The 57440-nt window shown below is 67.1% G+C and carries 47 protein-coding genes and 1 pseudogene (2 of these 48 only partly in view); 21 read left to right on the forward strand and 27 right to left on the reverse strand.

Translation table 11 applies throughout. The features are described from left to right. The 4 genes from lhgO to moaA all read left to right on the forward strand — a co-directional run. Positions 1–1141 carry the 3' portion of an L-2-hydroxyglutarate oxidase gene (gene lhgO / locus AC1DOQ_RS17315; RefSeq protein WP_477366812.1) on the forward strand. 68 nt of this gene lie to the left of the window's left edge, so the window shows 1141 of its 1209 coding nt (coding positions 69–1209); its start codon lies beyond the left edge, outside the window; its stop codon occupies positions 1139–1141. Positions 1142–1220: 79 nt separating this feature from the next. Beyond that, positions 1221–2528, forward strand: a complete 1308-nt coding sequence (locus AC1DOQ_RS17320) for an MFS transporter (RefSeq protein WP_477366815.1) — start codon at positions 1221–1223, stop codon at positions 2526–2528. Between the two features lie 94 nt (positions 2529–2622). Next, positions 2623–3645, forward strand: coding sequence for an asparaginase (locus tag AC1DOQ_RS17325; RefSeq protein WP_477366818.1), 1023 nt, complete (start codon positions 2623–2625; stop codon positions 3643–3645). Positions 3646–3722: 77 nt separating this feature from the next. Continuing rightward, a complete protein-coding gene (moaA, locus tag AC1DOQ_RS17330) occupies positions 3723–4772 on the forward strand; it encodes a GTP 3',8-cyclase MoaA (RefSeq protein ID WP_477366821.1) in 1050 nt (349 codons plus the stop codon). Between the two features lie 8 nt (positions 4773–4780). Here moaA and AC1DOQ_RS17335 read toward each other — a convergent pair whose 3' ends face one another. Then, entirely contained in the window at positions 4781–5056 is a 276-nt protein-coding gene (locus AC1DOQ_RS17335; protein WP_477366824.1) for an ArsR family transcriptional regulator, read from the reverse strand. A gap of 139 nt (positions 5057–5195) precedes the next feature. Between AC1DOQ_RS17335 and AC1DOQ_RS17340 the strand changes: the two genes are divergently transcribed. Continuing rightward, the gene (locus tag AC1DOQ_RS17340; RefSeq protein ID WP_477366827.1) at positions 5196–6005 is read left to right on the forward strand and encodes a formate/nitrite transporter family protein; all 810 of its coding nucleotides are present in this window, start codon (positions 5196–5198) and stop codon (positions 6003–6005) included. Here the strand turns inward: AC1DOQ_RS17340 and AC1DOQ_RS17345 are convergent. Then, on the reverse strand, positions 6002–7429 hold the full coding sequence (locus AC1DOQ_RS17345; protein WP_477366830.1) for an aminotransferase-like domain-containing protein: 1428 nt from the start codon (positions 7427–7429) through the stop codon (positions 6002–6004). The two genes, AC1DOQ_RS17340 and AC1DOQ_RS17345, sit on opposite strands and share 4 nt — an antisense overlap. A 184-nt stretch (positions 7430–7613) precedes the next feature. Between AC1DOQ_RS17345 and AC1DOQ_RS17350 the strand changes: the two genes are divergently transcribed. Then, positions 7614–9917 carry an FdhF/YdeP family oxidoreductase gene (locus AC1DOQ_RS17350; RefSeq protein ID WP_477366833.1) on the forward strand — a complete coding sequence of 768 codons (2304 nt, stop codon included), beginning with the start codon at positions 7614–7616 and terminating at the stop codon, positions 9915–9917. 59 nt (positions 9918–9976) lie between these two features. Here the strand turns inward: AC1DOQ_RS17350 and fdhD are convergent, their stop codons facing one another. After that, positions 9977–10795, reverse strand: a complete 819-nt coding sequence (gene fdhD / locus AC1DOQ_RS17355) for a formate dehydrogenase accessory sulfurtransferase FdhD (RefSeq protein ID WP_477366836.1) — start codon at positions 10793–10795, stop codon at positions 9977–9979. A gap of 72 nt (positions 10796–10867) precedes the next feature. Next, positions 10868–11725: a hypothetical protein gene (locus AC1DOQ_RS17360; RefSeq protein ID WP_477366839.1), complete on the reverse strand. Its 858-nt coding sequence runs from the start codon at positions 11723–11725 to the stop codon at positions 10868–10870. Between the two features lie 109 nt (positions 11726–11834). Between AC1DOQ_RS17360 and AC1DOQ_RS17365 the strand changes: the two genes are divergently transcribed. The 4 genes from AC1DOQ_RS17365 to AC1DOQ_RS17380 are packed head-to-tail and all read left to right on the forward strand — an operon-like array spanning position 11835 to position 16541. Then, positions 11835–12284, forward strand: coding sequence for a MarR family winged helix-turn-helix transcriptional regulator (locus AC1DOQ_RS17365; protein WP_477366842.1), 450 nt, complete (start codon positions 11835–11837; stop codon positions 12282–12284). A gap of 56 nt (positions 12285–12340) precedes the next feature. Further along, positions 12341–13840, forward strand: a complete 1500-nt coding sequence (locus AC1DOQ_RS17370) for an MDR family MFS transporter (protein ID WP_477367031.1) — start codon at positions 12341–12343, stop codon at positions 13838–13840. 18 nt (positions 13841–13858) lie between these two features. Next, a complete protein-coding gene (locus AC1DOQ_RS17375) occupies positions 13859–15367 on the forward strand; it encodes an efflux transporter outer membrane subunit (RefSeq protein WP_477366845.1) in 1509 nt (502 codons plus the stop codon). Positions 15368–15383: 16 nt separating this feature from the next. Then, positions 15384–16541 carry an EmrA/EmrK family multidrug efflux transporter periplasmic adaptor subunit gene (locus AC1DOQ_RS17380; RefSeq protein WP_477366848.1) on the forward strand — a complete coding sequence of 386 codons (1158 nt, stop codon included), beginning with the start codon at positions 15384–15386 and terminating at the stop codon, positions 16539–16541. Between the two features lie 105 nt (positions 16542–16646). Here AC1DOQ_RS17380 and AC1DOQ_RS17385 read toward each other — a convergent pair whose 3' ends face one another. From AC1DOQ_RS17385 to AC1DOQ_RS17400, 4 genes are all read right to left on the reverse strand, one after another. Continuing rightward, positions 16647–17585: a 2-hydroxyacid dehydrogenase gene (locus AC1DOQ_RS17385; RefSeq protein WP_477366851.1), complete on the reverse strand. Its 939-nt coding sequence runs from the start codon at positions 17583–17585 to the stop codon at positions 16647–16649. Then, entirely contained in the window at positions 17582–18277 is a 696-nt protein-coding gene (locus AC1DOQ_RS17390) for a fumarylacetoacetate hydrolase family protein (RefSeq protein ID WP_477366854.1), read from the reverse strand. The genes AC1DOQ_RS17385 and AC1DOQ_RS17390 overlap by 4 nt, the downstream gene beginning before the upstream one ends. Before the next feature lie 127 nt (positions 18278–18404). Then, complete coding sequence (locus tag AC1DOQ_RS17395) at positions 18405–20096, reverse strand: methyl-accepting chemotaxis protein (RefSeq protein ID WP_477366857.1); 1692 nt, start codon at positions 20094–20096, stop codon at positions 18405–18407. Positions 20097–20248: 152 nt separating this feature from the next. Next, positions 20249–21328, reverse strand: a complete 1080-nt coding sequence (locus AC1DOQ_RS17400) for an aldose epimerase family protein (protein ID WP_477366860.1) — start codon at positions 21326–21328, stop codon at positions 20249–20251. Between the two features lie 96 nt (positions 21329–21424). Between AC1DOQ_RS17400 and AC1DOQ_RS17405 the strand changes: the two genes are divergently transcribed. Then, positions 21425–22231: a hypothetical protein gene (locus AC1DOQ_RS17405; RefSeq protein WP_477366863.1), complete on the forward strand. Its 807-nt coding sequence runs from the start codon at positions 21425–21427 to the stop codon at positions 22229–22231. A gap of 117 nt (positions 22232–22348) precedes the next feature. Further along, complete coding sequence (locus AC1DOQ_RS17410; RefSeq protein WP_477366866.1) at positions 22349–24427, forward strand: putative bifunctional diguanylate cyclase/phosphodiesterase; 2079 nt, start codon at positions 22349–22351, stop codon at positions 24425–24427. Here AC1DOQ_RS17410 and AC1DOQ_RS17415 read toward each other — a convergent pair. The 11 genes from AC1DOQ_RS17415 to AC1DOQ_RS17465 form a co-directional block, all read right to left on the reverse strand. Then, a complete protein-coding gene (locus AC1DOQ_RS17415; protein ID WP_477366869.1) occupies positions 24424–24864 on the reverse strand; it encodes a MarR family winged helix-turn-helix transcriptional regulator in 441 nt (146 codons plus the stop codon). The genes AC1DOQ_RS17410 and AC1DOQ_RS17415 overlap by 4 nt on opposite strands. 22 nt (positions 24865–24886) lie before the next feature. Next, positions 24887–26395 (reverse strand): sensor domain-containing diguanylate cyclase, encoded by a 1509-nt coding sequence (locus AC1DOQ_RS17420; protein ID WP_477366872.1) that lies wholly within the window; start codon positions 26393–26395, stop codon positions 24887–24889. 101 nt (positions 26396–26496) lie between these two features. Then, the gene (gene kdpE / locus AC1DOQ_RS17425) at positions 26497–27192 is read right to left on the reverse strand and encodes a two-component system response regulator KdpE (protein ID WP_477366875.1); all 696 of its coding nucleotides are present in this window, start codon (positions 27190–27192) and stop codon (positions 26497–26499) included. Further along, the gene (locus tag AC1DOQ_RS17430; protein WP_477366879.1) at positions 27185–29923 is read right to left on the reverse strand and encodes a DUF4118 domain-containing protein; all 2739 of its coding nucleotides are present in this window, start codon (positions 29921–29923) and stop codon (positions 27185–27187) included. The genes kdpE and AC1DOQ_RS17430 overlap by 8 nt, the downstream gene beginning before the upstream one ends. Before the next feature lie 10 nt (positions 29924–29933). Beyond that, positions 29934–30518: a potassium-transporting ATPase subunit KdpC gene (gene kdpC / locus AC1DOQ_RS17435; RefSeq protein ID WP_442122543.1), complete on the reverse strand. Its 585-nt coding sequence runs from the start codon at positions 30516–30518 to the stop codon at positions 29934–29936. Positions 30519–30532: 14 nt separating this feature from the next. Then, positions 30533–32590, reverse strand: a complete 2058-nt coding sequence (gene kdpB / locus AC1DOQ_RS17440) for a potassium-transporting ATPase subunit KdpB (RefSeq protein WP_442122620.1) — start codon at positions 32588–32590, stop codon at positions 30533–30535. 82 nt (positions 32591–32672) lie between these two features. Beyond that, positions 32673–34454, reverse strand: coding sequence for a potassium-transporting ATPase subunit KdpA (kdpA, locus tag AC1DOQ_RS17445; RefSeq protein ID WP_477366882.1), 1782 nt, complete (start codon positions 34452–34454; stop codon positions 32673–32675). Next, the gene (locus tag AC1DOQ_RS17450) at positions 34454–34543 is read right to left on the reverse strand and encodes a potassium-transporting ATPase subunit F (RefSeq protein WP_442122541.1); all 90 of its coding nucleotides are present in this window, start codon (positions 34541–34543) and stop codon (positions 34454–34456) included. Before AC1DOQ_RS17450 ends, kdpA begins: the two co-directional genes overlap by 1 nt. Before the next feature lie 113 nt (positions 34544–34656). Next, a complete protein-coding gene (locus AC1DOQ_RS17455; protein WP_477366886.1) occupies positions 34657–35403 on the reverse strand; it encodes a TorF family putative porin in 747 nt (248 codons plus the stop codon). Between the two features lie 16 nt (positions 35404–35419). After that, the gene (locus tag AC1DOQ_RS17460) at positions 35420–36133 is read right to left on the reverse strand and encodes a P-loop NTPase family protein (RefSeq protein WP_477366889.1); all 714 of its coding nucleotides are present in this window, start codon (positions 36131–36133) and stop codon (positions 35420–35422) included. Between the two features lie 221 nt (positions 36134–36354). Next, a complete protein-coding gene (locus AC1DOQ_RS17465) occupies positions 36355–38262 on the reverse strand; it encodes a sensor domain-containing diguanylate cyclase (RefSeq protein WP_477366892.1) in 1908 nt (635 codons plus the stop codon). Positions 38263–38641: 379 nt separating this feature from the next. Here AC1DOQ_RS17465 and AC1DOQ_RS17470 point away from each other — a divergent pair, with 379 nt between their 5' ends. The 4 genes from AC1DOQ_RS17470 to AC1DOQ_RS17485 are packed head-to-tail and all read left to right on the forward strand — an operon-like array spanning position 38642 to position 43684. Then, the gene (locus AC1DOQ_RS17470) at positions 38642–39169 is read left to right on the forward strand and encodes a (2Fe-2S)-binding protein (protein ID WP_477366894.1); all 528 of its coding nucleotides are present in this window, start codon (positions 38642–38644) and stop codon (positions 39167–39169) included. Continuing rightward, positions 39166–40182, forward strand: coding sequence for an FAD binding domain-containing protein (locus tag AC1DOQ_RS17475; RefSeq protein ID WP_477366897.1), 1017 nt, complete (start codon positions 39166–39168; stop codon positions 40180–40182). The genes AC1DOQ_RS17470 and AC1DOQ_RS17475 overlap by 4 nt, the downstream gene beginning before the upstream one ends. Next, positions 40179–42494, forward strand: coding sequence for a xanthine dehydrogenase family protein molybdopterin-binding subunit (locus AC1DOQ_RS17480; RefSeq protein WP_477366900.1), 2316 nt, complete (start codon positions 40179–40181; stop codon positions 42492–42494). Before AC1DOQ_RS17475 ends, AC1DOQ_RS17480 begins: the two co-directional genes overlap by 4 nt. Before the next feature lie 59 nt (positions 42495–42553). Beyond that, complete coding sequence (locus AC1DOQ_RS17485; protein ID WP_477366903.1) at positions 42554–43684, forward strand: serine hydrolase domain-containing protein; 1131 nt, start codon at positions 42554–42556, stop codon at positions 43682–43684. Here AC1DOQ_RS17485 and AC1DOQ_RS17490 read toward each other — a convergent pair. After that, entirely contained in the window at positions 43668–44450 is a 783-nt protein-coding gene (locus AC1DOQ_RS17490) for an MBL fold metallo-hydrolase (RefSeq protein ID WP_477366906.1), read from the reverse strand. The genes AC1DOQ_RS17485 and AC1DOQ_RS17490 overlap by 17 nt on opposite strands. A gap of 121 nt (positions 44451–44571) precedes the next feature. On the opposite strand from AC1DOQ_RS17490, the gene AC1DOQ_RS17495 reads away from it, so the two are divergent. Continuing rightward, positions 44572–45549: a GlxA family transcriptional regulator gene (locus AC1DOQ_RS17495; RefSeq protein WP_477367034.1), complete on the forward strand. Its 978-nt coding sequence runs from the start codon at positions 44572–44574 to the stop codon at positions 45547–45549. Here the strand turns inward: AC1DOQ_RS17495 and AC1DOQ_RS17500 are convergent. After that, the gene (locus AC1DOQ_RS17500) at positions 45500–47701 is read right to left on the reverse strand and encodes a TonB-dependent receptor plug domain-containing protein (RefSeq protein ID WP_477366909.1); all 2202 of its coding nucleotides are present in this window, start codon (positions 47699–47701) and stop codon (positions 45500–45502) included. The genes AC1DOQ_RS17495 and AC1DOQ_RS17500 overlap by 50 nt on opposite strands. Before the next feature lie 262 nt (positions 47702–47963). Between AC1DOQ_RS17500 and AC1DOQ_RS17505 the strand changes: the two genes are divergently transcribed. Both AC1DOQ_RS17505 and AC1DOQ_RS17510 read left to right on the forward strand, forming a co-directional pair. Further along, positions 47964–48614, forward strand: a complete 651-nt coding sequence (locus AC1DOQ_RS17505; RefSeq protein WP_477366912.1) for a PEP-CTERM sorting domain-containing protein — start codon at positions 47964–47966, stop codon at positions 48612–48614. 70 nt (positions 48615–48684) lie between these two features. Next, on the forward strand, positions 48685–49119 hold the full coding sequence (locus AC1DOQ_RS17510) for a response regulator (RefSeq protein ID WP_477366915.1): 435 nt from the start codon (positions 48685–48687) through the stop codon (positions 49117–49119). 9 nt (positions 49120–49128) lie between these two features. On the opposite strand, the gene AC1DOQ_RS17515 is transcribed toward AC1DOQ_RS17510, so the two are convergent. From AC1DOQ_RS17515 to AC1DOQ_RS17525, 3 genes are all read right to left on the reverse strand, one after another. After that, the gene (locus AC1DOQ_RS17515) at positions 49129–51690 is read right to left on the reverse strand and encodes a family 20 glycosylhydrolase (protein ID WP_477367037.1); all 2562 of its coding nucleotides are present in this window, start codon (positions 51688–51690) and stop codon (positions 49129–49131) included. Positions 51691–51706: 16 nt separating this feature from the next. Continuing rightward, positions 51707–52996: a sugar MFS transporter gene (locus AC1DOQ_RS17520; RefSeq protein WP_477366918.1), complete on the reverse strand. Its 1290-nt coding sequence runs from the start codon at positions 52994–52996 to the stop codon at positions 51707–51709. 228 nt (positions 52997–53224) lie between these two features. Next, complete coding sequence (locus tag AC1DOQ_RS17525; protein ID WP_056136492.1) at positions 53225–53434, reverse strand: cold-shock protein; 210 nt, start codon at positions 53432–53434, stop codon at positions 53225–53227. A gap of 369 nt (positions 53435–53803) precedes the next feature. Between AC1DOQ_RS17525 and AC1DOQ_RS17530 the strand changes: the two genes are divergently transcribed. Continuing rightward, the gene (locus AC1DOQ_RS17530) at positions 53804–54118 is read left to right on the forward strand and encodes a hypothetical protein (RefSeq protein ID WP_477366921.1); all 315 of its coding nucleotides are present in this window, start codon (positions 53804–53806) and stop codon (positions 54116–54118) included. Positions 54119–54461: 343 nt separating this feature from the next. Here AC1DOQ_RS17530 and AC1DOQ_RS17535 read toward each other — a convergent pair whose 3' ends face one another. Beyond that, positions 54462–55403: a hypothetical protein gene (locus AC1DOQ_RS17535; RefSeq protein WP_477366924.1), complete on the reverse strand. Its 942-nt coding sequence runs from the start codon at positions 55401–55403 to the stop codon at positions 54462–54464. 316 nt (positions 55404–55719) lie between these two features. After that, a complete protein-coding gene (locus AC1DOQ_RS17540; protein WP_477366927.1) occupies positions 55720–56139 on the reverse strand; it encodes a GNAT family N-acetyltransferase in 420 nt (139 codons plus the stop codon). 239 nt (positions 56140–56378) lie between these two features. On the opposite strand from AC1DOQ_RS17540, the gene AC1DOQ_RS17545 reads away from it, so the two are divergent. Continuing rightward, the gene (locus tag AC1DOQ_RS17545; protein WP_477366930.1) at positions 56379–56771 is read left to right on the forward strand and encodes a hypothetical protein; all 393 of its coding nucleotides are present in this window, start codon (positions 56379–56381) and stop codon (positions 56769–56771) included. A gap of 133 nt (positions 56772–56904) precedes the next feature. Here the strand turns inward: AC1DOQ_RS17545 and AC1DOQ_RS17550 are convergent. Continuing rightward, a pseudogene (locus tag AC1DOQ_RS17550) lies at positions 56905–57440 on the reverse strand (transposase family protein) (its annotated part continues 330 nt past the right edge of the window); the annotation flags it as partial.

Genomic DNA, 57440 nt, shown 5'->3' on the forward strand with positions numbered 1-57440 from the left:
GCTGGACGATCCCGACGCGTCGGTCACGGTATTCGAAAAAGAGACGGCGGTTGCGCAGCACCAGTCGAGCCATAACTCCGGCGTGGTACACGCCGGTTTGTACTATGAACCCGGCGGCCTCAAGGCGCGCCTGTGCCGCCGCGGCGTCGAATTGGTCAGGAACTACTGCCTCGAACATGCCATCCCCTACGACGAGTGCGGCAAGGTGGTCGTCGCCCTCAACGAGGAAGAACTGCCGCGCCTCGATGCCATCTACGAGAAATCGCTGAACAACAAGGTGCCGGGCGTGCGCATGCTCGGCCCGGAAGAGCTGCGCGAGATCGAGCCCAACTGCATCGGCATCCGCGCCCTGCATTCGCCGCATACCGCGATCGTCAGTTACGGGCAGATCGCCCGCCGGATCGCCCAGGAGATCGAGGAAAAAGGCGGCAGCATCCGGCTGAACGCACCGGTAGCCCGCCTGGTCGAACGCGGCAGCCGGATCCATGTCGAACTCGAGAGCGGTGAAATGCACCCCGGGCATTTCGACTTCGCGATCGCCTGTTCCGGCCTGCAGTCGGACCGCCTGGCCCAGCGCTCCGGAGACGAAGCGACGCCGAAAATCGTGCCTTTCTTCGGCCAGTACTACGTTATCGACGAGGCCTTCAAGTCGCACGTCAAAGGCCTGATCTATCCGGTTCCCGACCCGCGCTTTCCCTTCCTCGGCGTGCATTTCACGAAGCGCATCGACGGCCAGATGACCATCGGCCCGAACGCCTTCATCTCGCTCGGCCGGGAAAATTACGACGGCAAGCGTTTCAGCGCGCGCGATATCGCCGACTTCCTCGCCTATCCCGGCTTCTGGAAATTTGCATCGCGTAACGTGCCGGCCACGCTGCGCGAGCTGAAGACCGTCCTCAGCGAATCGGTGTTCGTGCGCGAAGCCGCCAGATATGTGCCGAGCCTGTCCGAGGTCGGCGTGACCCCGGCCGTGCGCGGCATCCGGGCGCAGGCCATGCAGGGCGATGGCTCCCTGGTGGACGATTTCGTCATCCGCCGCCAGGGAAATATCACGCACATCCGCAACGCACCGTCGCCGGGCGCCACCTCGTCGATGGCGATTGCCGAGTACATCGTGCGCGAAGTGATTCCCGGCCGCTGAACCGCGGCCCGCAAGCGACCCTGTTCAACAGATACCAGATAACACATAACAACCAGGATCCAAGGAGACATACATGGAGATGCGCAAACCCGATTGGGAAACGCCGGAACAGGCGGCCAGCCGCCTGAAGCGGGTGGCAACCGCGACCATCGTCGGCTCGATGCTCGAGTGGTACGACTTTTATTTGTACGCGACGATGGCATCGATCGTCTTCAGCAAGGTGTTCTTCGATGCGTCGAATCCATCGACCGCGTCGATGATGGCATTTTCCACCTTCGCCATCGGCTTCGTGGCCCGCCCGCTCGGCGGCGTGTTGTTCGGCTACTTCGGCGACCGCTTCGGCCGCAAGAAGCTGCTTTACGTGACCTTCTTCCTGATGGGCGTCTGCACGACCGCCATCGGCCTGATTCCTTCCTACGCAACGATCGGCTTCTGGGCCCCGTTGCTGCTGGTCGTCATCCGTATCCTGCAGGGTCTGGGCGCCGGCGCCGAATTTGCCGGCGCCTCCGTGACCTCGTACGAGCATGCCAGCGACGACAGGCGCGGCCGCCAGGGCTCCTGGCCCGCGCTCGGCCTGAACCTCGGCCTCCTGCTGTCGTCCTTCACGGTCTACCTGCTGACCCTCGGCGGCGACAAATTCCTCCAGAGCGGCGGCTGGCGCATCCCGTTCCTGCTCAGCGCCGTGCTGGTGATGGTCGGCATCTGGGTCCGCAAGCGCCTGCCGGAGACGCCGGAATTCGACCGGGCTGCAGCCGGCGGCGCCGCGAAAAAGCCGTTCAAGGAACTGTTCGGCACCAACCGCGCCGGCCTGCTGGTCGTCTTCCTGGTGGCGATCGGCTACAACGCCCTGAGCTACATCTTCAAGACCTTCTCGCTGGCCTATCTCACCCAGTTCAAGGGTGTCTCCGCGAACGTGACCTCGCTGTCGGTGACGCTGGCGAGCCTGGTTGCCATCGTCGCCGTGCCGACCTTCGGCTGGCTGTGCGACAAGTACAGCAGCAAGAAGGTGCTGATCGTCGGCGGCCTGCTGTCGGCACTGTTCGCCTACCCCTTCATGGCGCTGCTGGCCAGCGGCCAGAATTCGCTGATCTATGCGGCCCTGATCGTCGGCACCGGCATCCTGGCGCCGATGATGTTCGCGCCGCAAGGCTCCTTCCTCAGCCGCCAGTTCTCGGTGCAGAGCCGCTCCACCGGCATGGGCGCGGCCCGCGAAATCGGCACCGCGATCGCCGGCGGACTCGCGCCGTTGTGGGCGCTGTCGATGGTCGCCAGCTCGCCCGGCCATGCTACCGGAGGCGTGGTCCTGATCCTTGCCGCTTCGGGCCTGATCCTCTCGCTGGGCTCGGCATTCGACCAGGGACACCGCTTCAGCAAGCACAAGAACTGAGCGGGATCGGCGCAGATGCATGGGTTTTCGGGTCCTGCGCGCCCCGGTGCGAATATCCGCTAGAGTTTCGGAATCGATCACCAGGACCCTACCCATGCATCCAGTCCCGCTCGCCGCCACCAGCCGTGGCTATCCGGAGACCGGCTATCCGGTCGAGAACATCCATTTCGGTTCGATCGCCGTGGTCGACGCCGCCGGCCGCCTGCTGTACTCCAGCGGCGATCCGGACGCCATGGTCTTCACGCGCTCGGCGCTGAAACCCTTCCAGGCCCTGCCCTTCATGCTGGCCGACGGCCCGGCCCGCCTTGGCCTGACGCTCGACGAGCTGGCCCTGCTGTGCGCCAGCCACTCGGGCGAGGAAAAGCACCTGGCGGGCGTCCAGTCCATCCTCGGCAAGATCGGCCTCGACGAGACCCACCTCGAATGCGGCTGCGCCACCCCGCTGTACTACGACGCGGTCGGCCTGCCGCCGCCGGCCGGGCGGCGCTGGCGCACCGTGCACCACAACTGTTCCGGCAAGCACAGCGGCTTCCTGGCCTGGTGCCGCCTGCACGATGTGCCCACCGCCGGCTATGTCGACCCGGATCACCCGCTGCAGCGGGCGATCCGCGCCACCCTGGCCGAGGCCGTGCAGATGAACGAGGACAAGCTGCCGACCGGGATCGACGGCTGCTCGGCGCCCAACTACGCGATGCCGCTGGCGCGCCTGGCCCACCTGTATGCGCGCCTGGCGCAGGGCGGCCGCGATGCGCGCCTGGGCAGCGTGCTGGGCGACCTGTTCGATGCGATGACCAAGCGGCCGGACCTGGTGTCCGGCGAGGCGCGCACCGACCTCGCCTGGATGACGGCCGGCCGCGGCGACTGGGTGGCGAAGATCGGCGCCGACGCGGTGCAGGCGATCGGCGTGCGCTCGGCCGGCATCGGCATCGCGATCAAGGTCGCGGACGGCGCCGTGCGCGCCCTGCACCCGTCCACCTTCAGCGCGCTCGAGCAGCTCGGCCTGCTGGACGCGCAGCGCCGCGAACTGCTCGAACCCTGGCGCGCGCCGGCGATCCTGAATGCGCGCGGCACGCCGGCCGGCGAGGTGCGCGCCGTGTTCACGCTGCAGCCGGGCTGACGCCGGCGAACTGTACTGCCTGCGCCCTGGCCCGACTGTACGCATGCGGTGGGCGCAAGCGCTGCTATCCTCGCCGCATGAATCCATTCCCGCCCGCAACAAGCCTCACCGACACCTTGATGCGCCCCCTCAAGGACTTGCGGCTATCCGTCATCGACCAGTGCAACTTCCGCTGCACCTACTGCATGCCCAAGGAAGTCTTCACGCGCGACTACCCCTTCCTGCGCGCGGCGGAGCGCCTGTCCTTCGACGAGATGACGACGCTTGCTCGCACCTTCGTCGGCCTGGGGGTGGAAAAGATCCGGATCACCGGCGGCGAACCGCTGCTGCGCAAGGATCTGCCGCGCCTCATCGAAGCGCTGGCGCGGCTGGAGACGCCGGCCGGCAAGCCGGTCGAGATCGCGATGACGACCAACGGTGCCCTGCTCGCGGCGCAGGCGCGCGCGCTCAGGGATGCGGGCCTGCGCCGCGTGACCGTCAGCCTCGACGCACTCGACGATGCCGTGTTCCGCGCCATGAACGACGTCGACTTCCCGGTCGCCCGGGTGCTCGACGGGATCGAGGCCGCGCTGGAAGCGGGACTGGCGCCGGTGAAGGTGAACGCGGTGATCAGCAGGACCCGCAACGCGCACCAGGTCCTGCCGCTGGCGCGTCATTTCCGCCATAGCGGCGTCAACCTGCGCTTCATCGAATACATGGACGTCGGCGGCGCCGACGGCTGGCGGCTCGAGCAGGTGGTGACGGCGGCGGAGATGCGTGCACAGATCGAAAGCGAGTTCGCGCTGGTCCCGCAGCCGGGACATGCCGGCGCGACCGCCGACGGCTTCCGCTACGCCGACGGCGGCGGCGAGGTCGGCTTCATCGCCAGCGTATCGAAGCCGTTTTGCGGCGACTGCACCCGCGCCCGCGTCAGCGCCGACGGCAAGCTGTTCCTGTGCCTGTTCGCGGCGCGTTCGGTCGACCTGCGCCCGTGGCTGGGTGCCGGCCGGAGCGCTCAGCTGGCGCAGGCGATCCGCGCCGGCTGGAGCACGCGCGCCGACCGCTATTCGGAACAGCGCGGCGCGCTGCGGACGCACGGCGCTGCGGGACGCTATCCGGTAGTCCGCATGTCGCTGGTCGGAGGATAAGGGCGCTCTCAGGCGCCGAACCAGCCTGCGCACAGCTCGCGCCCGGCCGCCGTCAGCGTCACGCTGCCGCCGCCCTCCTCGTGCGCCGCCACCTGCACCCAGCCGGCCTCGGCCAGCAGGCTCAATTGCCGCGTCAGGACGCTCATCGGGCGCCGCGTGCGCTTGCTGGCCCGCGCCAGCGAACAGGGCCTGGACGGCGCCTCCTGCGCCATCCGCCACAGCTGTTCGAGCAGGTCGGCCAAGGCCGCCTCGCCCTCGTTCATTTGTTCGTTGCTGGTGTCCATCGCCGCAGCATACAGCGGCCGATGCGCGCGCACAGCCCCTTCGCGACTGTATCCTTTTCTTGCGGGCGTTTCTGTACCGCAGAGTTCGCCGTAGCAGCGCCTACACTAGCGGCCTTTTGCCGTATCCGAAAGCTTGACCATGTTTGACACGACGATCGACCAGCTCGCCGACGCCGGCGCCCACAGGGTGGCACAGGCGCGCACGCGGCCCTTGTCCTTCCTGACCGGCAGCGCAATGGCGGGCGCCTACGTCGGCTTTGGCGCGATCCTGATGTTCACCGTCGGCGCACATGCCGACCCCGCCTGGGCGCGGCTGGTGATGGGCGCGGTGTTCGCGCTCGGCCTGACCCTGATCACCTTTGCCGGCGGCCACCTGTTCACCGGGCTGACGATGCTGATGGCGCTGGCCTGGCTGCGCCGCAAGGCCAGCGGCGGCGAGGTGCTGGGCGTGCTGGCGCACTGCTGGATCGGCAACCTGGCCGGCGCCGTGGTGCTGGCCGCGATCCTGAAGCTGGCCGGCGGCGGCGTCCTGCTGAGCGACGGCGCGGCGCTGTTCACCAAAACAGCGGCCGCCAAGGCGGACGCCCCGGCGGTCGCGCTGTTGTTCAAGGCGATCCTGTGCAACTGGCTGGTGTGCCTGACGGTATGGATGTGCGCGCGCACCACCAGCGACAGCGCCAGGCTCGGACTGGTGTTCTGGCCGGTCATGATGTTCGCCGCCTGCGGTTTCGAGCATTCAGTGGCCAACATGTTTACCTTTGCCCTGGCCCTGATGGCCGGCGCCGGCGTCCCCCTGGGCGGCATGCTCGCCAACCTGGCCTGGGTCACGCTCGGCAACGCCATCGGCGGCATGCTGATGGTGGGCGCGGGCTACTGGGTGCAGTCGCAGGCAGCGCTGGCGCCGCGCGCCGGGACCGGAACCGCGCCGGCCCCGCTGCACAAACCTTAGGAAGCTTTCCCGGCCAGTTCGGCCACCAGCCGCCCGAGCCGCTTCACCGCGGCTTCGACGCGGGCGCTCCACGGGTAGCTGTAGTTCAGCCGGATGAAATGATTGAAGCTGCCGCGCGCCGAGAACATGTTCCCCGGACCGACCGTGATGCCCTCCTCCAGCGCGCGCGCATACAGCGCCATCGCGTCGACCTCGCCGGGCAGCTCCACCCACAGCACATAGCCGCCTTTCGGCTCGCTCACCCGCGTGCCCGCCGGGAAGAAGCGCAGCACCGCCGCGGACATGATGCGCGCCTGCTGGGCGAGGGCCTTGCGCATCTTGCGCAGGTGCGCGTCGTAGCCGTCGTTCTGCAGGTATTCGGCGATCGCCAGCTGCGGCAGCGAGGACGTCGCCAGCGTATTCAGGAACTTCAGCTTTTCCACCTCGGCCGTGTAGCGGCCAGGCAGGCACCAGCCGATCCGGTAGGCCGCCGTCAGGCTCTTCGAGAACGAGGCGCAGTGCAGCACCAGCCCCCGGGTATCGAAGGACTTGAGCGAGGTCGGATGGCTGTCGCCGTAATACAGCTCGTGGTAGACGTCGTTCTCGATGACCGGGATCTCGTGCGCCGCCAGCAGCTCGACCAGCGCGCGCTTGCGCTCGTCGCTCATCTGGAAGCCGAGCGGGTTCTGGAAGTTCGGCATCACCATGCAGGCCGCGATCTTCTGGCTGGCAATGACCCCGGCCAGCGCATCCAGGTCGATGCCCTCGCGCGGATCCGTCACCACTTCCACCGCGCGCATGCCGAGGCGCTCGATCGCATGCAGCATGGCGTAATAGCTCGGCGACTCGACCGCGATGGTATCGCCCGGCCGCGCCACCGCCTGCAGGCAGAGGTTGATCGCCTCGGTCGCGCCGACCGTGACGATGATCTCGCCCGGGTCCACCGCCAGCCCGTTCTCGAGGTGGCGGCGCGCGATCTGCCGGATCAGCTGGGGGTGGCCCGGCGGCAGGTCGTTCATCACGCTCCACTCCTGGTGCCGGCGCGCGATCGCGTTGGCGTACTGGCTCAGCCGCTTCCATGGATAGCTCGACGGGTCCGCGTACGGCGAGCCGAGCGGCACGGCGCCGCCGGTGTGGATCGAACGCAGGGTCTTGAGCACCAGCCGGCTGACGTCGACCTCGGAGGACAGCATCAGCGGCGCAGGCGCGCGCGAAGGCGCCGCCGCCGGCTTGAGGCGCTGGCGCACGAAATAGCCGGACTGCGGCCGGCTCTCGATGATGCCGCGGCTTTCCAGCAGCACGTAGGCGCGCAGCACCGTGGTGATGCTCAGGTTGTGATGCTGGCTGGTCTGGCGTACCGAGGGGATTTTTTCGCCTTCGAGCAGGACGCCGCTGGCGATCTGGCTCTCGATTTCGGCGGCGAGGGTTTCATACAGTGTGGGCACGCCGGGAGTATAGCCCAAGGCCCGTGACGCTGCCTGGGGCCGGCCGTTCCGTACTGTGCTCCTTTCTACACAGGGATTGTGTGCACGCAGCCGTCGGGCAACCGGGATTACTCTGGCGCTTCGACCCGGACCGGCACCACGTCGCGCCGGCCGTGTCGCCAGATACAGGAACACAGGACTAATCGTGGAAAAACAAGAGAAAGAAGGTTTCGTCGCCCCCTACACCCATGCCGCGGCCGGCTGGGGTGCGGTCAAGCAGGTGGCGATCAACCTGTTCAGGGAAAAGGTCAGCGGCAGTAACTACAAGACGCTGTTCAGGCAGAACCAGCCGGACGGCTTCGACTGCCCGGGCTGCGCCTGGCCGGACCGCGCGCATGCCTCGACCTTCGAGTTCTGCGAAAACGGCGTGAAGGCGGTCGCCGCCGAAGCGACCGGCAAGCGCGCCGGGCCGGCGCTCTTCGCGCGCCACACCGTGGCCGAACTGATGCGGCAGTCGGACTATGAACTGGAACAGCACGGCCGCCTGACCGATCCCCTGGTCTACGACGGCGCCAGCGACAAGTATGTGCCGATTGCCTGGGCCGACGCCTTCGCCCTGATCGGGCGCCACTTGCAGGCCCTGCCCGATCCGAACCAGGCGGCCTTCTACACCTCCGGCCGCGCCAGCAACGAAGCCGCCTTCCTGTTCCAGCTCTTCGTGCGCATGTACGGCACCAACAACTTCCCGGACTGCTCGAACATGTGTCACGAACCCACCAGCCGCGGCCTGCCGGGCACGGTGGGGATCGGCAAGGGCACCGTCACCCTGGAAGACTTCGAGCACGCCGACACCTTGCTGATCTTCGGCCAGAACCCGGCCACCAATCACCCGCGCATGCTGGGCGAGCTGCGCGCCTGCGCCAAGCGCGGCGCCACCATCGTCTCGATCAACCCGCTCAGGGAACGCGGCCTGGAACGCTTCACGGACCCGCAGGCACCGCTCGAGATGCTGACCAATTCCAGCACCAGGATCGGCACCCTGTTCGTGCAGCCCAGGCTGGCCGGCGACCTGGCCCTGATCAAGGGCGTCGCCAAGCGCGTGGTCGAACTGGACGATGCCGCCCGCGAGGCCGGCCAGGCGCGCGTCATCGACGTCGACTTCATCGCCCGCCATACCACCGGCTTCGAGGCCTTCGCCGCCGACTTGCGGGCCGAGAGCTGGGACGACATCCTGGCGGAATCCGGCGTCTCGCGCGAAGGACTGGAGGAGCTGGCCCAGGTCTACGTCAAGGGCAAGCGCGTGATCGCGACCTGGGGCATGGGCCTCACCCAGCACAAGAATTCGCTGGCGGCGGTGCAGCTGCTGTCCAACCTCATGATGATGCGCGGGAATATCGGCCGTCCCGGCGCCGGCCTGTGCCCGGTGCGCGGCCACTCCAACGTGCAGGGCGACCGCACCATCGGCATCGAGGAGAAGCCCTCCCAGGCCTTCCTCGACCGCCTCGGCAAGGCCTTCGACTTCGAGCCGCCGCGCCACCACGGCTACGACGTGGTCGAGTCCATCAAGGCGATGCTGGACGGCCGGGTCAAGGTCTTCATCGGTTTGGGCGGCAACTTCGCCATCGCCACCCCGGACACCCCGCTCACCTTCCAGGCCCTGCGCTCCTGCGCGCTGACGGTGCACGTGACCACCAAGCTGAATCGCAGCCACCTGGTGCACGGCCGCGACGCCCTGATCCTGCCGACCCTGGGACGCACCGAGATCGACCTGCAGCAGGGCGTCGCGCAAGGCGTGACGGTCGAGGATTCGATGAGCATGGTGCACATCTCCTACGGCATGAACAAGCCGGCCTCGCCGAACCTGCTGTCGGAACCGGCGATCGTCGCCGGCATGGCCGCGGCCACCCTGGGCAGCGAGAAGGTCGACTGGAACTGGCATGTGGCCGACTACGCGCGCATCCGCGATGCGATCGAACGCTCGATCGCCGGCTTCCACGAATACAACGCGCGGGTGGCGGTGCCCGGCGGCTTCCACCTGAAGGTTGCCTCGCGCGAGCGAGAATGGGTCACCGCCAGCGGCAAGGCGCAGTTCGTGGTGCAGGAAATCGACAAGGACACGCCGATCCACCGCGCGCGGGCGCGCCACGGCGAGCGCCTGCTGGTGCTGATGACGACCCGCTCGCACGACCAGTACAACACCACGATCTACGGCATGGACGACCGCTACCGCGGCGTGTTCGGCATGCGCCGGGTATTGTTTGCCAACCGGCTCGACCTGGAGATGCTCGGCCTGCAGAACGGCCAGTGGGTCGACATCACCAGCGTGTGGGAAGACGGCGTCGAACGCCGTGCCGAGCGCTTCATGCTGGTCGAATACGACATCCCGCGCGGCTGCCTGGGCGCCTACTACCCGGAGACCAATGCCCTGGTGCCGCTCGACAGCGTGGCGACCGGCGCCGGCACGCCGACCTCGAAATCGATCCCGGTGCTGCTCAGCCCCAGCGCCTGAACGTCGCCCCGCGCAGGCGGGGAGCCGTGCCGGGCAATGCCCGGAGCGACGGCATCAACTCAGGTGTATTCGACGTAGCCGTCCTGGCGGCAGAAGCTGGCCAGCTTCAGGCCGGCCTGGGCCGCGATGTCGATCGCCAGCGAACTGGGCGCCGAAATCGTCGCCAGCATCGGGATGCCCATGCGCGCCGTCTTGCGCGCGAGCTCGTAGCTGGCGCGGCTGGACATGAAGACGAAGCCGCCGCGCAGGTCGGCGCCCGCCAGGGCCAGGTGGCCGACCAGCTTGTCGAGCGCATTGTGGCGGCCGACGTCCTCGAACACGGCGGCGATCGCGCCGTCCAGCCCGCACCAGGCGGCCGCGTGCACGCCGCCGGTCTCCTGCATCAGGGTCTGGTGGCGCGGCAGTTCAGCGGCGGCGCGCGCGATCGCCGCGCCGGGGTCCACCGGCAGCGCCGCCGGCGCCATCCTTTCCGGCGCCAGGTCGAGCAGTTCCAGGCTTTCGATGCCGCACACGCCGCAGCCGGTGCGGCCGGCCAGTGCGCGGCGCCGTCCCTTCAGGCGCTGGAAGGCTTCCTGGGCCACGCTCAGCTCGACCTCGGCCGCGCGCGCATGCAGGCGCAGCTCGATGTCGTAGATCTGCGCACGGCTGTCGACCAGCCCCTCGGTCAGCGCGAAGCCGGCCGCGAAGGCCTCGAGGTCGCGCGGGGTGACCATCATGACCACCTGCGAAATGCCGTTCACCACCAGGGCCAGCGGCATCTCCTCGGCCACATTGTCATGCGCCGCGCCATGGCTGGCGCCGCGGTGGCGCACGATGGGCCGCAGCTGGAAGCCGGCCGGCTCCGCCTGCGCGGCGTGTTCTGCAATCGATTCTCTCATGTCACGATGGTAGCCTGACGGCGTCCGGCGCGGCGCGCACAGAAGCCGGCGCGGCGCGGGAATACAGTTGGGTCAGGGAATGCCCAGACGCAGGCGCTGGGTCACCGCGTCGAGCACCTGGGCGTCGCCCCAGTAGGCCATGTGCGACAGCGGGTTCCAGCTCTTCAGGATCCACGTCACCACGCCCTGCCCCGCGTTGATCGCGCGGTCGTCGACCAGTTCGGCGTAGCCCGGCGAGAGCGGCTGCAGCGGCCAGCCCAGCGCGTCGTCCGGGTCGTAGAGGTTGATCCACTCGAAGCCGGGGGTCGGCCGCGCGATCGGCTTGATGTCCATCTGCTTGTGGGCCGCACAGAAGATCGGGATGTTGCAGCCGGTGGTGACGAAAGCGCTGCAGGTGGCGCCCGCCATGAACCGGCGGTCGCTGTCGCTCAGGCGCGCCCCCAGCGCGCGCATGGCCCAGGCGTCGACGTCCTTCCACACCCCGGCCAGGACCTGGCCGCCCGCCAGCGCCTTCTGCGCATCGTAGATATAGCTGGACAGCACCTGGCAGCCCAGCGACTGCGCCAGGAACACCACCCGCGTCGACGGGTCGTGCCTGGCCACGCCCAGCAGCTGGCGCGCGATCGCCGCCTGCGCCAGTTCATACACCGAGCCGTCGATCTCCTTGCGGTTTTCCAGTCCGGCGGCGTCGCCGAAGCCGAACAGCAGGAAGCGGCGCAGGTCGGCATAGTGCAGGCGGGTGGTGTCGCTGACCCTGGCCCACACGGTTTCCTGGTTGGGCTTGAGGATGTCCTGGTAGTAGATCGAGCGGAAATCGACCTGGCCGGACAAGGGTCCCAGCCGTGCGGCCACGGCCTGGAACAGCTTTTCGGCGTAATCGCGCGGCGTCTCTCCCATGCCGTGGACGGTCAGCAATGCGGCTTGCGGCATCTTCCCTCCTCCTCACTCATCGTTATGTCAATTCTGACACGCCATGCTCTTTACAACTCAACTTGCATAAACTAAACTCGATAGATTACTATCGATTCGAATTCTAACGATGAGTGATCTACCTGAATCTCCGATCGGAGAGCGCTTCTCCGCCGCCGTGCACAACACGGCGCGCGGCTGGCGCCTCCTGATCGACAAGCAACTGAAGCACCTGGGCATCGGCCAGGCCGGCTGGATGACCATCGCCATGATCGCCAAGTCCGGCGAGCCGATGTCGCAGCGCGCGCTGGCCGACCTGGTCGGCGTCGAAGGCCCCTCGATGGTGTCGATGCTCGACCGCCTCGAGCGCGAAGGCCTGGTCACGCGCGCGCCCTCGCCCACCGACCGCCGCGTCAAGTTGGTCCACCTGACCGATGCCGGCACCACCTTGTACAAGCAGGTGAAGGAACAGGCCAGCGCCGTGCGCCTGGCCCTGCTGGGCGACATCGACCCGGCCCGGCTGAAGGCCGCCACCGAGCTGCTGGAACTGCTGCGCGCGCGCATCGAGGAGCAGCTGTGAGCGCAGCCACCGTGAACGCGGCGCCGGCCTCCCGGAATCCGCCGATCAACCGCACCATGATCACGATCTCGATCATGCTGGCGACCATCATCCAGGCGCTCGACGGCACCATCGCCAACGTCGCCCTGCCCCACATGCAGGGCGCGCTGTCGGCCTCCCAGGACCAGATCACCTGGGTGCTGACCTCCTTCATCGTGGCCGCCGCCATCGCCACCCCGCTGAACGGCTGGCTGGTCGACCGCTTCGGCCTGAAGAAGGTGTTCCTGGTCTCGGTGGCCGGCTTCACCGTCGCCTCGGCCCTGTGCGGGCTGTCGATGAACCTGACCGAGATCGTCGTCTCGCGCATGCTGCAGGGCGTGTTCGGCGCGGCCCTGGTGCCGCTGTCGCAATCGGTCCTGCTCGACATCAATCCGAAAGAGAAGCACGGTTCGGCGATGGCGGTATGGGGCATGGGCGTGATGATCGGCCCCATCCTCGGCCCCACGCTGGGCGGCTGGCTGACCGACAGCTACAGCTGGCGCTGGGTCTTCTTCATCAACCTGCCGATCGGCGCGGTGGCCTTCTACGGCATCTGGCGCTACATCCACGCCACCACCGCCGCGCGCCGGGTGCGCTTCGACATGTTCGGCTTCGTTACCCTGTCGATCGCGATCGGCGCGCTGCAGATGCTGCTCGACCGCGGCGAACAGAACGACTGGTTCCAGTCGCTGGAGACCTGGGTCGAGCTGGTGCTGATGCTGCTGGCCGGCGCCTACTTCATCGGCCACACGCTCACGCGTCCGGCCGGCCAGTCCTTCGTCGACTTCCGCCTGCTCAAGAACAGCAACTACGTCACCGGCCTGCTGCTGATCTTCATCGTCGGCATGGTGCTGTTCGCGACCCGCGCGCTGATGCCGACCATGCTGCAGGGCCTGATGGGCTATCCGGCGGCGCTGGCCGGCCTGGTGACGGCGCCCTCCGGCCTGGGCACGATGGCGGCGATGCTGGTGGTGGGACGGCTGACCGGCAAGGTCGACTTCCGCCTGCTGCTGGGCGCCGGCTTCGCCATCACCGCCTTCTCGCTGTGGCAGATGACCCGGTACACGCTGGTGCTGTCGCAGTCCGACATCGTGTGGCCCGGCGTGATCCAGGGCGTGGGCCTGGGCCTGGTGTTCGTGCCGCTGTCGGCCGCCACCTTCGCCACCCTGTCGCCGCAGATGCGTGCGGAAGGTACCGCGCTGTACAGCCTGGTCCGCAACATCGGCTCCTCGATCGGCATCGCCATGGTGCAGGCCCTGCTGGTGCGTAACACCCAGATCGCCCACGCCTCGCTGACGACCCAGATCACGAATGCGAATCCGGCGCTGAACGACCCGGGAAGCAGCTACAACATGGGCAGCCAGCTCGGCGCCGCCATGATCAACAACGAGATCACGCGCCAGGCCTCGATGATCGCCTACGTCGACGACTACTGGCTGATGATGCTGCTCACCGCGGCCGTGATTCCGCTGCTGATCCTGATCCGTCCGCCGAAGGCGGCAAGCGCCGCGGCCCCGGTCGACGTGCACCTCGATTAATTTGGAAAGCTAGAACAAGTGCGACACACCTCATTCATCCTGAAAAACAGCCTCACCGCCGGCGCCGTGCTGGCGCTGCTGGCCGGCTGCATCAGCGTGCCGGCCGACAGCAAGCGCGCCGCGCCGATCGACCTGGCGGCAAAGGCCCAGCACGCGCCCGGCATCACCCTGCCGCAGGACGCCTGGCCGGCCGAACAATGGTGGCTGACCTACGGCGACCCGCAGCTGAATACCCTGATCCGGCAGGCGCTGCACGACAACCCGAGCCTGGCCGTGGTGCAGGCGCGCGTCGCCAGCGCCCAGGCCATCGTGACGGCCGAACGCGCCGACGAAGGCGCCCAGGTCGGCCTGTCGACCGGCCTGAACCGCCAGCGCTATTCCTCGAACGGCTTCTTCCCGCCGCCGATCGGCGGCAACTACTTCAACGACGCCAACGTGCAGTTGCGCGCTTCCTACGACGTCGACTGGTGGGGCAGGCACCGCTCGCTGGTCGCTGCCGCGCTGGGCGAAGAAAATGCGCGCAAGGCCGAAGCCGCCCAGGCCGCGCAGGCAATCGCCGCCAGCGTCGCCCAGAGCTACTTCCGCCTGCAGATGCTGTGGGCGCGCCAGGACAACGTGAACGCGCTGGCATCGGTACAGCGCGAGCTGGTGGCCGGCCGCAAGGCCCGCATCGCCCACGGCCTGGCCAGTGCCGACATGCTGCAAAGCGCGGAACTCGACCTCGGCGCGATGGAAGAACAGTCGGCCCGCTTCGCCACCCAGGCGGTGCGCGAGCGCGAAGTGCTGCGCGCCCTGATCGGCGGCGATACACAGGCTCTCGCCAGCCTGGCGCGCTTCAAGCCGGCGCCCGGCGCCAACGCCCTGCCGCGCGAACTCGGCATGGAGCTGCTGGCGCGCCGTCCCGACCTGCAGGCCGCGCGCTGGCGGGTCGAGGCCCAGCTCGGCCGCGTGGCCGCCAGCGAGGCCGCCTTCCGTCCCGACATCAACCTGGTGGGCGCGCTCGGCCTCGACGCGGTCTCGCTCGGCAAGCTGCTGCGCTGGCCCAGCCGCACGCCGCTGCTCGGCGCCACCCTCGACCTGCCGTTGTTCGACAGCGGCCGCCTGAAGGCCCAGCTGGGCGTGGCCCGCGGCAGCCGCGAGGAACTGGTGGCCGAGTACAACGAGGCCGTGCTGGCCGCGGTGCGCGAAGTGGCCCAGGAAGGCGCGACCCTGCAAGGCCTCGACCAGGAAGCCCAGACCCACAGTCAGACCGTGGCATCCAGCCGCAAGCTGCTCGACAGCGCCGAGGCGCGCATGAAGCGCGGCCTGCTCGAACGCGCCGGCGTGCTGCAGGCGAAGATGACCCTGCTGCGCCAGCAGGACACCGACCTGCAGCTGCTCGACGCCCGCCTGCAGACCCAGGTAGCGCTGGTCAAGGCCCTCGGCGGCGGTTATCGCGCGCCCGCCTCGACGTCGGCTGTCGCAGCGACGGCCACCGCAACGACGGCTGCCGCAGCGACGGCTGCCGCATCGAACAACACCAAATAATCCAGAACCCAAGACCATGAGCACCGAGAACAATCAAGTCCCGAACAAGGGCAAGCGCCGCGCAGTCCTGGCCGGCATCACCGTCGCCTTCATCGCCGCCGGCGTCGCCTACGGCGCCTATTACACCCTGGTCGCTTCCAAGCGCATGGAGACCGACAACGCCTACGTGGGCGGCAACCTGGTCAACGTCTCCTCCCAGGTGACCGGCAGCGTGGTCGAGATCCGCGCCGACGAGACCCAGCTGGTGAAAGCCGGCGAAGAGATCGTGCGCCTCGACCCCTCCGACGCCGAAGTCAACCTGGCCCAGGCCGAGGCGCGCCTGGGCACCGCCGTGCGCCAGCAACGCGAACGCTATTCCAACGTCGAGCAGCTGAACGCGGTGGTCGAACAGCGCCGCGTGACCCTGAAGGCGGCCCAGGACGACCTCGCGCGGCGCCTGCCGCTGGCGGCCGACAGCATCGTCTCCGGCGAAGACGTGGCGCATGCGCGCCGCGCCGTGCAGGATGCGAAGGCGGCGCTGGACGTGGCGCTGAAGCAGGTGGCGGCGGCGCGGGTGGCGGTGGCGGGCGTCTCGCCGGCCGAGCACCCGGCCGTGCTGGCGGCGAAGGCCGATTACCTGTCGGCCTGGCTGGCGGCGCGCCGCAACGCCATCGTCGCGCCGGTGAGCGGCTACGTGGCCAAGCGCAGCGTGCAGGTGGGCAGCCGCATCGCCCCGGGCGCGCCGCTGCTGTCCATCGTGCCGCTGGACCAGCTGTGGATCGACGCCAACTTCAAGGAATCGGAACTGCGCGACATCCGCGTCGGCCAGCCGGCCACGATCGAGGCCGACATCTACGGCAGCAAGGTGGTCTATCACGGCAAGGTGGTGGGCCTGGCGGCCGGCACCGGCAGCGCCTTCTCGCTGCTGCCGGCGCAGAACGCGACCGGCAACTGGATCAAGGTGGTGCAGCGCGTGCCGGTGCGGATCTCGCTGGATCCGAAGGAACTGGCCCAGCACCCGCTGCGCGTGGGCCTGTCGGCCACCGTCGACGTCGACATCAGCAAGCGGGACGGCGGCGCCCTGGGCACCGTGGCGGCATCAAATCCGACCTATACGACCAATGTGCTGAACCAGCCGCTGCAGCAGGCGCAGGCGGCTACGGATGCGATTGTGGCCAAGAATATGGCGAATTGATGGGCCGGTAAGCGACGGCCCGCAGCTCCACAACGTCGGCCCCGCCTTCGCGGGGACGACGGTAACAAGGCGCGGGGACGACGGTTTTTAGTGTAACGATTGCAGTTACGCAGTCACCGGCGTAAGCGCCCGCCCACTCCTGAAGTAACTCCGCAGATTATCCAGCATCAGCTGCGCCATCGCCGCCCGCGTCTCCTGCGTGGCGCTGCCGATGTGCGGCAACAGCAGTACGTTCTCCAGCCCGAAGAAACGCCTGTCGATGTCCGGCTCGCCGTCGAACACGTCGAGCGCGGCGCCGGCGATGCGGTTCTGCTCCAGCGCCGCCAGCAGCGCTTCCTCGTCCACCAGCGAACCGCGCGCCACGTTCACCAGCCAGCCGCGCGGCCCCAGCGCGTCCAGCACGCGCGCATCGATCATGCGCGCGGTCTCGCGTCCGCCCGGTGCCGCCACGATCAGGATGTCGACGTCGCGCGCCAGCGCCGCCAGGTCGGCTTCGAAGCGCCAGGCCAGGCCCTGGTCGCTGCGGCCATGGTAGGCCAGGGCCACGCCGAACAGTTCGAGCCGGCGCGCGATGTCCTTGCCGATGCGGCCCAGGCCGACGATACCGACGTGCTTGCCGGCCAGGCTGGTACTCAGCGGGAAGCCGGCGTCGAGCCAGCGGCCTTCGCGCACATAGCGGTCGGCCTGGGGCAGCTTGCGCAGCAGCGACAGCAGTGCGCCGATGCACAGCTCGGCCACCGCCGCGTTCAGCACGTCCGGGGTATTCGACACCACGATGCCGCGCCGCGCCGCCAGCTCGAGCGGGATCAGGTCGTAGCCGACGCCGTTGGTGGCGATGATCTCCAGCTTCGGCAGGCGCTCGACCAGGCTGGCCGGCACCTCCAGGTTGCTGCGGGTGACGATGGCGCGGATCTCGCCGGCGCGCGCCGGATCGCGTTCGATGTCGGCGGCGCCCAGCCGCTCGAATTCGGCGTCGATCTGCGACTGTACCTCCGGCGGGAAGCTGCCGATCTGCAGCAGCCCGGGTCGGTGCAAGCCCGTCATTGGCCGCCGATGGCGAGTTCGAAAGTGGCGACGCCGTCCACGCCGCCGCGCACGTGGTCGCCCGGGTTCAAGGCATCGACCCCGGCCGGGGTGCCGGTGAAGATCAGGTCGCCCGGCGCCAGGGTCACGAAGCGCGACAGGTAGGCGATCACGTCGGCCACCGGCCAGATCATCTCGTTCAGGTTGCCCTCCTGCTTCAGCTGGCCGTTCACCTCGAGCCAGATACGGCCGGCCTGCGGGTGCTCGGTGCAGGATACCGGCTGCAGCGGGCTGCAGGGCGCCGAGGCATCGAAGCCCTTCGACATGTCCCAGGGCCGGCCATCCTTCTTGGCGACGGCCTGCAGGTCGCGCCGGGTCAGGTCGAGGCCGACCGCATAGCCCCACACCAGGCCGAGCGCCTGTTCCGGCGCGATATTCGCACCGCCCTCCTTCAGGGCCACCACCAGTTCGACCTCATGGTGCAGCTCCTTCGTGGCGGGCGGGTAAGGCAGCGTGCCGCTGGCCGGCACCACGGCGTCGGCCGGCTTGGTGAAGAAGAACGGCGGTTCGCGGTCCGGGTCGGAACCCATTTCGCGCGCGTGGGAGGCGTAGTTGCGGCCGACGCAGAACACGCGGCGCAGCGGGAAAGTCTGGTCGGAGCCCGCGATGGCAAGGGCGGGGGTGTCGGGAGGGGTGATGACGAAGCCGGTCATGCTGATCCTTGTAAAGACGGTTGCCGAGCGCGCTTTTGGAGGCGCGTCGGATACCATAACATAATCAGCGGCTGCCAGTTGCGGCTCGATTCGTCATTCTCGAGGAAGCGGGAACGACGTCGTTAATTCAAAACTCTTCCCAATCGCTCTCCACCGCCTCTGCCGGCGCCGGACGCGCGGCGCGTGCCGGCCTGGCTGCCGGCTCGACGGCCGCCGGCCTTACCGCCGGCAAGCTGGAACGCGGCGCCGCCGGGGCGGCTGCCATGGCCGGCGCGGCGCCGAGCTTGAACACCGCCACCGCCTGCGCCAGGCGCGTTGCCTGGTCCTGCATGGCTTGCGAGGCGGCGGCCGCTTCTTCGACCAGGGCGGCGTTCTGCTGGGTCACGGTGTCCATCTGGGTGATGGCTTCGTTGATCTGCTCGATGCCCGCGCTCTGTTCCTGGCTGGCCGAGGTGATCTCGTTGAGGATGTCGGTGACGCGGCCCACGCTGTCGACGATGTCGCTCATGGTAGTGCCGGCTTGCTTCACCAGGCGGCTGCCGGTATCGACCTTGTTGCCGGAATCGTCGATCAGGGTCTTGATCTCCTTGGCCGCGGCGGCCGAGCGCTGGGCCAGGTTGCGCACCTCGCCCGCCACCACCGCGAAGCCGCGGCCCTGTTCGCCGGCGCGCGCCGCTTCCACGGCCGCGTTCAGCGCGAGGATATTGGTCTGGAAGGCGATGCCGTCGATCACGCTGATGATGTCCGCGATCTTGCCGGAAGCGTCGTGGATCTGCTCCATGGTGGCGACCACCTGGTGGATCACCTGGCCGCCGCGCGCAGCGACGCCGGATGCGGCTTCGGCCAGGGTATTCGCCTGGCGCGCATTGTCGGCGTTCTGCTTCACGGTCGAGGTCAGCTCTTCCATCGAGGATGCCGTCTCTTCCAGCGAACTGGCCTGCTGCTCGGTGCGGCTCGACAGGTCCTGGTTGCCGGCCGCAACCTCGCTGGACGCGGTGCCGATCGCCTCGGTGCCGGTGCGCACCGTGGTGACGGTCTTCACCAGGTTGTCGTTCATGGTCTTCAGCGATGCCAGCAGCTGGCCGGCCTCGCACTTGCTGGTGACTTCGACCCTGGTGGTCAGGTCGCCGGCGGCGACGGCGTCAGCCACCGCCAGCGCGCGGCGGATCGGGCGCACGATCGAGGCCGTGGTCCATAGCGACAGCGCGGCGGCGGCGGCCAGGATCAGCAGGCCCACTCCCAGCATCAGGCTGCGGGTGCTGGCATAGGTGGTGGCGGCGGCGGCGGCATCGGCATCGGCGAGTTCCTTCTGCTGCCTGATCTGCTCGGCGATGGTCTTCTTGTACTCGCCCAGGATCGGGCGTACCTCGTTCCTGAGATAGGTCTTGGCTTCGTCCAGCTGGTTGGCGCCGATCAGGCGGATCAGCTCCTGCTGGCTTTTCACGTAGCGGACGTTCAGGTCCTGCTGCTGGCGCAGCAGGGCGCGCCCCTCCTTGCTTTCCAGCGTCTTGTCGAGTTCGGAAAGAGTGGCCTCGGCATCCTTGCTCGACGCCGCGATTTCCTCGAGCTGCCTGGCGCGGTCGGCAGGGTCGTCCGTCAGCATCATATTGCGCAGGGCGATGGCGACATCGTTCACTTCGCCCAGCAACCGGGTGCTCAGATCGAGGCGCGGGATGCGCTTGGTGACGATGGTCTTCGTACCCTCATCGACACTGCCGAGGCCGATCAAAGCCTGCCCGACGATGAACACCAGCGCGAGGCAGATGACACCGAAACCCATCCCGAGACGGGTTCCGATCTTCCAATCCGTAACTTTCATTCTTCTCTCCGAAACCTTGTTGATTACAAGTCCACGCACGAACATTACGTAAAGCAATAAAGTTTATGGCGAGAAACTAACGAAAGTCGATAGAAAAGTGAAGTTTGCGGGAAGATATTTACAAAAGTGAGTTATCGGAACAACACCTTTGGTTATGCATCCACCGAAAACCTGAAGCGCGACTCGGTCGCATACATCTCGCCCGGGCGCAGGATCGTGTTCGGGAAAGCAGGCTGGTTCGGCGAGTCCGGGAAGTGCTCGGGCTCGATGGCGAAGCCGCCGCGGTGGGGATAGGCGCAGCCCTTGCCCGACAGGCTGCCGTCGAGGAAATTGCCGCTGTAGAACTGCACGCCCGGATCCTGGGTCAGCAGTTCCAGCACCCGCCCCGAGCCCGGATCGCGCACGCGCACCGCGCGCGCCAGCAGGCGGCTGCCGGCCTCCCTGTTCAGCACGAAACAATGGTCGTAGCCCTGGCCGTTGGCGAGCTGCTGGTCGTCTTCGCCGATCCGGCTGCCGATGCTGCGCGGCTGGCGGAAGTCGAAGGGCGTGCCGGCCACCGGGCGCACCTGGCCCAGCGGGATCGATTCGGCGTCGATCGGCACGAAGCCGTCGGCATCGATGAAGAGTTCATGGCCGAGGATGTCGCCACAGCCCTCGATGCCGGCCAGGTTGAAATAGCTGTGCTGGGTCAGGTTGACGGGGGTCGGCTTGTCGGTGACCGCCGAAAACCGCACGACGATCTCGTTGTCGTCGGTGAGGCTATAGACGACCTGGGCATCCAGATTGCCCGGATAGCCCTCTTCGCCGTCCCTGCTGCGGTAGCGCAGCCGCAGTGCATTGCCTTCGACGGCGGCCTGCCACAAGACCTTGTCGAAGCCGCGGTCGCCGCCGTGGAGGTGGTTGTTGCCGTTATTGGTCGCCAGCTGATAGCTGTGGCCGTCGAGCGTGAAACGGCCCTTTGCGATGCGGTTGCCGTAGCGGCCGATCAGGGCGCCGAAATAAGGGCTCTCGCCCAGGTAGGGCGACAGCTCGTCGAAGCCGAGGGCGACGTCGGCGAAGCGGCCCTCGCGGTCGGGCACGTGGATATTCGTGATGATGCCGCCGAAATCGAGGATCTTCACCGTCATGCCGTGGCGGTTGACGAGGGTGTAGCGGGTGACCGGCGCGCCGTCGGGGAGCTTGCCGAACGGCGCCTGGGTGATGCCTGGGGTGGAGTCGGTTTGCGCGTGCACGATGGGTCCTGTATGGGTGTCGCCGCCGCAGCGGCAGGTCGGCCCGATGCTAGCACGACGCCCCGCCCGGCCGGCGCACCGTGGCACAATGCTGGCATGCCTGCCCAGTTTGCCGCTCAGTTCGAGCATTACGCGGATCTGATCGCCGCCACCGACCTCGCCGCGATCGCGAATCCCGCACAGATTCCGGATGCCTTTTTGCTCGGCCGCGCCGGCCGCGTCGAAGCGCATTACATTCCTTTCGACTACGTCAATCCCGCCGCGCGCGTGGTGGTGGTCGGGATCTCGCCCGGCTTCGTGCAATGGAAGAATGCGGTGCGCGCCGCGCAGCAGGGATTGCGCGACGGCCTGGCCCTGCCCGAGCTGCTGCGCGCGGCCAAGTACACGGGCGCCTTCAGCGGCGCGATCCGCCCCAACCTGGTGGCCCTGCTCGACCATATCGGCCTGCAGCGCTGGCTCGGGATCGCCAGCTGCGCCACGCTGTTCGGCGCCGACGCCCACCTCATGCACGTGACCGGGGCGCTGCGCCAGCCCGTCTTCGTCGACGGCAAGAACTACAACGGCGCCAATCCGAACATGGTGACCACGCCCCTGCTGCAGGAGCAGCTGCTGGCGTATTTCGGCCAGGAAGCGGCGCAGCTGTCCGGTGCCGTCTTCGTGCCGCTCGGGCCCAAGGTGAGCCAGGCGCTGTCGTGGCTGGCGCGCCGCGGCATGCTCGACGAAGCGCGCATCCTGCATGGCATTCCCCACCCTTCCGGCGCGAACGCGGAACGCATCGCCTACTTCCTCGGCCGGAAAACGAAAGCTGCCTTGTCGAGCCGCACGAACGGCAGTCAGATCGATGCCGACCGCCTGGCCCTGGGCGAGAAGATGGCGGCCCTCGGGATGGCGCCGCCGCCTTGATGCCGGGCACGCTTGGCGTGCTCCGCGTATCGACTGCCGCGATTACACTGGAGCCGTCCAGCGTTCCAATAGGCGACCATGTCATCACATTCGTGGGAATACAATCGGCTCAACCTCGTGAATCTCGAAGACAAGCCCGCGGATTTCTTCAAGGGCCTGATCCAGGCGAGCAGCACGGCCATCGTCATCTGCGATGCAAAGCAGCCCGATGATCCGATCGCCTGGGTGAATCCGGCCTTCGAGGCGATCTCCGGCTACACGCTGGCCGAGGTGATCGGCCGTAACTGCCGTTTCCTGCAAGGCAGCGACCGCGACCAGCCCGGGCTCGCCGGCCTGCGCGAGGCTCTCGCCGCCGGACGAAGCTACACCTGCACCTTGCGCAACTACCGCAAGGACGGCAGGCAGTTCTGGAGCCGCATGCACCTGTTCCCGGTATGCGATACCGCCGGCGCGGTCACCAACTTCGTCGCCTTCCTGGAAGACGTGAGCGTCGCGATCCAGGCCCAGGCCGAGGTGGCGAATGCGCGCGAGCGCCTCAGTACCCTGCTGGAGAGCATATCCGACGGCTGCTTCTCGCTCGACCGCGAGTGGCGCTTCACCTTCATCAACAGCAAGGGAGCGGCCTGGATGCGACGCAGCGCCGACCATTTGATCGGCAAGGTGATCTGGGACGAGTTCCCGGAAGCCGTCGGCGGCCCCTTCTACCAGACCTACCACCGCGCGCTCGAGCGGCAGGAGGCGGCCAGCTGCGAGAGCTATTATGCGCCGCTGCAGATGTGGCTCGAGGCGCGCGCCTATCCGTCGAAGAATGGCCTGACGGTGTTCTATGCGGACATCACCGAACGCAAGGAGGCCGAAGCGCGCCTGGTCCACATGGCCACCCACGACAGCCTGACCGGACTGCACAACCGCTTCAGCTGCCTGCGCGCGCTCGACGAGGCGCTGGCGCGCGACGACATGATCGGCGTGCTGTTCGTCGACCTCGACCACTTCAAGGAAGTCAACGACGCCCACGGCCACCAGTCCGGCGACCTGGCGCTGCAGGAGATCGGGCGCCGCCTGGCGGCATTCGGCAACGCCAGCACCACGGTGGCGCGCATCAGCGGCGACGAATTCGTGTTCGTGCTCACCGATGCGGAACCTGAAGCGGCGAAGGCGCTGGCGGCCGCGGTGCTGCAGCGCATGGCCGAACCGATCGCGATCGGCCCCCTGAAGGTCACGGTCGGCGCCAGCATCGGGATCGCGCTGGGCAAACCCGGCGAGATCAGCGCCGACGAACTGCTCAACAACGCCGATGCCGCGATGTATGCCGCCAAGGACAACGGCCGCCATACCGCCTGCCTGTTCTCGCCCAAGTCGGCCCAGCTGATCAAGGAGCGCCTGCAGCTGCGCCAGGAAGTGTTTTCGGCCCTCGAGCGGCGCCAGTTCGTGCTGTTCTACCAGCCGCAGATCAGCGCCGCCAACGGCGCCGTCGTGGGGGCGGAGGCCTTGCTGCGCTGGGAGCATCCACGCCTGGGCGTGATCGCGCCGGGCGCCTTCCTGTCGATGCTCGAGGATTCGCCGGCGATCACCGCGGTCGGCGCCTGGGTCTGCGAAGAAGCCTGCCGCCAGGCGCGCGAATGGGAGCTGCTCGGCTTCCAGCTGCAGATGGCGGTGAACGTGTCGACCCGCCAGCTCACCGACGAGAACCTGCCGGTGCTGCTGAAGAACCTGGTGGCGCACTACGGGCTGGACACCGGCTGCATCAAGCTGGAAGTCACGGAAAGCATGCTGACTCAGGACATCGAGAAGGCCGCGTCTGTGCTGCGTTCGCTGCAGCAGGAAGGCTTCCGGATCGCGCTCGACGATTTCGGCACCGGCTACTCGAACCTCTCCTACCTGCGCCAGTTCCCGATCACCGCGATCAAGATCGACCGCTCCTTCGTGCAGGAGATCGAGGAAGACCGGCGCTGCCTGGACATCGTCAACGGCGTGATCGCCTTCGCCAAGTCGCTCAAGCTGAGTGTGATTTGCGAGGGGATCGAAACCGAGGCGCAGGCCCGCGCGATCCGCTCGACCGAATGCGACGTACTGCAGGGCTACCTGATCGGCAAGCCGATGCGCGCCAGCGATTTCCAGGCCCTGCTGCTGGCCCAGCGCACCACGCCGCAGCAGGCCGATCCCGGCTGCAGCCAGCCGGACGCCGATTCCGCCTAGCTTTTTTGTCCCAGCTTGCCGCGCAGCTGCTCGAGCTGGCCCTTGAGCGCCGCCAGGTCGCCGGGCGGGCAGGCGGCCGCGCACAGCACCTGTTCCTGGATCGCCGCGGCGTCGCGCGCCATCGCGCGGCCGGCGTCGGTCAGGCTGACCATCACCTGGCGCTCGTCGAGGCTGGAGCGCGCCCGCGCCACCAGGCCGGCCGTCTCCAGGCGCTTGAGCAGCGGCGTCAGGGTCGCCGAGTCGAGGAAGAGCCGCGCGCCGATGTCGGACACGCTCACCCCGTCGCGCTCCCACAGCACCAGCATCACCAGGTATTGCGGATAGGTCAGGTCCAGCTTGCGCAGCAGCTTACGGTAGACCTTGTTCATCGCCAGCCCGGTCGAGTACAGCGCAAAGCACAGCTGGTCGTCCAGCAAGGGGGTCGTGTTCGATTCCATGGGATGGATGTTAGATCGCGCGCTATGCAATTGCAAGCCGCGCCGCCACGCGATTGCGCCCGCCTTCCTTGGCTTCGTACAGCAGGCGGTCCGCGGCCTCGATCCAGGCGCCGTCCGGCCCGGCGCCGGGCTGGCCGGCCGCCACGCCCAGGCTGAGGCTGACCTGGCCGTAGGGGCTGTCGGCATGCTCCAGCTTCAGGTCCGCCACCGCGGCGCGGATCGCTTCGGCCACCTTCACCGCGCCATCCAGGTCGGTACCCGGCAGGATCACGGCGAATTCCTCGCCGCCGTAGCGCGCCGCCAGGTCGCCCGGCCGGCGTGCCCCGGCCGCGATCGCCGCCGCCACCTTGCGCAGGCAGTCGTCGCCGGCCACATGGCCGTAGCGGTCGTTGTACTTCTTGAACCAGTCGACGTCGCTCAGGACCAGCGCGAAGCCGGTGCCGCCGCGGCGCGCCCGCGCCAGCTCGCGCGCCAGGGTGTCTTCGAACAGGCGGCGGTTGGCCAGCCCGGTCAGGCCGTCGCTTTCGGCCAGCGTCCGCAAGGTTTCCTCGAGACTCTCGCGGATGCGGATCTGCTGGATCATGCGCCGCCCGCCCCAGGCCAGCAGGACGATCGCGACCGCGACCACACAGCTCATCTTGACCGCGCCCGCCCGCCATTCGGCAAGGATCTCGGTTCTGGACTCGGCGCTGGCCACCACCAGCGGATAGCCGTCCAGGTGGCGATAGCTGTAGAGGCGCTCGATGCCGTCCATCCTGGCCCGCAGCATCGCGGTGCCGACCGGCCCGGCGCTCTTCATCATCTGGAAGACCGGGCCGCCGGCGATGCTGGTACCGACCAGGTCTTCCGAGAACGGCCGCCGGTAGATCAGGGTGCCGTCGTCGAGGGCGAGCAGGATGGTGCCCTGGCGGCCGACGTCGAAGCGGTCGTAGAAGCGGCCGAAGAAGCCGAGGTCCAGCGTCACCAGCGCCACGCCGCCGAAGCTGCCGTCGGGACGGTCGATCCGGCGCGACACCGGGATCACCATCACGCCGCTGGATCGGCTGCGCACCGGCTTGCCCACGTGGCTGCGGCGGTCGGGGTTGGCCTGGTGGTAGCGGAAGTATTCGCGGTCGGCATTGTTGGCCTGCGGCGGCTGTGCATGCGTCGCCACCTGCCAGCTGCCGTCGGCGCCATACACGAACAGGCCATGCACTTCGGCCGAGTGGGCGGTGATGTGCTGGAAGCGCTGTCGCAGGCGCTCTCCCGCCGCGCCTTCCGCGCCGTCCTGCTCGACGCGCTCGACGGTCTCGGCCAGCACCACGTCGGCCACCTTGAACGAGGTCTCGGCCTGGGCCGCCAGCGCAAGCGCCATGTTCGCGGTGCTGGCCGAGGTCTCTTCCAGCTGGGCCTCGCGCGCCGTCCACAGGCTCCAGCCGCAGATCACCGGCAGCAGCACGCAGAACGCCGCCAGCAGGGCGATCGAACGCCCGACGATCGGACGGCGTATCTGGTTCAGGTGTCGGAGGCGGGGCGTGGAACTCGGCGGCATCGGCATCGGGACGGGGAAGCTATCGCTGGAGGATAGATGCTGAACGCACGGCTAGTCCAGAAAATACCATATTGCCGGCGTTTAGTTGCCCCGAAACAACATCAAGGAAGCTGGAAGCGGTAGCCGACACCGGTCTCCGTCACCATATAACGGGGTTGCGCAGGATTGTCTTCCAGCTTGTGGCGCAGGTGGCCCATGTAGATGCGCAAATAGTGCGCATTGTCGGCCTGGTTCGGCCCCCAGACCGCGCGCAACAGTTGCGGCGTGGTCATCACCTTGCCGGGATTGGCGACCAGCACCGCCAGCAGCCGGTGCTCGGTCGGCGTCAGGCGCACTGGCTTGCCGCCCTTGGTCACGCTGCGGTTCTGGACGTCCACTTCCACGTCGCCGAAACTCAGCTTGCCGTCGCCGCCGGTCGCCAGGCCGCGCTGGCGCCGCCGCGAAGCGCGCACCCGTGCCAGCAGCTCGCCGACGCCGAAGGGCTTGGTGAGGTAGTCGTCGGCGCCGCGGTCGAGGGCGCGGATCTTCTCTTCCTCGTCGACCCGCGCCGACAGCACGATGACCGGCACCGCCGACCAGGCGCGCAGGTCGCCGATGAAATCGACGCCGTCGCCGTCCGGCAAACCGAGGTCGAGGATGACGAGGTCCGGCTTGCGCGTGCCCGCCTCCACCAGGCCGCGCTGCAGGGTGGCCGCCTCGTGCACCTGCCAGCCTTCCTGTTCCAGCGCGCCGCGCACGAAGCGGCGAATGTGCGGCTCGTCTTCCACGAGCAGTGCCACGCCGATGAAATCACTCATCCTGTTCCTCGATCTCCATGTCTTCATCCGGCAACCGCATGTCCGGCGGCGTCCCCAGCGGCAGCGTGAAGACGAAGGCGGCGCCGCCCTCCGGCCGGTTGGCCGCGCGGATCGTGCCGCCGTGGGCCTCCACGATGGCGCGGCAGATCGCCAGTCCGAGGCCGACGCCGGGCTTGGCGGACTCGCGCTCGCCACGCACGAATTTGTCGAACACCGCTTCCTCCTGGCCCGGCGGCAGGCCGGGGCCGTCGTCGGACACGGCAACCTCGAGCCATATGCCGTGACGCCGGGCGGACACACCCACCGTGCTGCCGGCAGGCGTGTATTTTCCCGCATTTTCCAGGAGATTGGACAGCACTCGCTCGATCAGCACGGCGTCGTAGCGCACCAGCGGCAGGTCGGCCGKCACCCGTGTCTCCACGCTACGGCCGCCCAGCGCCGCCCGGCTGGCGCGCAGCGCACTGCCGATCGTCTCTTCGATGGCCTGCCAGTGCAGGCGCAGCTTCACCTCGCCGCTCTCGATGCGGGCCATGTCGAGCAGGTTCGTCACCATGGTGCTCATGCGCACGGTTTCCTCGCGCAAGGTGTCCGCCATGCTTCGCTGCGCCGGCGCCAGCGGCGGCATGGAGCGCGCCAGGGACTCGGCCTGCGCCATCAGCGAGGTGAGCGGCGTGCGCAGGTCGTGCGACAGGGCCGCCAGCAGGGAATTGCGCAGGCGTTCCGACTCGATCCTGACCAGTGCCTCCTGCGCCACCTCGATGTAGTGCACCCGCTCGAGTGCGATCGCGGCCAGGGCGGCGAAGGTGTCCAGCTGCTGGCGCTGTTCAGGGGCCTGCAGCCAGTGCGGCGCCGCGGCCTCGATCGCCAGCACGCCCCGCGTGCGCATCGGCGCCACCAGCGGCATATAGAAGAGCGGACTGCCCGGCAGGGTGTCGGTGCCCATGCCGGCGGCGGCGCCGTGATCGAAGGCCCATTGGGCCACGCCGGGATCGAGCGCGGCGATGGCCGGCTCGCCGTCGGCTTCCCCTGCTCCGGGGACCTGCAGCCGGCCGTCGGCATCCGGCAGCAGCAGCGCCGTGCGCGCCCCGAAAGTGCGCTTGACGGCGTCGCGCGTGGCCTCCTGGATCTGCTCCGTCTGCAGCACCCCGGACAGCGCGCGCGCGAATTCGTACAGGGCATGCGTGCGGCTCTCGCGACGGGCCGCGACCCGCGCCTGGAAGCGCAGCCCCGCCGTCAGGTGCCCGGTGATGGTGCCGACTGCCAGCATCACGCCGAAGGTCACCAGGTACTGGAAATCCGAGATCGCCAGCGTGAAGCGCGGCGGCACGAAAAAGAAGTCGAAACAGGCCACGCCGACGCAGGTAGCGGTGACCGACGGGCCGCGGCCGAACCGCACCGCCACCAGCAGTACGACCAGCAGGAACAGCATGGCGATGTTGGCCAGGTCGAGGTAGGCGATCGCCGGCGTGGCGGCCAGCGCCATGCCTACGCTGGCGGCGACCGCAATGCCGTGCGCCGGCAAGACCTGGCGCAGCGGTATCCGGCCCGCCGGGCCGCCGCCAGGCCGCGGCGCATCATCGGCCGGGCGGTCGTGCGCCACCGCCACCTCGACCAGTTCGACGTCCGGCGCCAGCCGCCCGATGCGCAAACCGGCCGGCGCCTGCCAGCGCCACCGCGCATCGCTGCGACCGAGCGCGATCCGCGACAGGTTGTGGCTGCGCGCATAGTCGACCACGGCCGCCTCCACGCTGTCGCCCGACAGGACCGCGGTGGCTGCGCCGAGTTCGCGCGCCAGCTCGAGCGCGCCCAGGATCCGCTCGCGGCGCGGCGGGTCGAGGCGCTGCAACGCCGGCGTCTCGACGTAGACCGCATGCCACTCCGCGCCCAGCTGGGCCGCCAGGCGCGCCGCGCTCCTGACCACGCCGTCGGCCTGTGGTCCCGGCCCGACGCAGGCCAGCAGCGCGCTGCCGGTGCGCCACACGGTATCGATCGATTTCTCGACCCGGTAGGCGCGCACGTCGTCGCCGATGCGCTCGGCGGTGCGGCGCAGCGCCAGTTCGCGCAGCGCGATCAGGTTCCCCTTGCGGAAGAAGTTCCGGCCGGCGCGTTCGGCCTGCTGTGCCTGATAAACCTTGCCGAGCTTGAGCCGGGTCAGCAGCTCGTCCGCCGGCAAGTCCACCAGCACCACTTCGTCGGCGTCGTCGAACACGCTGTCAGGCACCGTCTCCGCCACCCGCACTCCGGTGATCCCGCCCACCACTTCGTTCAGGCTCTCCAGGTGCTGGACGTTGACGGTCGTGAACACGTCGATGCCGGCCTCGATCAGTTCCTCGACGTCCTGCCAACGCTTCGGGTGGCGCGAGCCGGCGACGTTCGAATGCGCCAGCTCGTCGACCAGGACCAGATCCGGACGCCGTTCGAGCGCGGCGTCGATGTCGAACTCGGTGAGCGCCTTGCCGCGGTAGTCGATGCGCTTGCGCGGCAGGACGTCCAGGCCTTCCAGCAGGGCCGAGGTTTCCGCACGGCCGTGGGTCTCGGCGATACCGACCAGCACCTTGCGGCCGGCGGCAAGCTCGCGCGCGGCGGACAGCATCGCATAGGTCTTGCCGACGCCGGCCGAGGCCCCGAAATAGATGCGCAGCCGGCCGCGCGCGGCACGGCGCTCGTGTTCCTGCACCTGGGCCAGCAAGGCGTCCGGATCGCGCCTCGGGCCTTCGCCGGGGAAGCTCATGCGCCTTGCCTCATTGCGGATGCACCGCCTTGCCGTCCAGCGCAAGGTTCAGCGCCAGCACATTCACGCGCGGCTCGCCGAGGAAACCCAGCGCCGGCTGCTTGCGGTGCGCGGCGATCAGCGCGCGGACCTGCGGCTCTGGCAGCTTGCGCGCCGCGGCGACGCGCGCAGCCTGGTACTCCGCGGCCGCGATGCTGATTTCCGGATCGAGACCGCTGGCCGAGGCGGTGACCAGGTCGACCGGGATCGGCGCGCGGTTGGCCGGATCGGCTTTGCGCAAGGCCTCGACACGCGCCTTGACGGCATCGAGCAGCGCAGGGTTGGTCGGACCCAGGTTGGAGCCGCCCGAAGCGGCGGCGTTGCCGGCCATCGGTGCGGTTGCCGAAGGCCTGCCCCAGAAATAGCCGGGTTGCGAAAACGGCTGGCCGATCAGCGTGGAGCCGACCGCCCGGCCGTCCACCTCGACCAGGCTGCCGCCGGCCTGGTGGGCGAAGGCAAGCCCGCCGATGCCGGCCACGGCCGCCGGGTACAAAAGGCCGCACAGGATGCTCAGCGCGCCGAACAGCACCAGCGCGGGACGAATGATGGATGCCATGGTGATTTCCTTGTTCAGACGAGATCGAGCGACGCCAGCAGCACGTCGATCAATTTGATGCCGATGAATGGCAGGATGATACCGCCGATACCGTAGACCAGCAGGTTCCGGCGCAGCAGCGCGGTGGCGCCGATTGCCCGGTAGCGAACGCCACGCAGGGCCAGCGGAATCAGGAACACGATGATCAGCGCGTTGAAGATCAGCGCCGACATGATCGCCGAGGCCGGGCTGGCCAGGTGCATGACGTCGAGCGCCTTCAGCTGCGGGTAGGTGCCGACGAAGGCCGCCGGAATGATGGCGAAATACTTGGCGACGTCGTTGGCGATCGAGAAGGTGGTCAGCGAGCCGCGCGTCATCAGCATCTGCTTGCCGATCTCGACGATTTCCAGCAGCTTGGTCGGGTTCGAGTCGAGGTCGACCATGTTGCCCGCTTCCTTCGCGGCCTGGGTTCCCGAGTTCATCGCCACCGCCACGTCGGCCTGGGCGAGCGCCGGGGCGTCGTTGGTGCCGTCGCCGGTCATCGCCACCATGCGGCCTTCATCCTGGTAGCGGCGAATCAGCTTGAGCTTGTCCTCCGGCGTGGCCTCGGCCAGGAAATCGTCGACCCCGGCCTCGGCGGCGATGGCAGCGGCGGTCAGCTTGTTGTCGCCGGTGATCATCACCGTCTTGATGCCCATGCGGCGCAGCTCGGCGAAGCGCTCCCTGATGCCGCCCTTGACGATGTCCTTCAGCTCGACCACGCCCATCACGCGGCCGCCGTCGGCCACCACCAGCGGGGTACTGCCGCGGCGCGCGGCGTCTTCGACCGTGCGCGTCACCTCGGGCGGGAATGCCATGCCGAGCGACTCGACGTGGCGCCGCACGGCGTCGAACGCGCCCTTGCGGATCCTGCGCTCGCCGCAATCGACGCCGCTCATGCGGGTGTTCGCGGAAAACGGCAGGAACACCGCGTGCAGGCTCTCCAGCTCGCGTTCGCGGATGTTGAACTTCTGCTTGGCCAGCACCACGATGCTGCGCCCTTCCGGGGTTTCGTCGGCCAGCGAGGCCAGTTGCGCGACGTCGGCCAGTTCGCGTCCGGACACGCCGGGCGCCGGCAGGAAGGCGGCGGCCTGGCGGTTGCCCAGCGTGATGGTGCCGGTCTTGTCGAGCAGGAGCACGTCGACGTCGCCGGCGGCCTCCACCGCGCGGCCGGAGGTGGCGATCACATTGGCGCGCATCATGCGGCTCATGCCGGCCACGCCGATCGCCGACAGCAGGCCGCCGATGGTGGTCGGGATCAGGCATACCAGCAGCGCGATCAGGACCGTGATCGTGACCGGCGAGCCGTTCACGCCCGTGGCCTTCGCCGCCTCGACCGAGTACAGCGAGAAAGGCAGCAGGGTCACCGTCACCACCAGGAATACGATGGTCAGCGCCACCAGCAGGATGGTCAGGGCGATTTCGTTGGGCGTCTTCTTGCGCTTGGCGCCCTCCACCATCGAGATCATACGGTCGAGGAAGGTCTCGCCCGGATTGGCGCTGACCTTCACGACCAGCCAGTCGGACAGCACGCGGGTGCCGCCGGTGACGGCCGAGAAATCGCCGCCCGACTCGCGGATCACCGGCGCCGATTCGCCGGTGATCGCGCTCTCGTCGACCGAGGCGACACCTTCGACGACCTCGCCGTCGATCGGCACCACGTCGCCGGCTTCGATCAGCACATGGTTACCCTTGCGCAGGTCGGTGGCCGGGCATGGCAGCCAGGTGGTGCCGTGCCTGGGGGTGGCCAGCTTCTTGGCCACCACGCTCTGCTTGAGGCCGCGCAGCGAGGCCGCCTGGGCCTTGCTGCGGCCCTCGGCCAGCGCTTCGGCGAAGTTCGCGAACAATACCGTGAACCACAGCCACACGGCACAGGCGAGGATGAAGCCGCCCGGCGCCTCGCCGGTACCGAACAGCGCCTGCACGTACAGCAGCGTGGTGATGATGCTGCCGACGTAGACCACGAACATGACGGGGCTGCGCAGCTGGGTGCGGGGGTCCAGTTTCTTGAAAGCGTCGACCAGCGCGGGGACGGCCAGGCTGGTATCGAACATGTCCAGGCGCTTGCCGCCGGACGCTGCGCCGGCCGGCAAATCCGCGGCAGACGAAGGAAGTTGAGTCATGGGATGCTCCTGATTATTGTGCGAACAGCTGCAGGTGCTCGACGACCGGCCCGAGGGCGAGCGCCGGCACATAGTTCAATACGCCGACCAGCACCACCACGCCGACCAGCAGGCCGATGAACATCGGACCATGGGTAGGCATGGTGCCGGCCGTGGTCTGCAGGCGCTGCTTGGCCGCGAGCGAGCCGGCGATCGCCAGCACCGGTACGATTACGCCGAAACGGCCGAACCACATCGCGATCGCCAGCATCCAGTTGTAGAAGGGCGTGTTGGCGGACAAGCCGGCGAAGGCGCTGCCGTTGTTGTTGGCGGCCGAGCTGAAGGCGTACAGGATCTCCGAGAAGCCGTGCGCGCCCGGATTGGCGACACCCGCCCTGCCGTCGGCCGTCATCACGGCGATCGCCGTACCGGCCAGCACCAGCACCGGCGTGACCAGGATGGCGATCGAGGTCATCTTCATCTCGTAGGCCTGGATCTTCTTGCCCAGGTATTCCGGCGTACGGCCGATCATCAGGCCGGCGATGAACACCGCCATGATGGCGAACACCAGCATGCCGTACAGGCCGGAACCGACGCCGCCGAACACCACCTCGCCAAACTGCATCAGCATCAGCGGCACCGCGCCGCCCAGCGGTGTGAACGAGTCGTGCATCGTGTTCACCGCGCCGCAGGAAGCGGCCGTGGTGATGGCGGCGAACAGCGCGGAGGCATCGATGCCGAAGCGGGTTTCCTTGCCCTCCATATTGCCGCCCGACTGCAGGCTGCTCGCCTGCTGGTCGATGCCCAGGGCCTGCAGGGCCGGATGCGCCTGGTGCTCGGCCAGCATCACGCAGGCCGTCATGAGCACGAACAGGAAGGTCATGGCGCCCAGGATCGCCCAGCCCTGGCGGCGGTCGCCGACCAGGCGGCCGAAGGCGAAACACAGGCCGGCCGGGATCAGGAAGATCGACACCATCTCGAACAGGTTGGCCAGCGGGGTCGGGTTCTCGTAGGGGTGGGCCGAGTTGGCGTTGAAGAAGCCGCCGCCGTTCGTGCCCAGCATCTTGATTGCTTCCTGGGATGCCACCGGGCCCATCGCGATGGTCTGTGTGGCGGCGGTCAGGTTCTCAACCAGCGGCTGGCCATCGGCGCCGGTTCTCGGCTGGGAATAGCTGACCGGCTCGAGCAGCGCTACCGACTGGTAGCCGGAGAAGGTCTGGATCACGCCCTGGCCCATCAGGAACACGGAGAACACCAGCGACAGGGGCAGCAGCACGTACAGGGTGCTGCGGGTCAGGTCGACCCAGAAGTTGCCGATCGATCTGGCGGACTTCGCGGAAAAGCCGCGGATCAGGGCGAACACCACGGCGATGCCGGTGGCGGCCGAGAAGAAGTTCTGACAGGTCAGCGCCAGCATCTGCGTCAGGTAGCTCATGGTCTGCTCGCCGCCGTAGCCCTGCCAGTTGGTGTTGGCGACGAAGCTGACCGCGGTGTTGAAGGCCGAGTCCGGGCTGACGTTGCCGAGCCCCTGGGGATTCAGCGGCAACCAGGCCTGCACGCGCTGCAGGGCATAGACGGCAAGCGCACCAACGGCATTGAACACCAGCAGCGCGACGGCATAGGACTTCCAGCCCATGCCTTGCTCCGGCGCGATGCCGGCGGCGCGGTACAGGGCCGCCTCGATGCGGTGCAGCCAGCCGAAGCCGCGCACGCGTCCGCCCTCGGCCACGCGCGCCAGCAGGATCCCGAGCGGCCAGGACATGCCCAGCAGGATCAGCAGGAACGAGGCCAGCAGCGCCAGTGAATGAATGTCCATCACAGGTCCTCCGCATTGAACATGGCATACAGGAGGTACACCAGCAGGCCGCCCGACGCGAGCGCGCCGATCAGGTAAAAGAGGGTCATTTGCGCTCTCCCAGTCGAGAGCAAGCGCCAGCCATGCCCCAGGTCAGGGCAGCAAACAAGGCGATCGCGCCGATGAATACAATGTCCATGTGCACCTCGGAATGCAGGGTTGATCAAAAAATCTTGCTGACGCTGACGACCAGCGCCTTCTTGCCAAGGAACTTGCCGTTGGCAGGCGACGCGTAGGCGCTCTCGCCGGCGTTCGTGCCGACGAAGGCGACCGCCAGGGCGGCGGTGCCGAAATTCCTGGTGACGCCGAGCTTGTAGTCGGTGTAGCCGGCCTCATCATGATGGCGCACGTCCTGGCGGCCGGCGTGCAGGTTGAGCGTCAGGCTATGGCCGAGGTCAAGATTGGCGCCCAAATCGAGGTAGCCGCTGTGGCGGCTGTCGACGTAGCCGAACAGGTTGGTCAGTGACAGCGAGTACTTGGCATAGGCCGGTCCGTAACCGAGCTGGCCGTAGATCTCGGCGGTGTCGGCATCGGCGAAGCCCGGCACGTTCTTCAGCCCGTTCGACGGGTAGACGTAGCCGAGCACGCCCACGTCATAGCTGACGTCGGCGCCCAGCTGGCCACGCTTGCCGGCATACAGGTCCCACTCGACATCGCCGCTGCCGCCGGCGTCCCTGGTCCATTTGATGGTGGACAGCCAGGTGCCCGCATACAGGCCGCTCGGATTGTGCGTGTAGTCGGCGCCGCCCTGCAGGGCCGGCTGCAGGCGGGTCTGCGAGATGCCGCGGTAGCGGTAATCGGAGGCCAGCGCCGCGTTATAGGTAAAGGCATGCTCAGGCTGGGCCTCCTGGGCGTACAGCGGTGCCGACAGCGAGGCGAGGGTGGCCAGGATGAAGACGGTTTTGCTCATGGTCTGCTTTGGTTCCTTATTTTTGTAGAAGTTCGTCCGGCGCATGGGTGGGGCCGGGCGAGGGGGCCCGGCGTGATGCCGGGACCGCGGGGCCGGACTGGTAGACCTCCCCGTACAGCGCCGCCATCTCGGCGGCGCCGGTGCTGCTTTCGATATCGCTGGCGCAACGGCCGGGCGCGCCGAGGGTCCACATCAGCGCCGGCAGGTGGAGGATGGTGCAGGCCATCCCGGCCGACATCACCTGTGACGCATAGGCGCGCAGGGCGCGCAGTTCGCGCGGCGCCGGATCGTGCTCGCTGCCGGCGATGACGAACAGGACCCGCAGGCCGGGATTGAACATGCGTGCGCTGTTGAGGCGGGCGATCGGGCCGTAATGGAGGCCGACATCCGCCTGCTCGGGCGCCAGCGGCACCACGGCGACGTCGGCCATGATCAGCGCGGAGCGGCACTCGTGTCCATCGCGGCAGTCGGTGTCGATCACGACTTCCGAAAAACGTGGATACAGGCGTTCCAGCTCATCGGGCAAGCCGGAACCGCCTACGGCGTGGACGTCCAGCATTGGGGCGATGTGGCGGCGTTTGCGCTCCTCGCCCCAGTGACGGCAGGTCTGGGCGGAGGTGGCATCCAGCAGCAGGACCTTGCGGCCGCTGCGTGCCCTCAGCAGGGCAAGATTCTCTGCCACGAGTCCGCCGGCAAGCGGCGGCGCGCAGTGGGCGACGGTGACGATCATGATGCCTGCACTCCTTGCGATGTTGCGATGCAATGCAGTGTAGGCGGCGGGGTATAAAAATTTTCTAAAAAGACAGGCAGGGGCGATAAACGATGCATTTACACGATCGTCATCGTCGGCCCTTGGCTGGGCGAACAGGCATGCGCGCCACCGCTTGCGCCGGTGGCGTGTCTTGCCTCAAGGAATGGAGGGAAGGCGCGGAACGGCGCCGGGCGGTCCGCTCAGTGGCCGGCGGCGACCAGCACCGAAGCCGTGTCGCGCCCTGCCCGCTTGGACTGGTACAAGGCTTCGTCGGCGGTGTGCGCCAGCGCGGCCTGCTCCGGATGCGCGGACCAGGCGATGCCGATGCTGGTCGTGATCCGGCGCGGCTGGCCGTCGACCAGGAAGTCGGCGCGCACCGCTTCCAGCAGCTTGTCGGCGATGCGTGCGCACTCGCGCGCCGAACCGACCTGCTCGAGCACGACCACGAACTCGTCGCCGGCCAGGCGCGCCACGGTGTCGGTGCTGCGCACGGTGGCGGACAGGCGCCTGGCGAACTCGCGCAGCACGGCGTCGCCGCCGGCGTGGCCGAAGCTGTCGTTGATCTGCTTGAAATGGTCGACGTCGAGGTAGACCAGGGCCATCGGCATCGTGCTGCGGCGCGAGCGCGCGATCGCCTGCGCCAGCCTTTCCTCGTAGCTGCGGCGGTTCGGCAAGCCGGTCAGGTGGTCGGAGTGCGCCAGCGCGTGCAGCTGGCGTTCGTATTCGCGCGCGGAAGTCGCATCGGTCGACAGCACGTAGATGCCCTGCACCACGCCGTCGCGCACATGCGGCAGGTAGGTCGAACTGATCACGCGGCGGCGTCCGCGGCGCTCTTCCTCGATCTCGAGGGCCGAGGCATGGCCCTGCAGGCAGCGTTCCAGGGCCGCGCGGCGCGGCGCATAGAAGGTTTCTCCCATCGCATCGAGCACGGTCCTGCCGAGCATGTCGGCGCTCTTCACGCCGAACCATTCCTGGTAGCGCTGGTTGGCGAAACAGTAGCGCATGCCGGTGTCGATGTAGGCGATCAGGGCCGGCACGTTGTCGGCGATGGTGCGCAGGCGTTCTTCGCTTTCGATCACGCGCGAGCGTGACTCCGCCAGCTCGGTGACGTCGTTGATCGCCACCACCGCGCCCATCGCCTCGCCGTCGGCGCCTTCGAGCGCGCGGCCGCTGGCCAGAATGCGGCGCGGCGCGGCGTTGCCGTTGATGATCGTCAGCGATGCGTTGCGGACGATCTCGCCGCGCAGGGCGCGCACCAGCGGAATCCGTGAGGCCTCCAGCGGCGTCACGCCATCGTCTTCGAACAGCCCGTAGTGGCTGCTCCACTGGGCCATGGAGAGGTCGGCATCGTCGGCGCCGAACATGTCGCGCGCGGCGCGGTTGAACAGGGTCAGCCTGCCGTCGGCGCCGCAGGCGGCCACGCCGACGTCCACCGATTCGAGCACGGCGTCGAGCAGCACCTGCTTCCGGCGCAGCGCCTGCTGGGCCTTCATGCGCTGCTCGGCTTCCTGCTCCAGCAGCCGGTTCTTGGCGTGCAGTTCGCGGGTGCGGTCTTCGACGCGGCGTTCGAGCTGCACGTTCAGCTCGCGCAGCGCCAGCTGGGCGGCGTCGCGCGCGGCCACCAGCGCGCCGCTGTTCAGTTCATCCTGCACCATCTGCGCCAGGTCGCGCAGCATGCGTTTCTCACGGTCGCCGAACTCGCGCGGCTGCTGGTCGATCAGGCACAGGGTGCCGAGCGGCTGGCCGTCGACGCTGTGCACCGGCTGGCCCGCATAGAAGCGGATGAAAGGTGAACCCAGCACCAGCGGATGGTCGCGGAAGCGTTCGTCGAGGTGGGTGTCGGAGACCACCAGCAGGTCGTCGAGGGCGATGGTGTGGCTGCAGAAGGCGACCGAGCGCGGCGTCTCGCGCAGGTCGAAACCGACGCGCGACTTGAACCATTGGCGATCGGTGTCGACCAGCGAGACCAGCGCGGTCGGCACATCGAAAGCGGCGGCGGCAAGGCGGGTGAAGCGATCGAAGCGGTCTTCCTGGGGCGTGTCGAGCACGGCCAGCGCGTGCAATGCCTTGACGCGCTCCTGTTCTGCGAGTTCTTGTTGACTGAGCATGAAACGTCCTTGCCGCCACGCGGCCAAGAAAAGAACCGGCAGGGTCGAGGCCGGTGGTCGGGATGGGCGATTCTAGTCCATCAAGATCTGGCTGTGCAGCATCTTTGCAGCCATTGCCATACGGAAACCATTAGTTCGGTTTCAACATACAAGATGAATTGTATAACGAAAATATTTGAGAGAATTCAATATTTTTCTTGAATTCAAGAGTGAGAGCCGGGCTGCCGCCCTGTCCCGCGCCCCAGGCGACTTTGCCTGAAATGGCCTCTCCATGGATTTCACGGCTGCGTGGGCTCTACACAACATATTGTGTGTGTCATCTAACCGAGCTTGAACAGCCGACCTCGTAAGGTGGCGTTTCACCGACGAGAGGACGGCCATGGAACTTTACCAGCAGCATCCGATCCGCCTGCGCATCAACGGCCAGGACCGGGAATTCCAGGTCGAATCCTGGGTCACCCTGCTCGACCTGCTGCGCGAACGCGCCGGGCTGACCGGCACCAAGAAAGGTTGCGACCACGGCCAGTGCGGCGCCTGCACCGTCCTGCTGGACGGCAGGCGCGTCAACTCCTGCCTGGCCCTGGCCGTGATGCAGGACGGGCATGAGGTGACCACCGTCGAAGGCCTGGCCAGCGGCGAAGAACTGCATCCGCTGCAGCAGGCCTTCATCGACTGCGACGCCTTCCAGTGCGGCTACTGCACCCCGGGCCAGCTGTGCTCGGCCGCGGGCCTGATCGCCGAAGGCCAGGCGAAAACCATCGCCGACGTGCGCGAACTCATGAGCGGCAATGTATGCCGCTGCGGCGCCTATCCGCAGATCGTGCGCGCGGTGGCGAGCGTGCTGGAACTCGACCCCGGCGCCCTCGACGAAGGCAAGCCTTTCACGACCGGATCGGTGCTCGCATGAATCCCTTCTCCTTCACCCAGCCGAAAGACATCGACGGCGTGCTGGCGCTGCTCGCGGATGGGGCGCGTCCGATCGCCGGCGGCACCAACCTGCTCGATTTGATGAAGGAAGGTGTGATGCAGCCGTCGCGGGTCGTCGACATCAACGCGATCGCGCCTGCGGGACTCGACCGCATCGAGGAAAGCGGCGATGGCGGACTGCGGCTGGGCGCGCTGGCCCGCAATGCCGATACCGCCTATCACCCGCTGGTCCGCGCGCGCTATCCCCTGCTCTCGAGCGCGATCCTGGCCGGTGCCTCGCCACAGCTGAGGAACATGGCGACCAATGGCGGCAACCTGCTGCAGCGTACCCGCTGCGTCTATTTCTACGACGCCGGCGTCCCCTGCAACAAGCGCGAGCCCGGTACCGGCTGTCCGGCCAAGCACGGCATCAACCGCCAGCTGGCCATCCTCGGCACCAGCGAGCAGTGCATCGCCACCCACCCGTCCGACATGTGCGTGGCCCTGCGCGCGCTCGACGCCGTCGTGCACGTGCGTTCGAGCGCCGGCGAACGCGAGATCCCCTTCGGCGAGTTCCACCGCCTGCCGGGCGAGCGTCCGGAGCTGGACAGCACCTTGCAGCCGCGCGAACTGATCACCCATATCGCCCTGCCCGACGCGCAGCGCTTCGCCGCTCACTCCGCCTACATCAAGGTGCGCGAGCGCCTCTCGTATGCCTTCGCCCTGGTCTCGGTGGCGGCAGCGCTGGACCTCGACGGCGATACCATCCGCGCCGCCCGCATCGCGCTGGGCGGCGTCGCCCACAAGCCCTGGCGGGTCGAACAGGCCGAGCGTGAGCTGGAGGGCAAGCAGGCCGGCGAAGCCGCCTTCATGCTGGCCGCCGAGCGCATCCTGGATGGCGCGCGCGGCTGGGGCCAGAACGATTTCAAGCTGCCGCTGGCGAAGAACGCCATCGTGCAAGCCTTGACCACCGCCACGCGCGGCACCGAATACGCCAGGGGAGAACGAGAATGACGGATCTGATCCCGGACCTGCGCGCGCCGAGCGCGCCGGAAGGCACCGGCCGTGTGCGCAGCGGCATGCACGTCTCGCGCGTGGACGGCCGCGCCAAGGTGACGGGCGCCGCCAAGTACGCCGCAGAACACGAGGCGCCCGGCCTGGCCTATGGCGTGGTCGTCAGCGGCACCGTGGCCAGGGGCCGTATCAAGAGCATCGACAGCGCCGCCGCCGAAGCCGTGCCGGGCGTGGTCGCCGTGCTCACCCACGAGAACCGCAAGGTCAAGATGCGCGGCAACGACCTCGCCTACAAGGACATGACGGCGCCCGGCGGCTCGCCCTTCCGGCCCCTGTACAGCGACCGCATCTTCTACAGCGGCCAGCCGGTGGCGCTGGTGGTGGCCGACAGCTTCGAGGCCGCGCGCCACGCGGCCAGGCTGGTGCGCCTGACCTACGACGTCGAGGAACACGACACCGATCTGCTGGCCAATCTCGAGCGCGCCTATGAACCGCGGCCGCTGAAGGCCGGCTTCACGCCGCCGGGCTCGAAAGGCGACGCCGATGCCGCCTGGGAGTCGGCGCCGGTGAAGATCGAGGCCGAGTACTACAACGGCGTCGAGCACCACAACCCGATGGAGATGCACGCCTCCACCGTGGTCTACGGCGAGGACGGCCACCTGACCGTCTACGACAAGACCCAGAGTTCGCAGAACAGCCGCTGGTATGTCTCGCATGTGTTCGGCCTGTCGAAGGACAAGGTCACGGTGCGCAATCCCTACGTGGGCGGCGCCTTCGGCTCCGGCCTGCGCCCGCAGTACCAGCTGCCGCTGGCGGTGATGGCGGCCCTGCAGCTGAAGCGCTCGGTGCGCGTGGTGCTGACCCGCCAGCAGATGTTCAGCTTTGGCCACCGCCCCGAGACCTGGCACAGGATCAAGCTGGCCGCCGACGGCGACGGCAAGCTGACCGCCATCATCCACGACGCCATCCAGGAGACCTCGCGCCTCGAGGATTACGTCGAGGTGGTGGTCAACTGGTCCGGGCAGATGTACGCCTGCGACAACATCAAGCTGGGCTACAAGCTGGTGGCCAACGACCGCTACACGCCGATCGACATGCGCGCTCCGGGCGCCGCCCATGGCGTGCATGCCTTCGAGGTGGCGATCGACGAACTGGCCTACGCCCTGAAGATGGATCCGCTGGCCTTCCGCCTGAAGAATTACGCGGAAAAGAATCCGCTCGAAGACAAGCCGTATTCCAGCAAGGAGCTGCGCCAGTGCTATCGGCTGGGCAGCGAGCGTTTCGGCTGGCAGGACAGGCCGGTCGAGCCGCGCTCGATGCGCGACGGCGAAGAGCTCGTCGGCTGGGGCATGGCGACCGGCATGTGGGATTCGCTGGTGATGGTGGCGCGGGTCTCGGCCGTGCTGCACGCGGACGGCCGCCTGGTGGTTTCCAGCGCGGCGTCCGACATCGGCACCGGCACCTATACGGTAATGTCGATGATCGCCGCCGAAGCCATGGGCCTGCCGATGGAGAAGGTCACCTTCCAGCTGGGCGACTCGACCCTGCCGCTGGCGCCGGTGGAAGGCGGCTCCTCGCACGTGGCGACGGTCGGCTCCGGCGTCGCCGGCGCCTGCGAAAAGCTGCGGAAGGCACTGCTGAAGATGGCCCAGGCCATGCCCGACTCGATCTTCAGGAAGCTGCAGCTGCGCCAGGTGGAATTCAACGACGGCCGCCTCCACCTGCGCGGCCAGCCGGCCGACGGCGTCGATTTGCGCGAGGTGCTGGCGCATGCCGGCGTCGACCGCGTCGAGGAGAAATTCCTGATGACGCCGCAGATGCTCAAGCAGCGCAAGTATTCGCGCGCCGTGCACTCGGCCGTGTTCTGCGAGGTTCGGATCAACGAGAAGCTCGGCATCGTGCGCGTGACGCGGGTGGTGAACGCGGTCGCGGCCGGACGCATCATCAGCGCCAAGACGGCCGAGAGCCAGATCGTCGGCGGCACCGTGTGGGGCATCAGCCAGGCCCTGCACGAAGAGACCCATACCGACCACCGGCTGGGCCGCTTCATGAACCACAACTACGCCGAATACCACGTGGCCGTGAACGCCGACATCCACGACATCCAGGTCGTGTTCGCCGACGAGGACGACCGCGTGGTCAGCAAGCAGCTCGGCGCCAAGGGCGTGGGCGAGATCGGCATCGTCGGCGTGGCGGCGGCGATCTCGAATGCGATCTTCCATGCTACCGGCAAGCGTTTGCGCAGTACGCCGATGTCGCCGGATAAGCTCTTGATGGGGGATCATGAGGTGCCGGTGCGGCGTAAGCCCTGAACCGTCGGTTCGAGCGGCTGTGGCATCATCCGCATCTGCGAGTCCAACCGGAGATGCCGATGAAATGGTTCATACCGCTGTTCGCATGTCTGCTGTCCGCCTGCGCGGCCACGCCGCCCGCGCAGGCCCCATCCGATCCTGAAATCGCCCAGCTGATGCAGCGCGAAAAGCTGCACGGCCTGGCCCTGGCCGTGATCGACGATGGCCAGATACGGAGCGTACGCAGTTGGGGCTGGCGCAATGCCGAAAAGGGGCTGCCGCTGCAGCCTGATACCATCATGTACGGCGCCTCGCTGACCAAGGCCGCCTTCGCCTACATGCTGCTGCAGCTGGTCGACGAAGGAAAGCTCGACCTCGACGCCCCGCTCGAGCGCCTGCTGCCGAAGCCCCTGCCCGACTACCGGGAACCCGACGACTACGCCGACCTCGCCCGCGACGAGCGCTGGCGCAAGCTCACGCCGCGCATCCTGCTGACCCACTCGGCCGGCTTCGCCAACTTCCGCTGGCTGGAGCCGGACAAGAAGCTGCGCTTCCACTTCGAGCCGGGCAGCCGCTATGCCTATTCCGGCGAGGGCCTGTATATCCTCCAGCTGATCGTCGAACAGGGCCTGAAGCTGGACACCGGCGCGGAAATGCAGCGCCGCGTGTTCGACCGCTTCGGCATGCGCAACACCAGCATGAAGTGGCGCCCCGACTTTGCCGCCAACCTGGCCGACGGCTACGACGAGAACGGCAAGATGGCGCCGCACGACGAACGCAGCCGGGTGCGCGCGGCCGGTTCGATGGACACCACCATCGAAGACCAGGCGAAGCTGTGGGCCGGCATCGTGCGCGGCGACGGCCTGAGCCCGGCCTCGCGCGCGGCCATGGTGAAGGGCTGGCTGCCGATCGTGTCGAGGCACCAGTTCCCGACGCTGGAGGAAAAAACGGCCAGCTGGCCGCAGCAGCTGGCGGCCGGCCTCGGCGTGGTCGGCTTCCGGGACCGCAGCGGCGGAACCGGCTGGTTCAAGGGCGGCCACAACGAGATCACCGCGAACATGGTGATCTGCCTGGACGCCAGGCGCCGCTGCGTGGTGATGTTGTCGAACGACGTGCGCGCCGAGCGCATCTACCCCGAGCTGGCGCGGCGCGTGCTGGGCGAGAACGACATGCCGTGGGCCTGGGAATACAACTTCACGCCGCCGCACTGAAGGCGCACACCTCGCCATCCTCGGGCACCAGCACGCGCGCACGCAAGCCCTTCTCGTCGAGGAAATCGCGCAGCGCCGCGCGCGACAGCACGCAGTGGTTAACGGCTTCCAGGTGGCTGGCGACGATGGTGGCTTGCGGCGCCGCCTGCGCCACCTTCGCCAGGTCGTGCTGGTCCATGATGATGGCGCCGAGGCCCGGCACCTGGGCGTCGCCGCAGTTCAGCACCACGACGTCCGGGCGGTGGGCGGCCAGGCTGTCCTCGACGTGGCGGTTCCAGACCGTGTCGCCGGCCAGGTACAGGGTCGGTTCATCCGGATGGCGGAACACCACCCCGCTCACCTCCCCCATGCGTTCGCCGATCGCGGCCATCACCCGGTCGCTGCCGTGCTGGCCGCCGGTCCTGTGCAGGACGATATCGCCGAACGCCGCGCCGTCAGCGAACACGCGCACGTCCTCGAAACCGTCGGCGCGGAGCTGCCCGGCATCACGCGCGTTCTGGGCAAAGATGGGCAGGCCGCGCGGGACCAGGCGGCGCGCGGCATCGTCCCAGTGGTCGGCGTGCAGGTGGGTGACGACGACGGCGTCCACGTCCAGCAGTTCGCTCAGCGGAACCGGCAGGCCGACCAGGGGATTGGCGAGGTGGCTGTTGGCGGTGCCCGCAAAGCCCGGGTAGGCGCCCTGTTCCGCGAGCAGGGGATCGACCAGCAGGCGCTTGCCGGCGTATTCGATGACGAGGGTAGCGTTGCGGATCTGTTGGACTTGCATGTCGGCTCCTGAAGTAAGTGAACAAGTGAAAGCAAGAGCATTGTGCTGGCCAGCTATCGAGCCTGACAGTGGCCCGCAAGCCGATATCCGATAGAATCGGGCCATGACAACTTCCAAGCCCATCCAGGTTGCCGTCATCGCCTTCGACGGCATGACGCCCTTCCACCTGTCGGTTCCCTGCCTTGTGTTCGGCAGCAGCCTGGGGGCGCAGGCGGCGTTCTCGCTGCGTGTCTGCGGACTGGACGGCGACACCCTCGGCACCAGCGCCGGCTTCGGCATCCGTCCCAGCCACGGGCTCGATGGCCTGGACGCCGCCGACATCGTCGTGATGCCGGCCTGGCACGACGACTGCCGCCCCGCCCCGCCGGCCCTGCTGGACGCGCTGCGCCGGGCGCATGCGCGCGGCGCCTGCGTGGTGGCGCTCTGCCTGGGCGCCTTCCCGGTGGCCGAGGCCGGCCTGCTGGACGGGCGCACCGCGGCCACGCACTGGGCCGCCGCGGACGCGCTGGCCCGCCTTTATCCGAAAGTGAAGGTGGATCCGGAGGTGCTCTACGTCGACGAGGACGAGGTCCTGACCTCGGCCGGCGTCGCGGCCGGGATCGACTGCTGCCTGCACCTGCTGCGCCGCCTGTGCGGGGCCGAGGCGGCGAATGCGGTGGCGCGCCGGCTGGTGGTGGCGCCGCATCGCCAGGGCGGCCAGGCCCAGTTCATCGAACGGCCCTTGCCCGTGTCGCCCAGCGACGGCAGGCTGTCGCGGGTGCTCGACTGGGTCAGCCGCCACCTGGACGCCCAGCACGACCTCGACGCCCTGGCCGCGCGTGCCGCGATGAGCCGGCGTAACTTCACGCGCCACTTCCGCCAGGCCACCGGCATGTCCTTCAAACAGTGGCTGCTGGAGCAGCGCCTGGCCCACGCGCGCAGCCTGCTGGAGGGCAGCGATGCCACGATCGAGATAGTGGCGCAGCGCGCGGGCTTCGGTTCCGCCCTCTCGCTGCGCCAGCATTTCCGGAGCGCGCTGCAGACATCCCCGGCGGCCTACCGCCGCCAGTTCAGAACTTCGTCTCGAGCATCGCCCGCACCTGCAGCACCGTCGGCGTGATCGTGGTGTCGGTCAGGCGGCTGCCGTCCGCGCTTACATAGGTCGACGCGCTGACGTTATCCTGGCGCAGGGTATTCGCCAGCGACATCCGCACCTGGGTCTTGGGCGTGAACTTCCACACGCCGTACAGGTCCAGCGAGCGCTTCACGCCGGCATAGGCATACTGGTTCTGCGAGATGCGCACCGGGCCGCCGTTCTGGAAGCTCAGGCTGCCGCCGAAGGTGGCCGGCAGGCCGTCGAATTTATAGTCGAAGCCGAACGTGCCGGAGAGCGGCGTCTGCTGGTCCAGGCGGTTGTTCGGGCCCGGCACCATCGACAGGCTGGACCAGCTGCGCGTGACGTTGGCGCGCAGGTCCAGCGCCGGCCAGCCCGGGAACATCTGGCGCAGCGGCAGCTTGGCTTCGAGTTCGATGCCGCGGGTATTGGCGGCGCCGTCGTTGACCGGCATCGACACCCACAGGCCGTCGATGAAGAACACGCGCGAGTGGGTGATGTCGTCGATGTGGCGCACATAGGTGCTGGCCGACAGCAGTCCGCCGCCCGGCAGGTAGTGTTCGTAGGCCAGGTCCAGGCCCCAGGCCAGTTCCGGCTTCAGCTCCGGGTTGCCCATCGTGTCCGGCGTGGTCGGGCTGTTGTTCGAGGCGATGCCGCGGCGCGGCACCAGCTGCGCCACGTTGGGCGCCTTGTAGGTGCGCGTGATGCCGGCGCGGATCTGGTCGTTCTTCGAGCCCGGGATCTTGTACAGGGTCTGGAACAGCGGGCTGAAGACGCTCGAACGGTTGTCGATCGCGGCGTAGCTGTTGCCTTCGCTCTTGATCTGGATGCCTTCCCAGCGCAGGCCGAAGTACACCGACCATTGCTGGGTCACGCTCCACTCGTCCTGGGCGAACAGGGCCAGGCGGCGCACGGTGGCGTCGAAGCTCTCGTCGCGGTTGACGATCGGCGCGCCGACCGTCGTCGTTTCATGCTGCAGGCGGGTCTCGTTGCGCAGGCTGTAGGCGCCGTCCCAGCCGACCGCGATCGCATGGCCCTGGCCCACCGGACGCGAATACTTGCCGGTGCTGCTCCAGCCCTTGTCGCTGAAATCGCTGTCGATGTCGCGGTCGAGCGCCAGCACATCGTTCGGGTAGTACTGCAGCTGTCCCACGCCGCTGTCGCGGTGCGCGTAGTTGACGCCGAACTTGGCGTCGATCTTGGCGCCCTCGGGCAGGCGCTTGGTCCACGACAGGTCGCTGCGCAGCATTTCCATCTTGTTCTGGGCATCGGTGGCGGTGGCCACGTAGCGCGGCGGCGCGCCCAGCGAGGTCACCACGGTTTCGGGCGCGTCGCCGCGCGAACGGGCGAGGTTGATGAAGTTCTGCGAGGTGATCACTTCGCCGGCGCCGAGATTCCAGTTGATCCGCGGCGACAGGCCGATCGCCAGCAGGCGGCCGCGGTTGCCATCCCAGGCGACGCGGTGCAGGACTTCGCGCCCGGCCGCGTCATGGCCTTCGGTGACGATGTGCGAAGGACGGTCCTGGCGGCCGTACAGCACGTTGCCGCTCATCGCATACGACATCTTGCCGCTCTTGTCCGACAGCTGGAAGGTCGAGACCGCGCCGTAGGCGCCGTTCTCCGCCTGCACGCCGGTCTTCAGTTCGCGCTGCGCGGTCTGGACCTGGCGCTTGAGGACGATGTTGATGCCGCCGGCGATCGCCTGGGTGCTGTACTCGGCGGTGGCGGCGCGCATGATCTCGATGCGCTCGACCATCTCCGGCGACACCTGGTCCAGCGAGAAGCCCGGCGGCGCCGGCTCGCCGTTCAGCAGGATCTGGGTGTAGCCGCTGCCCAGGCCGCGCATGCGGACGTCGCCGCCGCGGCCCTGTACGCCGCCCACGGTAATGCCGGGCAAGCGCTTCAGCACTTCGCCGAGGGTGGTGTCGCCGTGGCGCAGGATTTCTTCCTGGTTGACGACGATCTTGGTGGCGGTATCGTCGCGGCGGGCGTCGTAGGCGGCAGCCTGGCCCTTGACCTCGACCTGCTGCACCGGGGCCGGCTTGTCAGCGGGTTTGGCGGTGCTGGCCTGGCCGGCGGCGTAGGCGCTGAACATGCCGAAGATGGCGGGCGATGCGAGGAGCAGGCGGACGAGGTGCTGGGTGTTCTGGCGTGACATGGTTTTTGTTGTTAGCGATGAGCTGTTGATCGAGCCCGCATCATGCCGTCCAGTACGTACAGCCGACAGGCCGATGCGACGAAGTGCCAGAAATACGGCGCGAAATGCTGCATGGCCATATGTACGGTAGGGCACTGTCGACCCGTTTTACATATTCGTGACGGGTAAGCACCCTGAATTGTTAAATTCTTTTGCAAATCAAGGGCCTGGATGAGCAGGCGCATTCCTTGCTTGTTAAATGGAATCATTTCTGGAGACACATATGTTCCGCAAGATTCTCTGCCTCGCCGCCACCGCCCTCGTCACCCAGGCCGCTTCGGCGAATGTCCTCTATACCTGGCAGCAGGTGAGCCACACGGATGCGACGCCGCCCGGCCTGCATCTTGCGCTCGAATTCACCGACGCTGCCGTCGCCCAGGGCACACTCTCCCTGAACGTCGAGAACCAGTGCATGTTCGGGATCTGCGAGGAACAGCAGGACAGCCTGCTGGCGCTGCACTACTGGTATGCCGGCGACGACGGCCGGCAGCAATGGAACCGCATCGACTACCGCTACGGCGACGAAACCCTGCCCGGCCTGCAGCGCTTGTCGATGACGCTGCAATTCCTGGCGGACGGACGGATGACAGGCACCATCATGGCCAACGACGGCTCCTCGGATTTCACCATGCAGGGCGACGACGGCGTATTCACCATGCTGTGGGCGCACAGCGACCAGCCGGACGGCTGCGGCGCCGCCTACCCTTCCTGCGCCGGCGAGCGCGGCGTGCTGCGCAATGCCGCCCAGGTAGTCGTGCAGCCGCAGGCCCAGGCCTTGCCGGAACCGGCCGGACTGGCCAGCCTGGCGATCGGCGGCCTGGCCGCCTGGCTGGCGCGCCGCCGCCGCCGCGCTACCGTACGCAGGAATGGATGAGAAAAATTGTTACAACTTCCAGCTTGAACTAGCGTGAGGCGTCGTCATCCACCTATCAGGAGGATCGACGATGAGATGCGCACTGCTCGTAGAACATGACCCGCTGGCCTGCGGCGAAATTGCCGCGCTGCTGAAATCGCTCGGCTATATCGTCGCGACCACGGACAGCCCGCGGGCGGCCCTGAACACGGCACAGACGGTGCGCTTCGACCTGATCCTGACCTATACCACCTTCAACGCGGACGACCGCCGTTCCTTCATCGGCGAGATCACCCGGCTGGCGCCGCGCGCGCCCGTGGTCCTGCTGCTCGACGACGAAAGCCACGTACCCCACTACCATGCGGGCCGCGTCGCCGTGCTGGCCAAGCCGGTCACGCTGCGCTCGCTGCGCCGCGTGATCGAGTTCGGCATCGACGGCAACGGCGCCATGCCCTCCTATGCGATGCAGCCGCCGCCGCGCGACGAGCGGCGGCGCCAGGGGCAGCGGCGCATGCGGCCGCGCTGAGCGCCGGCGCTAGGGGCGCTCGACGCTCGCTACCAGCCCCCGCCTGCCCTTGCGGTCGAAGGCCGCCACCTTGATCGTGCCGCGCGCCGTGATCGGCCCCGTGACGGGCTTGCTGGCGGGCGTGGGATCGCTGCCGTCGGCCGTATAACGCAGCGTGATCCCGGGCAGCGCATGATTCACCAGCACCTGCTCGCCCTCCACCATCAGGCCTGGCGGCGCGATACGGTAGGCCACGCCGGCCTGCTCGAGGTCGAGGCGCGGCAGCACGCGCTGGCCCAGCGCGTTCACGAAGCCGGACCAGGCGCGGCGGTGCAGCGCGGCCGCCTTCGCCGCATCCTGCTCGGTAGCCCAGGCGGGATCGGGCGCCCAGGCCCGTTCCGCCACCGCCAGCAGGCGCGGCATGACCAGATAATCGATGCGGCCCGCTTCGCGCACGGTCTCGGTGAACAAGGTCGCTTCCAGTCCGCGCACGTGGCGCTTGCCGTAGTCGGTCAGGCCGTCCTTGCCGATGCGCGCCGACTCGGGGGCATTCCTCAGCATGTCGAAGGGGACGAAGTCGTAGACGGTATCCAGCTCGACGTAGTCGTTCCAGTTGACGCCCGGCTCTTCCGGATTCGGGTTGGCCGCCATGTCCAGGTACATGGCACCGACCGGCGCCAGAACGATGTCGTAGCCGCCGTTGGCGAGGCGGTTGGCGAAGTCCTCGGCGCCGCGCGAGTTATTCCATACCCAGGCGGTGAAGCCGCGCGTCGTGAAGCGCGGATTCGGGATCAGCTTGCTGCGGCCGGCGAGCGCCGTCTTGCGCGCCGCCAGCTCTTCCCAGCCGGAAGTGCGCAAGCCGTGCCGGCGCATGATGCCGTCGACGCGGTCGTAGAAGTAGTCCCACAGGTCGGCCGTCGATTCCAGCTTTTCCTTGCACATGCGCGCGAGGCTGGCGGGCGAGCGCTCCCATGCGCCGTTCGCCAGTTCGTCGCCGCCCATGTGGATGGTGCGCAGCGGGACACCGGCCTCACGATGCAGCGCCACGATCTGCGCGACCACGTGGTCGATGAAGGCGAAGGTCGAATCGAGGCCGGGATCGATGACGTTGTCGGTGAAGTACTGCGCCGAACTGTACTTCGAGCGGTCGCCGAAATCGTTCAGCAGGTACTTTGCGGCCTCCTTGCCGCCGGCCGCCTTCAGGCGGTGGTAGCGCGCCTCCATCGCCTGCACGGCGGCGCGTGCATGGCCGGGCATCTCGATTTCCGGGATCACCTCGATGTGGCGGGCCTTCGCATGGCGCAGGATCTCGATGTAGTCGGCGCGGCTGAAGTAGCCGCTGCCGCTCGGGTCCTTCGGATCGGGACCGGAACCATAGGCCGGCTGCAGGCGCACGCCGGGCCTGGCACTGTGGCCGCGTACCGCACCGATCGCCGTCAGTTCCGGCAGGCCGGCAATCTCCAGCCGCCAGCCTTCGTCGTCGGTCAGGTGGAAGTGGAACTTGTTCAGCTTGTAGCGCGCCATCAGGTCGAGCCACTTGAACACCGTCTGCTTGCCGTGGAAGTTGCGGGCGACGTCCAGCTGGAAGCCGCGATAGCCGAAGCGCGGGGCGTCGACGATGCTCACTTCGTCCAGCGCCGGTTCCTTTGCACCGGGCAGCGGCAGCAGGTCGCGCAGGGTCTGCAGGCCGTAGGCGACGCCGGCGGCGCTGTTGCCGACGATCTCGATACCGTTCCTGGCGTCGATCGTCAGGCGATAGGCTTCCGGCGAATCCTGGCCCGCGACCTTGCCGATGCCGAGCTGGAGCTTTACACCGCCCGCGGGCAGGGTCTGCGGGAACAGCGAACGTGCCAGCGCCGCTTCGTTCTTCAATGCGGCCGGCGCTTCCACCTTCGGCTGCGCGTCGAGCAGCAGCCTGCCCTCGCCCGCCTGCATCTGCAGGGGCGTCGGCAGCACCGGCGGCACCTCGGCGGGCGGCAGCAGGTCGGCCCGCGCGTTGCGGCGATAGGTGTCGGCCGGCGTCACCACCGGCTTGGCGCCGCTGGTTCCGCGGTCCAGCTGTTCCGGCCGCGTCACCGGCAGCAGCGCGTAGTCGGCGATGGCGACGCCCAGCTCGGGAGCGGCGTCGTAGACCAGGTAGGGACCGGCCGGCGCCTTGGCCAGCTTGATCACCAGGCCCGGGTAGGTATAGACGATGTCCAGCGTCTGGCCAGGGGCCACGCCCTGGAAGCCCGGCCCCGGCAGGATGCGGAACAGGCTGCCCGCGACCTGTTCGAGCACCAGATTGCCCGGCAAGGGCCCTGGCATCATGCGGTCCAGGCAGTTGAAGTACAGCGACCAGCCCTGCGGCGGCAAGGGCCGATTGTCGTGGTTGGTGAGGATCAGGCGCGCCTGCGAGCGTCCGCGCGGGACCTCCGGGCTGAACAGGTTGCGCTGCAGTTCCCAGCGCAGCTGCAGCCTTGTGGCGCTGGCGACGCCGCCCAGGGCGGCCGCCGCTTCCTGCCTGGCCGGCGCTTGCGCGATGGCCGGCGTCATCGGCGCGAGCAGCGCCGTCATCAATGCCAGCGTCGCGCCGGCCGCTCCTCGAATCATCAAGCCTCTCTCCAGTTCAGCGCCAGCGGCGGATCTTGTGGCCGCTCGCGGCATACCAGAGGATCAGCGCATAGCAAGGCAGCAGCAGCCAGTAGGCGCTGCGCGGGGTGATGATGTCCGCCAGATGGCCGTAGAGCAGCGGCAGCAGCGCCCCGCCGGCGATCGCCATCACCAGCACCGCCGAGCCGCTGGCGGTATGCCGCCCGAGTCCCTGCAAGGCCAGCGGCCAGATCGCAGGCCACACCATCGCATTGGCCAGGCCGAGCAGCGCCAGGAACATCACGCTGTCCGGCACCAGCGGCGCACCGCTCCAGCCGAGCAGCGCCTGCGACAGCGCGGTGTCCGTGGTCGAACCGGTGGTCACGCCGATCGTCAGCAGGACGCCGACGAGGCCCGACAGCACCAGCGCCCGCTGCTGCGACATGAAGCGCGGGATCGCCACCACGCCGACCAGGTAACCGATCACCATGCACACCATGGTGTAGGACGTCAGCACACCGAAATTGGCGACCTTCAGCTCGTGGCCATACAGGCCGATGGTGTCGCCGGCGATCACCTCCATGCCCACATACCCGAACAGCGCCACCGCGCCCAGCACCAGCTGCGGGAACTGCAGGACCGAGGTGGCGTCGACACGGGCATCGGCACCGTCGGCCTCCGGCGGGATCTCGCGCAGCTTCGAAAAATGGATGAAAGCCATGATCACGAACAGCGCCGCCGCCATGCAGGCATAGGGGAAGACCAGCCGCTGCGCCAGCACGGCCTCGGACGCGGTATCGATATTCTTCAGCATCAGGCTGGTGAAGATGAGCGGCACGACGATGCCGGCACCCTTGTTGAAAAGGCCCATGATGCTGATCCGCATGGCGGCGCTCTCGCGCGGCCCGAGACAGACGATGTAGGGATTGATGGCGGTCTGCATCAGGGTCATGCCGGTGGCCAGCGTGAACAGCCCGGCCAGGAACAGCTCGTAGTGCCGGCTCTGCGCGGCGGGAATGAAGAGCAAGGCGCCGATGCCCATGATGCCCAGGCCGAGGGTCATCCCCTTCTTGTAGCCGGTGCGCTTGAGGACCGCGGCAGACGGCAGCGCCATCACGGTGTAGGCGATGTAGAAGGCGAAGGTGACCAGCAGGGCCTGGAAGTTGGTCAGCTTGCAGACCACCTTCAGGAAGGGAATCAGCGAACCGTTCAGCCAGGTGACGAAGCCGAGGATGAAGAACAGGAGGCCGACGAAGAGCATGCCGACGACCACGTCGCGGGTGGCGTTGCTGCCGTGCTGTTCCTGGGGACTTGCGCTCAATTCCATGCTGCGGCACCTCGAGGGTTGTCGATGTGGCATGCTAGCAGTGGCTTTGGGTCAAGTCTATCGATGGACTTGTTTAGCGGACTTGTTTAGTCGCCGCTACCAAACTGGGATGTGAACTGCTCGAGGCGCGCCCATAAAAAAAACGGATTCACGATGAACGCAAATCCGTTTTTTCTTGCCGATACGGCGCCTGCTAGCTGCATGAGGCGCGGCGCCGAGGCTGGCCGATCAGATGGCGCGGATATTGCCCGCTTTTTCGCCCTTCGGGCCGGTCGAGCGCACGAACGAGACGCGCTGGTTTTCGGCAAGGCTCTTGAAACCTTCCGATTGGATGTCCTGGAAATGGGCGAACAGGTCGCCGCCGCCTGCGTCAGGCGTGATGAAGCCGAAGCCTTTGGAGTCGTTGAACCATTTTACGGTGCCGGTTTGAGTAGTCATTTTTAGTCCTTTAAAGATGCATGGGCAACACGCCCGAAACGCACATTCGACCAAGAGGGTGTAGCGGAGGAAATCAAACAGGACCGCCAAAAGGCGAGACGGGAGAGAAAGACCAACAATAACGACGACTTGATGTAGTGCGAGATCCAATATACAGGAGCTTCGGCATTTCACCTAATCATTTCGCGTCATTGTGCAAAAAAGGTTTTTTCACATGAATCGGCCTTGCAGTAAAAACCCAATGTTATCGTTCCGCCATCCAACCCGGTATCTCGAGTGCAATTTTGAAATCGGCGGGCAGCATTTCCGCAATTGCTGTATCTTGTGGACGCGTGACACGACAACCATGAGGCTGAAAACAGAAGTGCTATGAATGATAGAGAGCCCTACGATACAGATGATGCAGTAGCGGCTTTGCATGCCCTGCACTCGGCACTGTCCGACGATCTCGAAGAACTGGAAGCGCGTATCGGCGCTTTGGACCCCGCCCTTGCCGCGGTGGCGCTTCAGGATACGCATCAACTGGCTAATTTTGTCGAGGCCCGTACTGCCTTGTACAGCGGTCTCGCCAGTATCGAAGAAGTGCTCGGCTGGATTCGGTGGAAAACCGAGGAAGATCCGGAGGGCGATGTCGCGGTGGCCATACAGCCGCTGCCGACATTACGCGGATACTCGGTTCATTGACGTCGAATGAATCGGCGGCCAGAATGAAATATCAATTGGAGAATATAAATGAGTAAAAGCCAGGACGCAAAAAAATCCGCAAAAAAAGAGCCCGCGAAGACAGCCAAGGAAAAGAAGGCAGACAAGAAAGTAAAGAAGGAAGAGAAAAAGCGCGCGCAATAATTATTGCGGCCAAAATTTTTCCCGGCACCTGATAATCTTCAGATTGCCTTGGCAACAGCCGAACCCTGTTTCCGGACAGGGCGGCGCCGAATCTCGCAGCGCCCATCCGGCGCGGCGCTGCCGACCGAAGTCCATTTCGGCAATCCCTTCCAGAACATTCTCGATGCACCGGAATCCATCGTCATCTGCCGTGCCCTGCAACGCATGCGGCTTCCACTTCGGCCGCACGGCGCACGACCAGGCTCGGAAGGGCGTGAAACCGGTAGAACTGGCGCAGGCTGTCAGCGGCGAGCGGATGGGGCAAGGCATCGTGCACGACCGTGCGCTCGACCGGCAACCGATGCGCGCGAGGGGACTGGCCTTGCAGTGACAGCGCGGGCACCAGCAGATCGCCGGCGAGCTGGAACCGGGCCGGACTCTGCCATCGCGCAGTGGCAATCCATTCCCGCTCGGCAGCCAGGCGCGGCGAACGGAAACGCGGCAGCACGGCACCGACGGCCTGGCGAAATGCGTCCCAGCATGAGTCCAGTACCTGTTCGGCGTTCCCTTGTCCGAAGCGCCTTGTCGCCTGCACGGAGTAGGTTTCGAACGCGGTAAACATCGCGTCCATGATGGCACGCTGGCTGTCGAGGTCGTAAATGACACGGCCGATGTCGAACCCCCGCTTCTTCGTCGACGTCGCCGGAGCGATGCCAAGCTCGGCGGTGCGCAGGCCGAGCGCATATGGCCGACACTCCCCACTGCGGCCCAGTGCCGCATCCGCGCCATCAAACAGACGCACGATATAGCGGTCGAAATACTGGCCGACGGGGTGCAAGTCACGCGCGAGCGCATTCCCGAAACGACATTCCGGCGTATCCGCTACACGGCTGCGCCGCTCGTCGATGAAACTGCGCAGCAAGGGCAAGGCATAGGCATCCAGCGCTGCCTCGCCGGCAAAGCGGCTGTCGGGTGCCGGCCAGCTACCATCCTCGACCGCGTCGCGCAGTTCCTGGCCGTTTGCGAGGACGTACAGCAGTCGTGGCGGGACCGCGTCCGCGTCGATCGCGTGCGTGAATCCGCGCTGCAGTACCGCGCCCAGTTCGGCGCCGACGACGAGCCGGACGTGCTTGTCAAACGTCATGGGTCATCCCCGGCACACCATGGCACAGGCAGCAGACAACATTCATCGGCACTCCGTTTCGAATTGGCGAGACCGATATCTTGCGCCAGGGGTGCGACAAGGCGTGTCGCGGCAGCGCAAAAGAAAAAAGGCCTTGAAAATCAAGGGCTTTCGAATTCTGGCGGAGAGGGGGATTCGAACCCCCGATAGGCTATGAACCTCCCCTACTCTACGTCAATTTCTATAATGTATTCAATACGTTACGCTAGATCGACTGTACTACAAGAATCGCCGAGCACGTCACGTAAGCCATTGATTCACATGCGGTTGGCATTGGTCAATAGTACAGCTGGGTCAGATCAAACGAGAGGATGTACGAATCAGCTTTCTCGTTGGCGAGGACAAAACCTAGGCCTGAATAAAGTTTGTGCGCTGTCACGTTTGTCTTGCAGACCTCAAGGGAGCACGTCAAAAAGCCGCGCCCACGCATAACCCCCAAGACTGATTGAATGAGTGATTTCCCGATACCGCGCCCGCGCGCATCCGGGTTCACGATCACCATCGTGATAAAGGCCTGCTTCGTCTCCGGGTTATTGCAGTAGTAAGCGACGAAGCCGCTGCAACCATTTTCAAAATGGGCCAATATCTCGGCGCGCTCGCCTATTTTATGTATGTACTCATCGATATCCACACCGTGGACAACATGGGTGGCTACCTGTTCGGCGCGCAGCAGATTCTGTAATTCTTGCGGGAGCATAAATTTCCTATCAGAGCGAGCGCCTCTGAAGAGGCGTATCGAAGCACGCTATATTAGGGCACCTGCTCTCTTTGCTCCAGTGTGGACTTGCCCGCGCCCCCTGGTGCCTGGGCAAGCACTATCCACCCAACGAACTGGGCCAGAGCGAGCGGCGCGGATGGGTAACCAGTCCGATTCCGCCAAACCAGGGTTGTTGAAAACCCCTTCCCAGTCTATTCTGTCAACTTCAAGGAGCGAAGATGGCACGAAAAGACAAATACCCTACCCCACCCGCAGAGACCGTTCATCCTCCAGAACGTGCAGATCAGCTCGTCCAAATTGCCAACGACGCGTTGAACCGGTTTTCTGGCACAGTTGACGAGTTAGAGAAAGCACTCGGCATGCTGATGCTGGGTGACTACGTCGGCTGGAAAGTGCTGGTAGTTATTCATAACAAGCGAACGATCAGGAAGTACGAGGAGATACTCGGTATATCTGTCCGTGACTTCTTCCCAGAGGAAGGGCCAGTTGCGCAACGGTCACTGGGCTACAAAATCGCGACGGAAATCGGCAACTTCTGGAAGGTGGTCAGTGGCGACATCCCCATTGAGGATCGGCGCGAGTTGGCAGGACCAAACGGAACAAAGGGGTAATTAATACCCTTCACAAGGGATATCCAGCACCCCTAGCATAGGGGACATGAATACCCCTAAAAATTTCTTTAGACCGACCCAGGGCGCGCCGATCGCAGCAGCGACCGCGCCAGCGGCCGGTGGTGCGATCGGCATGGACGTGATGCCCAACGATCTTGCGTGAAAACGCATCGGTAACGAGACTCAAGTACACGCATTGCTGCTGTGTTGGGAGGTAGGTGATGTCGGCGACCCAGAGCTGCTCGGAACGCTGTGCTGCCTTGATCGCTGTTTCTGGCTTGAGCAGATTGGGATGCTTGTAAAACCGATGAAAGCTGTCGGTCGTCTTGTGGTATGCCTTGGCCCGCGCCACCAACAGATGGACGCGTTTCAAGGTCGCGAACAGGGCGTCGCGCCCCAGTTTGATGCCAGCAGCTAAAAAGCGACCGTGCAGGAGGTAATGCAGCTTTCGGCCACCGATGCGTGGTTGGCGTCGGCGAACTTCCCGCACCAACTCCTCGACCTTGCCGTCACGCTCCTGCAAGGCCACTTCGGCCCGGATCTGCTGGTAGTACGCCTGCCGGCTGATACCAATGAATTTGCACGCCTTGGCGAGACTCAAGCCCGCTAGTGGTCTCTGCTCGATGACTCGCCTGAAGGCTTTTTTGGCAGCTTGACCCCGTACTCCTT

It is taken from the genome of Massilia sp. 01N417 (assembly GCF_056399645.1).

Coding starts and splice junctions, on each gene's coding strand:
- AC1DOQ_RS17320 (WP_477366815.1), top strand. CDS start 1,221: ATGCGCAAACCCGATTGGGAAACGCCGGAACAGGCGGCCAGCCGCCTG.
- AC1DOQ_RS17325 (WP_477366818.1), top strand. CDS start 2,623: ATGCATCCAGTCCCGCTCGCCGCCACCAGCCGTGGCTATCCGGAGACC.
- moaA (WP_477366821.1), top strand. CDS start 3,723: ATGAATCCATTCCCGCCCGCAACAAGCCTCACCGACACCTTGATGCGC.
- AC1DOQ_RS17335 (WP_477366824.1), bottom strand. CDS start 5,056: ATGGACACCAGCAACGAACAAATGAACGAGGGCGAGGCGGCCTTGGCC.
- AC1DOQ_RS17340 (WP_477366827.1), top strand. CDS start 5,196: ATGTTTGACACGACGATCGACCAGCTCGCCGACGCCGGCGCCCACAGG.
- fdhD (WP_477366836.1), bottom strand. CDS start 10,795: ATGAGAGAATCGATTGCAGAACACGCCGCGCAGGCGGAGCCGGCCGGC.
- AC1DOQ_RS17360 (WP_477366839.1), bottom strand. CDS start 11,725: ATGCCGCAAGCCGCATTGCTGACCGTCCACGGCATGGGAGAGACGCCG.
- AC1DOQ_RS17365 (WP_477366842.1), top strand. CDS start 11,835: ATGAGTGATCTACCTGAATCTCCGATCGGAGAGCGCTTCTCCGCCGCC.
- AC1DOQ_RS17370 (WP_477367031.1), top strand. CDS start 12,341: ATGATCACGATCTCGATCATGCTGGCGACCATCATCCAGGCGCTCGAC.
- AC1DOQ_RS17380 (WP_477366848.1), top strand. CDS start 15,384: ATGAGCACCGAGAACAATCAAGTCCCGAACAAGGGCAAGCGCCGCGCA.
- AC1DOQ_RS17385 (WP_477366851.1), bottom strand. CDS start 17,585: ATGACGGGCTTGCACCGACCCGGGCTGCTGCAGATCGGCAGCTTCCCG.
- AC1DOQ_RS17390 (WP_477366854.1), bottom strand. CDS start 18,277: ATGACCGGCTTCGTCATCACCCCTCCCGACACCCCCGCCCTTGCCATC.
- AC1DOQ_RS17395 (WP_477366857.1), bottom strand. CDS start 20,096: ATGAAAGTTACGGATTGGAAGATCGGAACCCGTCTCGGGATGGGTTTC.
- AC1DOQ_RS17405 (WP_477366863.1), top strand. CDS start 21,425: ATGCCTGCCCAGTTTGCCGCTCAGTTCGAGCATTACGCGGATCTGATC.
- AC1DOQ_RS17415 (WP_477366869.1), bottom strand. CDS start 24,864: ATGGAATCGAACACGACCCCCTTGCTGGACGACCAGCTGTGCTTTGCG.
- AC1DOQ_RS17420 (WP_477366872.1), bottom strand. CDS start 26,395: ATGCCGCCGAGTTCCACGCCCCGCCTCCGACACCTGAACCAGATACGC.
- kdpE (WP_477366875.1), bottom strand. CDS start 27,192: ATGAGTGATTTCATCGGCGTGGCACTGCTCGTGGAAGACGAGCCGCAC.
- kdpC (WP_442122543.1), bottom strand. CDS start 30,518: ATGGCATCCATCATTCGTCCCGCGCTGGTGCTGTTCGGCGCGCTGAGC.
- kdpB (WP_442122620.1), bottom strand. CDS start 32,590: ATGTTCGATACCAGCCTGGCCGTCCCCGCGCTGGTCGACGCTTTCAAG.
- kdpA (WP_477366882.1), bottom strand. CDS start 34,454: ATGGACATTCATTCACTGGCGCTGCTGGCCTCGTTCCTGCTGATCCTG.
- AC1DOQ_RS17450 (WP_442122541.1), bottom strand. CDS start 34,543: ATGACCCTCTTTTACCTGATCGGCGCGCTCGCGTCGGGCGGCCTGCTG.
- AC1DOQ_RS17455 (WP_477366886.1), bottom strand. CDS start 35,403: ATGAGCAAAACCGTCTTCATCCTGGCCACCCTCGCCTCGCTGTCGGCA.
- AC1DOQ_RS17460 (WP_477366889.1), bottom strand. CDS start 36,133: ATGATCGTCACCGTCGCCCACTGCGCGCCGCCGCTTGCCGGCGGACTC.
- AC1DOQ_RS17465 (WP_477366892.1), bottom strand. CDS start 38,262: ATGCTCAGTCAACAAGAACTCGCAGAACAGGAGCGCGTCAAGGCATTG.
- AC1DOQ_RS17470 (WP_477366894.1), top strand. CDS start 38,642: ATGGAACTTTACCAGCAGCATCCGATCCGCCTGCGCATCAACGGCCAG.
- AC1DOQ_RS17475 (WP_477366897.1), top strand. CDS start 39,166: ATGAATCCCTTCTCCTTCACCCAGCCGAAAGACATCGACGGCGTGCTG.
- AC1DOQ_RS17480 (WP_477366900.1), top strand. CDS start 40,179: ATGACGGATCTGATCCCGGACCTGCGCGCGCCGAGCGCGCCGGAAGGC.
- AC1DOQ_RS17485 (WP_477366903.1), top strand. CDS start 42,554: ATGAAATGGTTCATACCGCTGTTCGCATGTCTGCTGTCCGCCTGCGCG.
- AC1DOQ_RS17490 (WP_477366906.1), bottom strand. CDS start 44,450: ATGCAAGTCCAACAGATCCGCAACGCTACCCTCGTCATCGAATACGCC.
- AC1DOQ_RS17500 (WP_477366909.1), bottom strand. CDS start 47,701: ATGTCACGCCAGAACACCCAGCACCTCGTCCGCCTGCTCCTCGCATCG.
- AC1DOQ_RS17505 (WP_477366912.1), top strand. CDS start 47,964: ATGTTCCGCAAGATTCTCTGCCTCGCCGCCACCGCCCTCGTCACCCAG.
- AC1DOQ_RS17510 (WP_477366915.1), top strand. CDS start 48,685: ATGAGATGCGCACTGCTCGTAGAACATGACCCGCTGGCCTGCGGCGAA.
- AC1DOQ_RS17515 (WP_477367037.1), bottom strand. CDS start 51,690: ATGATTCGAGGAGCGGCCGGCGCGACGCTGGCATTGATGACGGCGCTG.
- AC1DOQ_RS17520 (WP_477366918.1), bottom strand. CDS start 52,996: ATGGAATTGAGCGCAAGTCCCCAGGAACAGCACGGCAGCAACGCCACC.
- AC1DOQ_RS17525 (WP_056136492.1), bottom strand. CDS start 53,434: ATGACTACTCAAACCGGCACCGTAAAATGGTTCAACGACTCCAAAGGC.
- AC1DOQ_RS17530 (WP_477366921.1), top strand. CDS start 53,804: ATGAATGATAGAGAGCCCTACGATACAGATGATGCAGTAGCGGCTTTG.
- AC1DOQ_RS17535 (WP_477366924.1), bottom strand. CDS start 55,403: ATGACGTTTGACAAGCACGTCCGGCTCGTCGTCGGCGCCGAACTGGGC.
- AC1DOQ_RS17540 (WP_477366927.1), bottom strand. CDS start 56,139: ATGCTCCCGCAAGAATTACAGAATCTGCTGCGCGCCGAACAGGTAGCC.
- AC1DOQ_RS17545 (WP_477366930.1), top strand. CDS start 56,379: ATGGCACGAAAAGACAAATACCCTACCCCACCCGCAGAGACCGTTCAT.